Genomic DNA, 57671 nt, shown 5'->3' on the forward strand with positions numbered 1-57671 from the left:
TGAATATATTATCCTAGAGATTTCTGTATCAATCAAAGCCTAACGGCTGTTCAGCTTCGCATTTCGGCCGTTTTGCTCCGCAAAACCGGCCGTTGGGACGCGCCATATGCACTCTATCAACTATGATGAGTTCCTTCAAAAAATGAGACTTGCCGGATATGAGATTCGCCAGGGAAAGAACCTGGCTTTCCGGGCACCGGAGCAAAAAAACTTTACAAATATGAAATCTCTGGGTAGCTATTATACGGAAGAAAATGTATTACTCCGCCTGGAGAAGAACCGGCATAAAACAAAAACTCCACATAACGTTTCCAGAGAAGTACGGCTTTTTATCAATATCTCAGCTTACGTGAGTACCGGCAATCGTGCCGGAATTGAACGGTGGGCACAACTCAATAATCTGAAAGAAGCAGCCCGAACCTTCAACTATTTATCCGAAAACAATTTGCTGAATTACGAAGACTTTAGGCAGCACATTGCTGATGTTGATAATTCTATTATTGCTACGGAACAACGAATTTCTGAATTAAGCTCTGAAATATCCCACCAGGAACTTATTCAGAAGCATTGTTCGTCCTACCATACCTGCAGAAAAATAGTAGAAGATGCAAAAACAGCACCGGATCCTCAGAAATATAAAGCTGCTCACCAGTCAGAATACAAACTGCATGATTCCTTAAAACAGCAATTACAGGAGCTGGGCATTACAAAATTACCTTCCCCGGAGAGGCTTCAGAAAAAAATTGACAATCTAAGAAATGAACGTTCCTCTGCTGCCAAGGAAAAGCAAGATTTAGAAAAAAAGCGCTCAACATTAAATACCATAACTGCCAATTTCAACACCTTGCTATCCAATGACGCACACTTCAAAGATATTACTGAACGCCGACAAAAGGAACATGATTTATAATAATCTCAATATGTAATGAGCTAAGGTCAAATACACTGTACATCACTGACCCTAGCTCATTTTTTATTCTTCATCAATTTCAAAGACTTTCCGGTATTTCTTTCTTTGGCTTTCTAATGGCATTTGATCACAAAACTCCTGCAGCCATTCTTCGCATATAGATACCATTTCTTCCACAAGAAAATCATACTCCCCATCCCCTATATCCCAATCGCAACCCTTACTTCGTTCGCCATACTCTACCAGTAACTCCGGAAACATTTCCATGGAGAAATAAATCGAATATTCACTCAATCCCAGAGCATCCAACAAGTACATAAATTTTTTAAAATCCTCTACTGTCATTGGAATTTTTTTCTTGATTTTATCTCTGTAGTTATCTCCACATAATCGTAAAAATTTGTTTTCCTGAGAAATTATATCTTTCATTTTTTTCATCGACTCTCTTCACTCCCGCTATCCATTTTACCTTCCGGTGCATATATAGCCATTATACTGCTACTGCCATCATCGTGATCAATATGTATCCAATAATCTCGTATCCAATACCCCATGTGACTTTTTCCCAATGTATAAAGGTCATTTGTTTGAAAGTCCACAATACATACTTCCGGAAATCTACCCTTGGAATCGCTCCACTCCATTTCATCCTGATACATGGAAAGGACTTTATCCAGACAATTCTGACACAAGTATTTTTTTATCACTTCAAAATTCGGTGTACTCTTTTTTCCATAATTCACTTTACCCTCAAAAATCCCATGGTTTGGCATCCCGTTGATCCGGAAACTGCACTCTTCCTCACCATGTGACGATGACGTAATGCTTAATCCACTATCACCGATGATTTTCGTTCCATCATCCGAATATATACGTGTATCGAGTGATGATATTTCCATAGTATTCAAACACACCAAACCCAGCATTCCAGACTTTCTGTAGTATGGCATCAAGCTTCTTTCATTATTTCCGCAAATACAGCACTTTTCCTGGCTGATTTCAGATTTCACATCTGAAAGTTGAAAATTATTCCCTGTTTTTGTTGTTACCGCATTCAATTTATGTACGCATCCCATACAAAGCAGTGCAATCACAATTGCACCAAGTATTCCTTTTTTCTTCATTCCTACATTCTCCAACGCCCAAAAAAAGAACAGTCCAATTTTTTCTTGAACTGCTCTTATTTCTTTAAACTTCTCATAAGAGATAAAACAATCTCTCTTTCTTTAACTTCCAATCCATCCCATATATCCAATAACTCTGTTTGATCAGATGTCAAATCTAATTTGCCACTGTCTCCTGCAAAAAACTGAGCTAACGATATTCCAAATGCATCACATATTTTCTCAAGCGTTGGAATCGTCGGAATGCTGTCTCTGGACATTATATTTCCTAATGCTGTCTGCGACATTCCCGTAAGCTGTGAGAGTCGATATTTAGAATACCCACGTTTTCTGCATAATTCAGAAATTCTTTTTGGAATATACTCTTCTATACGCAAGTATTTTACACCTCTTCTCTGACCTATTTTTACATACATTGTAACCATAAATCAGTGAAAAGATTAGAACTATACCACTTACTTAAATACTCTAGTATACTTGAGTAATGGGGTAAAAAAAAGAAAAGCAGCTCTTAATAACTATTCAATTGTATTTTTTATCAAATCCATCTTCTTTAAGAGGGTAATGGCATCTTCAATACCAGCCATATAAGAAATATCCGCATACCGACAATCTACTGTTTGTAAGCAGGCGATATAATCATTAATTATCATTCTGTCATGCTCCGGCAAATCTAATTCCATAAATCTCTTCGTCAGTTCGTCCAAATCTTTCTCATCTTGTTGATACACCTCATCTTCCGCACAGATCTTATTTCTCGTTGCATCAATAGCTTCCGCTATAGACTGATTCAATATTTCTCTTGCCAGCATATCCATTCTCATTTCATCCTCCTGTACTATGACAATCATCAATTTGGTGATTAAATTGTACAAATATATGAACCCAATGTCAAATAGCAATGAATGACATGATTCGCCGGATTTCGACAATTATACATAAAATTCTGATTCGATTTTATAGGTTGACCTAATCACTGCCACCCCATCTTTTTTCCAATCTCATCAGCCATCAAAAAACCCACTACTGCACCCAGATAATTAATATTTTTTGAAACAATTCCCATGACACAAATTACTATTGCGGCACTTCTTCCAACCCAAATTGCTCCATATCCCCGGTTTCCATTTTTTCTGAATCTATGCAATAAATACTGAAACAATAAAGTAATCATGAAAAAGCCTATGGCATATAATATTAATTCAAACATAAAAGTCCCTCAATAAATCTTTATCCAGCAGGTACCTATCTTGTCATTTGCTATACGTTTTACCCTTTTGTCTGTAATCCCCTTTTCAGAGAAAAAAACGCATATCTGATCATAAATCTTTTCTGCCACATCAGACGCAACATTTCTTCCTTCCACCCGGAAATAAAACTCTATATCTCCATCCTGAAGAGCTTTCTCTACATATGCAATCGCCTGGCTTTTCATCCAAAATGTTCTTTTGTTTACTTTAAAGTAATTATGCTGCATAGACGAACACGTCGGCAATTGTGTATCAGCTTTATGTTCTTTGATTATCAGCTGATCAGACAAATTAAAGTAATCATACGGAATCCTTTTGAAAGATGACCCAATGGCACCAATGTCCCATGTCACATCCAGATGATACGGTTGTCCGTCTATATTAACCATATTCCAGGCATGAGGAACTCTTTTTCCGTTTTTGACTGATTCGCCTGTTACTACAATACACTTTATATCGACTGCATTTAGTAAAACCTTCACTGCCTTTGCAATTCCTTCGCATTGTGCCCGGTGGTGTGCAAATACTCCAAAAATATTATGGGAAGCAATCAGTCTCATCGGTTTACTTCTATCAGCACCTTCATCATCATACGAAATATTCTGGCAGATCCAATCATGAATTTTTATTTCTTTTTCATAGTCTGTTCCTGCGGTCAGATTTAACTTGGACGCCAGAGAGTTCACTTCTTTTTCTATTTTCCGATTATACTCTTTTACCTTTTCTTTTGGAAAGAAATATTGCGGACAAATAGCGATGTGTCCGAACGTATCACTGGCACAGCTGCAGGTAGACTGATTCAGATAATAAATCAGTGGATTATCCCTTGTCATTGCATCAAAGATCCGTCCAAATGTCTCCTCGGAGAAATCACCCCTGACAGGAATAGGGATAATATCCCGGTGAGCCATTACTCCATCATAAAACGCACGATATACCGCCTGATCCTGCTTATTCAGTTGATGGTAATAATAGCGGTCTACAATCACCAGAACACCCTCTCTCTTTTCCTCTGCATTAGCTTTTATTCCCAAAATACTTCACAGATTTCTCATGAAGGCAGTGAATATATTAAATATCTATCTTTGAAACAGCATATTTTATCCGCTCTAGAGTATATCCGTTGTATTCAATTGCCCCATTAGTTTACTTCTTGTAAATGACCCATTTTTCAGACAGAACTGTGCTTTTTCGTAGCTTGCTCATTTCAATTTGCACCACAATTATCTGCGGTACATCGAATTGTTCTCTCTTTAACTATTAGATCCTCAGCTGTCAGCTTACTTTCCTCAACCTTTTTATCACTTAGATCCTCTTCATCTTCTTTCTATTATACATCAAAATACACTTCTTTCCATTCATCTAATGCTTTTGCGAAATCCTCTGTTTTTAAGTCAATTGAAATATTCAAATCTACATGAAGATTCTCTCCGGTAATCCGACCAGCTAATAAATCTTCAAATTGTTTCTTAGCTATATGAAGTTTTTCATACATATCGTCAATATTCTCCAATACACCATCGATGATTGGCAAGAATTGTTCAATCACTTTCCTATACTTATAATCAGCATCAATATTCCCAAAGGACAATTTCCATGCAATCATATCTTTATAAATCTGCATTAATTTTTCGGTAGCTACAATTATCTTCTGAACGTCGCCAGCTTCTCCCGGTGCACCATAAGACTCTTTTAAATCTACATTCACACATCTGGCAATGTTCTGTACGAAATCCAGTAATTTATCCAGCTGCAACTTTATGAAGCACGTAAACTCACTTGTAGATTCAATACGATTTAAATAGTCTTCATGATCCCAGAAAACGACTCTTTGCTTACGATAAGAATTGAGACTATCATATTTGTAAATCGCTGCTTCAATAAATAAACGATACTCCCAAGCTTCTTCTTTTTTTCTTGCAATATTCTTTACAGTATCCGGATAAGACGTCATAAAATAAAATGGATCATCTTGGTCTCTCAACGACAATCCCCGTTCTTTCTGTTTAGCAAGTACTTCTTCCTGCTCATCCTTTGAAGCAAAATATACATCAATAGCCTCACGAATTTCTGCAACTCCCTTCCTATTCAAATTTCTAATATTCAGGAGTTCTTCATCTGTTATACTCTCTAATTCCTCTATATCTTCATATCCTGCAGCAAGCAAACATGTCTTTGCTCTGGCGGATATGGTAAGTTTTCTAATCTTCATGGGCTAAGTATCTCCCTAATCGTCAATTTCCTCATAATTCTGTTCTTCATCAACTGCAAATTTGTAAGCAGCAAGAATATCCCTGATTCCTTTATCCGGATTCTGACGTTTAACATCCAAAATCTGAATAAAATCACGGATCATTGTTCGTGGCGTAATAAAAGTAGTCTCCCTTTTTAAATATGCAAGCTTTACGAAATCGATCATCTCGTCCTCCGTAATGACTTTTTCATACTCATTCAACTGAGCATGTATTTCAGCAAGTTTCTCCAAGAGTACATACATTTCTTCTCTCGTCAGCGGAAGTACCTTTATAATCGGGGTCATCATATTCACGATGCTTGGATCCTGGTATGAACCAGTAGATAAACGCGAACGCATTGCTTCATAACTGAAAATACCTTTTTTCTTATCATAGATGCTCTTTGGTATACCACTCATGATAATTCCCAGGTTTTCTACCTTGCCCTGAAGCGCCGCATTATACATCATCAAGATTTTTTCATAGTTATTCTGGCGAGTGATACCATTTGCTGTATTACAAATATAAGCAAGCTCATCGATCAGAACAATAAATCCCTTATATCCCGCAAGGACAAAAAACTGTGCCCACAGAACGATATAATCAAACCAGTTTTCATCCTGCACTGTTGCATTGATGCCCAGTTCCTTTTTTGCTTCCTGATTGGTTTTGAATTCGCCACGGAACCACCGGAGAACATTTTCCTGTCCGGTCATTTTTTCACTCATATCAGAAGTTCTACTGGCCTTCCAGAACAAGCGCAATCCCATAGTAAATTCATAGCCATATGCAAGAGACTGCAGTTTTGCACAATCTTCTAGCATGAGCGTTTCTGCAATTCGTTCAATATTTGTCTCTCCAAACGGATTCTGAGACATCTGAATGGCAGCACGGGCAAACATATTATTAACCCAGGATTCCAGTACTTTGGCTAACGCTCTTCCGGACTGATTTGTCTTATTGGATACGTTCGCCATCAGTTCACGGTATGTTGCCAATCCTTTTTTCTTTGTAGAATTTCCAATCAAGGCCCTATCTGGTGACAAATCCGCCTCTGCCACAATAAAATTATTCTTTACACAGTACTCTTTGATTGTCTGAAGCAGAAATGTTTTTCCACTACCATAATCACCTACCACAAAACGGAATGTAGCTCCACCATCCTGGATAATCTCTGTATCACGAAGAAGAGAGTCTATTTCTTTCTCTCTTCCAACTGCAATATACCCCAAACCTTCTCGGGGAACAGTACCGCCCCCGAGAGAGTTCATAATGTTTCTATATGTTTTTTTAGGTATACGTTTTTCCATATCCAAACACCCCTACCGGTTTACGCATAGTCTTTTGGCTTACCGCAAACCTTACATTTCTTATTAAATAATCCGGTAAATGCGCCACCACAATACTGGCAGACATTCATCTGTTTGTATCGTATTTTCTGTTGCTCAGCCTCCTGCAAAACCTTCTCTTCCTCTGCTCTTCTTTGCTCTTCAAGCTGACGAGCTTCTTCTGCCTTACGCAGTTCTTCTTGCCTGCGGGCATCATCTGCTTTACGCTGCTCTTCCTGCTGACGAGATTTTTCTTCTGCCTTGCGCAGTTCTTCTTCCAACTGAGTCCTGCGTTCTGCTTCAGCTCTTCTAAGTTCTGCCTCTTTTTCCCTTTCTGCTTCGAGTTTGCGACGCTCTTCTTCAGATTTCTTTAACTCATCCTCTAATCGAATGCGCTCTTCCTCCTCAGCCTTTCTCCTAGATTCTGCATCTGCACGAAGTCTTTCCAAACGTTCTTCTTCGACTCGCTTTTGCTCCTCTGCTGCTTTTGCTCGCTCTGCTTCTTCAGCTACACGCCGTTCCTCTGCAGCACGTTGCTCTGCCTCCAGACGTTGACGTTCTGACTCAGACTTCTTCAACTCGTCCTCCAGCTTCTGTCTTTGCACTTCGGCAAGTTCCGCTCTCTTAGAATCTGCTTCGGATCTACTTTCTTCAACAAGGCGACGTTCTTCTTCAAGTCTCTGGCGCTCTGCTTCGGATTTCTTCAACTCATCGGCCAGCCGAGCACTTCTTTCCTCAGCAAGACGACGCTGTTCTTCAATCATCAGATCAGCTTTGTTCTTGTCATAGTAAGCATCATGCTGTTCTTTCAGTTCATCGAGATAATCTTCCTCAACATAAGGTAGCATCTCATCCGTATTGATAATGGTTTCTTCATAAAAATCAAGCGCTTTTTCATTAATACGCTCCAGAATCGTTTTGTAATTCGGGAACGGTGAAACAAGCTTCACAAACTCAGTAACACTTTCCGGCTGATCTGCTACTAAAACGTCCAGAACTCTTCTTTCGTCACTATCTAATGTCATATAGAAGTTTTCCGGTGCTGTCTGAATTATCGGCTGCTGTACCTGTACACCTGCACCAGCCGCCGTTTCAACTTCTTCCGGCAGTTCTTCCCATTCCTCTCGGGCAACCAGCTTCTCTTGATTCTTACGAAGAATATTACGAATCTGCGCAAACTGATGAAAATCAAGGGTAAGATCATCCAGTGTAAGTTCCTCAATTGATTTCGTATCGTTGATACTGCTCTCTTTGATTTCTGAAGGACGGTTTACTCTCTTTACAAACTGGTATTCTTTATAGTCGAACGTTGTATTTTTGAAGCATTCTTTGAAGAGATTAATCATGATACCGTTTGCAGTAGTAAAGAATATCTGAGTATTCTGCTCTGCCATAGATTTCAGAATATCCAGCACGTTCAATACCTGTGTATCATCCATAGTGGCAAGCGGCTCATCCAAAAGCAAGAACTGTGGTGCATCCGGCGCTGCCATATGTAATGCAAACATTACTGCCATAGCGATGGTGGATCTCTGACCAGTACTCATCTCATAAGTTCTTACTTCCTGATTATTCAGGCCTCGAACCGCATAGATACCCTTATCGTCGATATCCAGCTTTTCAAATTCTCCTGAATGATGCATCCACTTGAAGAATTTGCTGATCTGCTGAATATTACTGCGAATTCCCTTTTCTACGAAAGAACTGAGGGAAGGCATCTTTTCAAAAGCCTGTACTGCTCTCGCACAGCGCTCAACCATAGGCTCAACTCTCTTGATTGTTGCCTTGTATTCAGCTAACATCTGGCGTTCCAAAGCAATTGAGTTCTGAGCTTCCAGACGTTCTACTTCTAATTCACACTTGTCATATACCGCATGGTACTTTAATACCCATTCGCCGAGTACACCTGTAGCCGGCAATTCAAATTTTGTCCTCAAGGTTTCAAGTGCCTGCTCGATGGCACGGTTAATATCCATATCAAGAGCTTCCAGCTGTGATTCCAGACTATGGATCTCACTTCTTAGAAGTTCTTCCCTCTGCTCATTCTGCTGAATCTTTTTCTGGTGATCTACGATAGCACTTTCAGATAATGCCAGTTCCTGCTGAATTTTCTGCAATCTGCTCTGCAGGAATTCTGCGTAGGTACCCTTTCCATTTTTCTTATACTCTAAATATGTAGAATCCGTGCTGGTATATTCCTTACATGCATTGATATTGCGGATAGAGAATCCTTGGTTATCAAGAGCTGTTTGCTGCTCAACAATCTCTTCTTTTCTTTTCTCCTTTTCAGCCTTTGAAGTAACATATTCATACAGCTTTTTATAATCTGAGCCACATTTTCCTACTATTGGAACAACGTCTGCCAGTTTCAACAGTTCCTTCTTTGCTCTATCGATCAGCTTTTGACGATCCAAAATCTTCTCCAGCTCCATAATGCGTCTGCGGAGTTCCTGAATCTCAGTAATCAAAGCATCCATTTTGTCATCAACTACTACCGCATTGTCGATGATATCAATCAACTGCTGAGTAGTATCATACTCATGACCGCAAAGAGGACACTTTGCATCGGTCATGAGAGTTTTGCCGATTTTTCTAAGTTCAATCGCTTGTTGTTCTTTTTCCCCGAAAGCCTTTTTCTCTTCGTTATATTTGTTTTCAACCTGACGTCTTCTTGCCTTGGCCGCTTCTAGCTCCGCCTCATAGCGCTGCTTTTCAGCCTCGGATAATCCCTGGTGATCATCCAATTTCAGGAAATTAATAATGGCAGGTCTCTGTTCAATTTTTGAAATATGATACAGTTCACGCTCAATCTGGGTCAGTTCATCCAGAAGATCATTTACGAGTTTAATGGTCTCTTCATGACTAAGTACATTCTGAACAATTGTCCAATTGCGAATGTCTGTGTTAACACGATCCAGTCTCTGCTGAATACCGGTCTGTTTTTCTCTTTCATCAAATATTTTCTTCTTGATGGTTCCATTTTCTTCAGCAAGTCTGGTAATTTCCTCTGATTTATCTTTTCGCTGTCTGGTATAAAGGAGATTATTCTTCTTTGCCTCAGCCACCTGTGCTGCAATCGCCTTAAATGTCATTCTTTCCATATTGTGCGCAGAAAGAACATCCACATACTTGCGAATTGCCTTCATTTCTTCCAAAATCTTCGGATATCTGTCGCTAGATCCCTTCGGAAGACGAGCACGCCCTACGAGTTTCAGTGCAATAATACCAGCCTCAATCTCCTCAGATTTAGAACTATCTGTTTTTTGAGCCAAGCTTCTTTCATAAATATCCGCCATATTTCTGGCTTCACTCAGTTCGCTCCGCAGTTCTGTGTAGCGATCATTAAAGGCTTTCTTAAATCTTTGCCACTTCTTCTCATGATCAACGACTGTTTCGCCGAACATGAGATTTCCGAACATAGATGCAAAACTATCTTCACTATTATCAGACTCATGAATAAACTTATAAGCTGCTTCTGAGTCAAATGCATTGAAACGGTTAAAGTTTTCATTCAGATTGGATTTAGTTCTCCCAACCGGAACACCATACCATACACGCTCAATTTCTTTATTATTTTTTTTAGAGAAGCCAGGTGTAAATGTATGCACTCCCGCTTCTGTATCGTATACATGTAATTTAGGAAAACTATCAGTAGGAAGCTTTACCTTGAAGTCCTTTACTCGACGGACTTCCGCTGTAAGTGCATACTCAATTGCTTCAAGAACGGATGTTTTTCCAGATCCATTAGCTCCATAAAAAAGGTTAATCTGACCAAAGGTCATCGTTTTCTTGTCAAAACAGAAATCTCTGAACCCAGTAGTCTCTAATGATTTCACCCACTTAATCTGTGGTACTTTGGAATGCTTCATCGTAGAATAATCATCGTCATGAACATAATCCGCATCAAAGCGCTGTCCACCCAGATAATTCTCTACCTTCTTTGCGGAATATGGTTCAGTCAGACATGCAGTCAGATGTTCTTCTCTCAAAATACGATCCCACTCCTGAACAGGAGAAGCTGCACTAATCTCATCACTGGAAGTTTTTACAATACCATTGATAAAGGTGATCGTCTCATCCTCAGAAAATACATATTTTCTGCCGTAAGTCTTATTACTCTCAATAACCTGAATCGGAATATTGTCAGAATTATCATCCAGAATGTATACGATATATACCATAGCCTTGCTGTTATCCTGGCGGATATCTTCACGGTACAATTCTCTCTGGAAATTGCTCCATTCCTCTTCATTATCAATAATGTCACGAATATGAGTATCCTTCTGGTAAACGATGATGTACTTCTCATCACTGTATTTAGCTTCACAGAAATGGCATTCGAAACCATGAATATCTACGCTCTGGAGCTCACGAATACCAGTTTTCTCTACAATACGAGCAAATCCCTCTGTTTCGTCTTCTTCACGCACAGTATTTACATGTTCTCTGCGGATATTACCCATAGCTTCCACTGCGCCCATGTACTCTTCCTGTGTTCCTTCATCAAAAAATGTATTGGTTTTGCTAACATCAATCAGCTCATCCAAAACATCTAATTCAACATCAGCGTCCCAGCCCATATCATCCAAATGCTTTTCATACAGAGATTCAACGAATTCATCGTATCCATCTTGGTCATACAGAGCCTTCATGGAGTTGACATAGCTGTCCTTGATATGCAATTTATAAGAAAGTGCATGAAAAAAGGCTGCATTAAGGAGAACCAAGTAATTAGAATACGAATTGCTCTGATTCCAATGGTTCTTGGTCATACTTGCACAGCACATAAAAATGGTTTCATACACGATTATTGTGACACGGCTATCTCCGAGTCTATCCATCAACTTACAGGAAAGAGGAACGTATACTTCATCATCTGCAAACATAGCAAGCTTTTCTAAAGTATCATCCATGTAAGAAAGTTCAAACTGCTCCTGCAGCGCATTTACAATCACAGCCTTCTGCTGTGCATTCATCTTAGAATAATAATATGCCATGATGTTTATCACATCATATTCCACGATACTATCAAACTCCGCACGGGTGAAACCAAACAATTGACGTGAATACTCCTGCAACATTTTGGTTACGACCTGATCAGCCATTTTACTAGCGTCTTTTCCTTTTCCAGAAACGCAGTATTCCATATATCAAATCTCCCTTCATCGTAACGTTATCCGGCAGGTATTCATGTTATCATTTACATTTTTGAAACATAAATTTTTTCTTCTGATTCAAGTAGTATCTGATCTGCAAAATCAGTCATTTCATTGGCAATCTTTGCAGCATTTTGCCCTCCTCCCAACCGGAAATATGCATCCGATTACCCTATTTTCTGCTTGCTGATATAGCTTTTCAGCATGATCTTTGTTATCTGATTCAGATAATAAATCAGCGGATTATCTTTCGTCATTGCATCAAAGATCCGTTCAAATGCCTCTTGGGGAAAATCACCCCTGACAGGAATAGGAATAATGTTCTGGTGTGCCATTACCCCATCATAAAATGCTCGATAAACTGACTGATCCTGCTTATTCAGTTGATGGTAATAATAGCGGTCCACGATCACCAGAACACCTTCTCTCTTTTCCTCTGCATCAGCGGACATTAGGAATCCGCTTCGCTACTTTCTCATGAAGGCAAACAGCTTTACTGTTCGCCTTCAAAATATGCCATCACCACTGTAATATCATCGCCACAGCCCAATTCACTGGTCTCTGTCAGCCATTTCTTTAAATTAGCCTGGACCGTCTCAGCTCCATGCTCACGTATCATTCCAAAATAGTCGCTGCATGTTTTCTGAAATTCCACATCTGATGTGTAGCTATTTGCAAAACCATCTGTAGATAACATATACATACACAATTCTTCATCCTCACCATCTCTTCGCCGGATGGAAGCCACAGCTTTTCGCCAGGCATCCGGTTTGGACAGAGAATGTGTCTCAGTGCCTAAAAACTTCTCCGGCTCTACTAAAGCAAACACACCATCTTTCGTAACCAGATTGATGTCACCGTCTCCAATCTGGAAAGAAAAAACAAAGGTATTCGTAATCAGCATTCCCAGCAAAGTGGTACCATAAAGAGAAAACACTGATGGCCATTTAATATTCCCATCATCATCCAGCATCCCCTCTTCTTTATTTTTATAATAGGACTGCTTTACTCTTGCCTGCCATTCTTCGCAGATATCCTGCGCAAAACGCATATCCCCTTCCCGATTCAAGAAAGTAATCAGGTTCGACAGACCATTCTCATCCGAACCGTAACTTTGCAGGTAATTTTTCATCACTTCACAGAATGTGTTTACGGCAATAGTAGATCCTCTGTCACTTCGGGGACATTTCTCACTTCCGTGTCCGTCTGCTACAGCAATGATTACAATATCATCGGATATCTCTACAATCTTTTTGCTGTCCTGGCATGGCAATCCGTTTCTCTGGTGGGTAGCACCTTTGACAATACCGTCACATAAATAGCGCTTCATCCAATTTCCTCCTTACCCTTACCAAACAGCTCCCTCATCAAAATCATCCGGATTCGGGATATTACTCATATCAAGTACTAACGGTGCCCCATTATTTGCTGGTGCAAATGGATCATCGGCAGGTACAGAAGCAGCCGCAGACGGTGTGGATGCTGCAGGCGCAGAGACCGGAGTAGAATTCATCGGTTTACTGGAAGGAGCAGACACCATAGATGCTGTGGTTGATGCCCATTTGATCATCTTTGCAAGTGCAGTCGCATTATTTGCCTGCAGAACCAGTTCTTTATTTCCGGTAAACTCTATCAGGACATCATCGTCCGCATCCTGTCCGATGGAAATAGCAATCTTCACTGCTTTCCGGAACCATGGCATACCTTTTAATTTATCCAGGCTTTTCTTATAATCATCCGTTGGCTGACCATCCGAAAGAAGCACAATTACCGGCGGCAATGCTCTTGCCGGCATTGGCGGAATAGACAGCTGTGCAGCAAGCAGATCAAATGCCTTGCCAAGCTCTGTCAGCCCATTTGCCTCCATGTCCTCCCAACTATAAGTCTCTACCGGCACTGGACTGGTGGTAATCCAGCTTGCACCGGATGAAAACTGAAGTGCCCGGATCAACAGCTGTGCATTCGGGTTATTATCTGCTGAATTTCTCATTTCCGGAATGCATTCCTGGATTGTATTATTCACAATTCCTATTTTTTCTCCATACATGGATCCTGAACAATCCACTACCCAAAAGAAATGAATCGGTCTTGTTGCCAGTTCTCCACCTGGTCTCTGTAATTCCTGCATATTTTTTCCTCCTTCGTCGATCCTTATCGAAACTCACCCGTTGTCTGCGGGAAAATAATTTTTACACCTTTTGCAATGCCTGCCGTCCGTCCGGGTTCCACCGGAATCTGTGTCCCATCCGCCTTCTGATACGTCCAGTTCACTTTATCCTCGTTCCGGATACCCCAAAGGGCTGGATTCTTCGGATTCTGTACCACACTGCCCACTACTGTATCCATATCAAAATCCTCGTACACATGATGATGCAATAATTTTGTATCCTGATGCAGCAATATACGATTCTTTCCAATCATCAATTTCTTCGGTACCGGAACTGCATTCTGACAATTCCAGCAGATATGGGCTGCACCTTTGGCTTCCAGATCCTCATCATAAAAGAGCTGTGCTCCACAGGAGCAACGAAGCATTCCGCTCATCATATTCGCAAACAGTGTCATCCACTCCGGTTCCGTGATACGCTTGCTTGGCTCATTTAAGCCTACGGTAAAGGCTTTTGTGAACATCTGACGGAACTTTTCCGGATATAACGGCCAATAAATATTGGCATTATCATGAATCCCTTTCACAGGTCTGTTGGACTTATTATCCGGATCGAAAATAAACACCGGATCTGTTCCGTACAGCTTCACTCTGGCAGCCATATCCATACATTTGATACTTGCTTCCAGCTTTCCTTCCAGTGGATGATTAACCATAAAAAGGTAAAACAGCAATACTGACAAAGAGTACCGATCCGTATCCTTCGATGGTCTTTTCTCTCCCCGAACAATTTCCGGAGCCATAAAACCAGGTGTGCCAAGTACTCCGCCCGGCTTGCTGTTATCGAAAGAAACATTGTCATTATCACAAATCAGCACATCACCATTATCCGGATTGAAAAACAGATTACCAAAGGAAATATCCTGATATTTTGCTCCCATAGCATGTAATTTCTGGTATCCTCTGGTCAGATTAAATGCCGTCCTGCAAAGTGTATAGAAAGATGGATTAACTCTCTTTTTCATCAGATCCACAATACTCTTATAATTCTTTGGTCTGAGAGGCATGATATATCCAAACAGTTCTCCCTGTGCCGGTATAATCATTTCCATTGGCCACAAAAAACATGGATCCGGAGAACCTTTTGCAACGATGGTTTCCAGGATTTTCTTCTGTCTGGCTGTGGCACTCCCTTTGAAATACCATTTCAGTGCATAATGACTGCCACCGCATGTCACATCATACACTTCCCCCTGACCGCCAGCTCCCAGAAGGCTTACAATTTCATATTTATTCCCACATTCTGATGTGAGGATTGTTCCATTTTTTAACTGTCCTTCCATAATATCCCCCTATATAAATGTAATTTCTAAATTCATTGCATCTGTATAATGTCTATCGCATTCATCATCAAGAGTATAATATAATTTAAAAACAAGACTTCTGAAATCATTATTAGAATTAATTCCACAATATTTATAATCATCTTTTGAAGCATAAAATCCGATTACTTTTTTCAAACCTGGTGGGCTCTCCGCAAATGTATTTATACTAATACCGATTTCATTAATTACAATAACTTCATCATATAAAGTGATATTATTATTTGTATTGTTTTGTATTAGAAACTTAAACGACATTCCATAAATATCGTTTTCTCCTAAGAGTTCTATCCCTAAATATGTCAATTCAATTTGTTTATTTCTATACGCAACAGAGCCAGCAACATGTATCTCACTATCACGAATGTTTCTACTTACAACAGGCAGTTTCTCGTTATTTATTTCAAACATCTCATATTTTATATCAAAAGCATCCGCCCATGAATACAATGCCTCAATTCCATATTGGGGTGCTATTCCATATAGCTTTTCGAGTATTATAAGATGCCTTCGTATATCCTGCTCTCGCATAATATCTGTAGAACTTATTTGCGAAGCTATCCCTGCATCTAATGCATTAATTATAATATTTACCTCACGCATTGTTTCTGGATATAAATCCTTGAGAATATTTCTAAATTGATTTTTATTTTCCAAAATACCCGGATATCTTTCTATAATCTTTCGTAATTCTATTTTCATCAGTAATTACACCTCTGTTTAATCAACTGTAACGCCTGATACATTACATTTCCATCTGCAACAACTAAGCAATAACTTTTATTACCAAACTGAATCTCACAAGCGTTACTGTATGGTGTAATTGCTGTAAGATACTTATACGTCTTATCAAATCCCCATTCCTTAGCCTGAAATACGATCCTCTGATTGGTTATATACAAGATTCCCCGGTGCTGCACCAGTTCTGTATGTTCAATGGTTTTTCCCTGACCAGAACTCCACCTTGTCCCTTTAAACAATCCAGGACTGCTGTGCCCATAATGGCGATACTGCTTCACCGTCTTTTCTTCCAGATTGACCGCTTTGTCAATAAAGTGAATCTTTTCACCACGTTTCAGGAACAACTGATCTGTATTCAGGATTGGAAGTCTTCCGGACATAATCTCGTTCTTTGCCGCTGCCGGAAGAATAGATGTAACTGTCGGAATCTGATTTTTATTTCCAAACAGAGCATCGAAAAATCCCATACACTTCACCTCTTTCCTCTTATCCTACCGCCTGTTTTATCTTGCATGGTCGCATCATAGGCGACATCTTATACAAGCTGATACTTGATCTTATTTTTTCTTGCATATTCCTCTGCATAGGAACCAAAGGAACATTGAATAATAAACTGCTTATCCGTATTAGAAAAAGCGTCTTGTCCAATACTTTTCACACTATCCGGAATGATAATAAAATCCAAAGAACCACACCCAAAGAACGCTCTCTCACCTATAGAATGTAAATTCTCATGTAATACTACTTTTTTTAATGCGGTACACTCTTCAAACATTCTCTTAGGAACCGTATCCATATTTTCAGGTATTGCAATCTGTTCCAGTTCACTGCAGCCAGATAATACACCATCGCCTATCCAATATACACTTTTGGGAATCTTAAGTGTTTTTAACCCAGTTCGTTTGAATGCATTCTCCCCTATTCTTTCCACCATCATTGGTAGGGACACTGATTTTAAACTGCTACAATTCTCAAAGGCAGAATCGCCAATTTCCTTCATACTCATAGGCAATACCACCTGATGCAAACAGTCGCAGTCCGCAAATGCACCTTTCCCAATGTAGCCGATACCTTCTGTCAGAATTGCTTCCTCTGTCTTATTATTCTTAAAACTGCCCTCTGCGATTTCTATCACCGGTGTATTTCCCGATTTGTTCTGAAAAATAATAGTCGTGTTTTTACTTCCGGAAAACCTTGCCACAGCCAACCCGCTTCCCTGCAGGCTTTTCTTATATGTAAACAAATCGCCATATGATTTCCCCGATGAAGATTTCTCATCTTGAATAGCAGGCCCGCCTCCTTGTTTCTGCAATGTGATCTCACAAGTTCTGCCTAATACTTTATTTCCATAACAAACGCACCATACAGATACAATCCAGTCTGCATTTACACGGCTCATTCCAAAATCATCCATTAACTGCTTCACATAACGAAAGGCGAATGTATTATTGATTCTTGATGTGTTCTGTATATCCTGAGCAATCCCCATATTATATGCCATCAACAATAGATTGACATTCTTTGCCTGGTCAGGAAATAAATCTTTTACCAAAGCCGTAAATCTCTTCTTATCATTCAGAGACTCTTCGTGCTTCCGAAGCATCTCCTCAAAATCCTGTTCAAAAATAACTACTCACCTTCTTTTCGATCTTTTATTCTTACTCCACGCCTAATGCTTTATATACCGCTTCCTCTGGAGAAGAATAGAAGATTAAACTGAACGCACCAACAAGATCCGAAGGTACAGTTCCCAGATCTGCAGCTGATGTAATCGGCAGTAACACCTTCTTTGCGCCACTATCCAGGCATACTTGCAGAGTACTTGCCAATTCATCTACCTTAATCAAAGTACCTCCGATACTGATTTCTCCCAGTACAGCAAGGCTGTTTAATGGCGTCTTACCAAGTGCCGCTGAACATATCGCAATTAAAGTAGGCATTGCCAGATTACTTGTCATTCCAATCCCCTGCATATCCTGATAATTGATAATATAGTCTTTTGTCGTTGTACTGATCTGACCAGAAATACGTCCTCCATTGGCTTTCAGATAATTAAACGCTGTATTCGTTGCTTCCTTCTGCTCTTTTCCCGAGCCGATACCCGTGCAAGTCAGTTTTCCGTTGCCAGGCATCATTTGTGTTTCCAACCTATAACACCCGATCATACCTGTCTTTGATTTTGACACCGTATATAAGCATCCAGGTTTACCCATACCTTCTGGGATCAGTTTTCCGCCACCCTGCTCTGGAACTGATACATAATGCTCTTCAAAGCTATCGTTATCAGTATAAGAGAAGTTTACATCATAGAATTCCATACCACCGATTTTCTTTAACTGTTCTTTTACTCTGCGACGAAGCTCCAGAGAAATCTCAACAATCTCACGAACTTCTTCTTTACTTACTTCTCCATCCGGAAATAACAGCTTAGTGAAACCTGAAACCATTTTACGGACAGCAATCGTATCACGCTGATTTAAGTTATTTCCAAGTCGAAAATACTTGTCCATGATATCACTATAGTTGTCTTTCCGAAGTTCCCGCATAAATTCTGACAAATAATCCGTAATAAAACCATAATCATTGGTAAAAGAATCCGGTCTGTATTTCGGAATCTCCCATCCGGGAATGTAACAGTGCATACGATCTAAAAATGCAGTGTCTGTGCCCATTTCCGGTGGAAACGGATCAAACAAACTAGATGTCTTTAAAAGTGTCTCTACACTCTGGTTAATATTTCCGACAAAAACCATAGAAGCTTTTGCCTGAATCTCTGCTTTACCACGAGAGAATGCTCCAGATGCCATATATCCCTTCATAATCTGGATACCATCTTTATCTTTAAACTTGATTCCTGCAACCTCATCAAAAGCGACACAGTCCCACATACCTACAAGACCTACTGTGTGGTTGGACATATTGTAGAAAAGATTTGCCACAGTCGTCTGTCCGCCTGCAACCAGAATACTGTTCGGAGAAATCTGCTCATATATGTATGATTTACCGGTAGAACGAGGTCCCAATTCGCAGAGGTTGAAGTTATTCTCTACCAATGGAATCATACGGGCAATCAGCAGCCATTTAGCTCTTTCACTAAATTTATCCGGCTCCAGTCCTGTGGAACGAAGAAGTACATCCATCCACTCTTCTTTGGTGAATGCTTTCCTTCCATTCTTGACTTCATCCATATCCACATGGGGCATCTGAATCGGAGTCAACTTCCGGATACGGATTGGCTGCGTATTTTTCTTATCCTCTTCAATGAACTCATATTCCAGCTGTAGAATGCACCAGATACCACCACAGAGTAATCTGTCATAATCTTTCACATAATCCGGATGAATCGGAATTCCTTTCGCCCCCAGATTAGAAAATGTAGCTTCATAGCGATCTTCTTTCGTATTCAGCACCACTGTAATACGATCGATAACTGTATAACTTCCTCTTTCACGCAAAAGAGAGAGAATCTTCTGTGCCTCATCTGGACGCACATAATTATCTCTCAGAATGCGTTTTACGTTTTCTACTCCTTCTTCAATGATCTCTTCATCATCAGAATTGCAGTACTGTCCAAGCAAGTATTCCAGTACATAGACCGGAACGTTCGCTCCCTCACGGATAGATTTAGTTAAATCTTTCCGTACAATGCGACCATCATAGTACTGGCGGAGTTTTTGTTTAATCTCTTCTCTTTTGTCCTCGGTTGCATTTCCCTTTGTATTACTAAATTCGTCCATAATCTACCTCTTATCATATTAGGATATCACCAGATTTCCCAATAATACTCCAGTTTTTTCATCCTTATTCATCTTAATTCTTTTATGTACAATTTTAAATTCTTCACCAAGTTCTAAAAACAGTTGATCTTTTTCCCACTCATCTTTAACAGGATCTCGTGCCTTTTTTCCCAAGGGTGGAACAAAAGCTCTGGGATTAGTTTTGTTACTGTTGGCTGAAAATTTTTCTTCATCATATGTTGTGTACGCTACGATATCTGTTATCTTAATACCAAGAAAATCAGCAATTGCTAATGAAGTTAAATAACTTGTTCGAACCTTAGGTTTTATCGACTCAAGCCATGTATTATACCCAACGCTACTTTTCATTTCTATCAAATGAAGTCGCCACCCATCATCCACTTGTTCAAACAAAATATGATCTACGCTCTTTTGCATGCCTCTTTTCTTATCTGGTCTAAGAAAGTTGCATTTCTTTTTATCATCAAAATTGTAAATGCATAAATTATCACTTTTAATAGTCACATCTAAATCACTCTTCCCGGAATCTTTCTCTTCTTTTAAGTGATAATTATGCTGCATATCCAAAAAATAGTGTTCCATTATAAAATTATCGATAGCATATTGTACTCTTTCCGTATACATATTAATCCTCCTGGAAGGCATAAACTTCTCGAACTATTTTATCTAACGCATTGTTAAATGTTGGAACAACAAATCCATATTTAGTACATTCCAATTTTTCAAGTTTTGACTTGTCTATTTTCATATGAACGAACTGATACATTGAAACATCTTGGCTATCCAATAAATCTTTCTTATTATAATTATATTCACTCATTAATTCAGTGCATTGCGGATGTTTTTTTAGCTTTAACATATTATTAACATGTTGCAAGATCGTATCGCTATGAGTTGTCAACCATACTGGTATACCTGAATTAACAATGTTAATTATCAATCTCGCCATTGCCTGTTGTAATTCTGGATGCAAATGTGCTTCTGGTTCTTCGATTATAAGCGTCTTAAAGTTAATATCTGATTTAAATAATAATAATAATGGTGAAATCTCCGTTACTATTGAAGATGCTAAATATAATGGTATTTCTTTCGTCATTCCATTTGGACGATATTTGATAACAGGCATTATGTCTTTTTTAGTAGTAACATTACCTTTTGTCATATTTTCTTCGATAAACTGAACAACTGCTTCATTTTTCTTGGTATGTTTATTTTTTGTTTCAAATTTAGTAATCAATTGAAGAAAATCAATATATGGAAGCGTTAAAGTACTAGTGTTTTCCTCCATTGTTGGCGCATAGCTTACCTGTAATGAATTTTCTATCAATTGAGAATATGTCAACATAAAACCTGTACGTGAGGCAGGAAGATATACTGGTTCACCCATACGTCTTCCTTTAACAACTGGTGTATATAGAGGCTCTGCTATTCCATACATCAAAATGTTCCAACAGATATAAGCATTCATTCTAAGGAGTTGTTCTCTACTATATGTTTCCTGTTTTGGGAATTTTAAATATGTCTGTGCAACTGAGTACCTTTCTGCATGATCTTCCCATTTAATTTCAATTTTGTTATTTCGCTTATAATTTTTAATTTCAATTTTTTCTGCTTCCACATTATAACTAAAAATTCTTTTTAATAGATTCTTTTTATTATTAGAAAGCAATTCATTAAACCAAGATACATACATATCTAAGTCTTCTTCTACAAGTTCTCTATTCTGATTCAGACTTTCTCGCAACCAATTTTCGCATCTTTTATACGATTTTGCCTCTGATGGCATTTTAGGAAAAATATCTTTGCCTAATGTTAATACTCCCCATAGCAGGCTCATAAGATAACTTTTTCCACTATTATTATCGCCAACAAAACACATTAATGGTGAAATACTAACATCTGCCTCAGCTATTTTACCAAAATTTTCAACATGCAACGTCCACTGCTTATCCATATACTTCTACCGTCCTTCCTATATCATTTTAAAACCCAAAATCATCCACAAACGCAATATCAATCATAAATTCATATTTCTGCAGAATATTCTTCTCATCATTCGCATCTGCCAGTACCAGATAATACTTGTCACCATACTTATACTCTCTGGACTTTAATGTAAACTTCTCGTGGAATGTTCGCTTTTCTGGTGCATCTTCACGGCTGTTGGCAACTATTGGAACGTCAAAAGATATCTTTTCTCCACCTTCACTTGTAAAATATGCCACCAGACTCCTTGCCTTCATTGTATCTGTCACTTTCTCTGTCTGTATAAAATCAAAGTAAGTGATCAGATTTGTTACCTTCCGATTCACTGTTGTCAAGATAACATCCACATAGTCATAAGACACTGCTCTGGTATTCGTTGTAAGCTCAATTACTGGTATCAGCATCTCCTGTAGAGAAGATCCTCCATGAACATAGTTCTGTCCGCCACCAGCCACTTTAAAGATATCTGCGCCAATCGGGGTCGTCACATATAACTGATTCATATACGCCATCATCCTTGACTTCATTCCCGGTTCGTTTACTTTCTGCGTAGTAAGCAGGAATCGTTTATTGGAATATGTGCAAATCTCCCGGTCATAGGATACTTTATCAAACTCCTGCAGTTTGTCTCTTTTATAAAGGAATCCATGATCTGCTGTGATAAAGAACTTCGGCGCTGATATATAGCTGGTCAGTTTCTTGATCAGCTTATGAATTTCTTCGATTGCCTCAGAACAGGCAGTAAATACTTCATTCTCACTGGCAGGCTTATCCCCACGTGCATCCACCTGATTATGATAAATATATACAATATTCTTTTTCTGCAATAACTCACGGATCTTCTCTTTATTAGCACTTGCTACTTCGTCAAAAGATAATGCCACATTGTTTTCATTCTGTGCCTTTAAAATTTTATCTCTAGAAGCCAGATCATCACAAGTCTGTCCATCTACCGTTACATTCAACTTTTCGTCTACCTGCAGATCTTTATGGGGTAAAAGACTTGCCATTCCTACTGATGTCACTGACGGAAGTCCACTGATCATACACTCCAACTTCGGTGTACACTTCTCGTCCAATTCTAGTCGTTCCATCAACTCTTTTGCACATTCATACCGGAACGCATCGGAGATAATGACAATCACACGGTTCTTTCCTTCGTATGCTTTCAGGTAATTCCGGTAAAAGTCTTCCTGACGCTTCAATCCAGTATCTGTCATCATATCATCCGTCAGTTCCTGATTCCATTTCGGTGTTACTTTTTGCAGATAAGTGAAAGAATACATATTCTCAATACGCTCTCTCACCTGTGCAAAACGCTCCGTGTCTTCTATACAGTCATAAGCACTGTAAAACCATCTATAATATGAATCAATCAAATATGTTTGTTTCTGGTAATTTGCGACCATTGCCTTGATATCGCCGGTCACTTCCAGCACAGATACTGCCTTCATCATCTGATAAGCATATTTGATTGCCTGATATTCGTTTTTATATACCTCTCCAAAATGACATGACTTTGCGGTTCGCTGTTCTGCGATCTGTGCAAGGTTCATGCCTTCAATCTGAACATCCAAAATCTCATCATTCAGCTGATCTAGCGCCCAGTCAATTAAAATAACATCCAGTTCCCGGAATGCATCACAATTAACAATATCCAGAAGCTGTGCAGACTGATCTTTAGACTTATCAGCGTCCTTTTTCAGGTCTTCTCTAATTCTGGTCACTACTCGTAAAGTCTTGTCTACTTTTTCAGATAAAGCATCATACGCATCCTGATATAACACATTGTCCATCAGATTCCGGACAAATACTACTACATCGTTTTTCTTTTTCAAAACATAAGATTTCAATACTGCCGGAAGGGTATCTTTCAATGTCATAGATGCATAAGTTAACAACATACACGCTGCCAAATCATCTATGTTCGGATTTTCTGACTGATATCCAAAATACTTCTCGCACAATTTCCAGAACTTCTCCAAAAGTCCATTGTCCTCTAATGCTTTCATGTATGCTTCGTTATCATTTAATAGCAGCTGTCTGGTAATCTCTTCAAAATTCGGTGTCTTCACATCTGCAAGTACGGCAATAAGACCAATATCAATGGTTTCAACATTGAAATGGTCTATACCAAGCTCTTTGAATTTTTCAATACGAATTTTATTTTTCCAAAAATTGCTGTACTGGGCCAGATGCTCTTTAAATCGGTTATCAATGCCAATCTCCTGCGACATCTGGGATACTCGGTCCGTATAATACGGAACCGAGTAATAATACATATCTGCCAGTGGGTTTTCTGCATCATTTGATTTGGAAAATGGTGCATATACAAGATACTTACCATCTGTATCTGATTCGTTCAATAACCATTTTGAATAAAGCCAGTTGGTACCATTCAGAATATGTAATTTTGCATTATCCAACTGCAGCTCTGATACTTCGTCCTCATATTCTCCTTTATCGTCAAACCAGAATATAATACGTGTATCGGGTTTGGAAAATTCTATATTCAACTGTTCTTGTATATTCTGTAAATCCATAGGTACTCCTCTCAAAAATTATTCTGTATTAGGGAACAAATAAGCATGCGTAATTCCTTTTTTCTCTAATTGTTTCAAAATCTCTGGTTTCAATCTTTTATTTATAATTAGTTTTACTAAACAATGGCCATCTTTTAATGAATCTGGGATACTCACTGAATGACAAATAAATTCATTGTTTCCTGCCTGCGATTCAAATCTCATCCGATTGGTAATAGGTTTTGTAAACTGTACTCCACATATGAAGAATACACCCTCTTGTCGCTCGACCCTCAAATTAGTTTTTTCACTGCCACTACTTGGATAAACCATATATCCATGATCTAAGTATGACATTAAAAACAAATTTAACTCAGGCACACTATAAAACCTTCTATGAAGTTCTGGATACTTTTGAAATAATTTTTCTGAAAATTCGCTTACTTTCAAAGTACCACAATAATTCATCTGCATAATTTCAGTGAATATAATAGTATCAATCCATTCTGCACGATGAGAATTATAGATATACAAAAAAAGTGCTGCATCTGACATAGATTCTTTTTCACAAGCAAAATATAATGCAACCTCTGGATTAATCGTAAAATCTATAAGTCTTGTACCGGTTACATAATGCTGTAAATATGCAAACTGATCAAACAAGTTTTTACCCAACAGTTTTGATTGATATTTTCTATATTGTGCACCCTCATCCGTATCACACCGTAATATACTTGGTTCTATACTCCACAGTGCATTTGCTTGTCCACGATAAAATGCTCTGGTTTCTGTATTCCCATCAGTTCTTGGTAATTTCCAATATGTATTATACTCCTCAATAATCTCATATATTTCGTCGATAGATTCAACCACGATTTCAGAATAACTTTCAAATCTATATCTATTCATAATAATTCATTAATTACTGCTTTTGTTCCAGAAAACTTTACTACAACTATGCGAGTTTGTTATTAGCATTCTTTCGTACAACTCAACAGATCAGCCCACGTTCTTTTGCAATTTTTTCATTCAGAACTGCCACCTCAACGCCCCATATTTTTCGAACCTGGAGCAATCTGGCTTTTAATTCTGCCAAAGGTCCAGCCAACCATGTGATATCTTCTGCATTTTTTATAACCAGAATAAATTTCAACTGAATTTCTTTCATGCTCTTCACCGACCGAAGGTCAGCTCCCACCTCTGACGTATCCTGATACTTGTCCATAATCGTAGCCAAGTATATTTGTAAAGATGCCATAAATTTCTCTGTTATGAAAGAATAGTACTCTTCAAACTTCCTCTCCTTTTCTTCTGATTCATCCCGATTAGCCGCATTTGGGCAACTTTTCTTTGCTTCTAAAAATACAATACTGTTTTCATTGTATTTTAAAATAAACTCTACCGTTTTTATTCCTGAGCCAAGATCTTTATATATTTTGGAGTTTTCGATATGAAACAAATCTTCTTCATTGAATTTTCCAAAATTCATTTCAGATTCTGTTATGACTTTCACTCTAATACCACCCCAATTTCTTCCCTGTAAAGCTGACGGAAAGTATCCATGATTGCATTATGTTCCAGTAGTTCAAATTCTCTAGCTATTTCACACTGTACCATATCCGCTTCATCTTTATACAATGAAATATATTGAACATCACTTTCTTTGCTTCGCTTTACCTCAATGTATTTTGCAAGAAAGTAATCATGAGTCGAAACAAAAATCTGTACACCTTCGCTTTCCAACATTATTAACAGCTCTGCCAATACTGGAATATACTTCGGATTAATATTTGCTTCTGGTTCATCCCAAAACAATACTGATCCCTTTTCCAGGGTTCCATTCTTAATCAACTGCCATAAAAGAGCAATCTTACGCAATCCTTCTGCTACCAGATTAAATTCCAGCTTTGCCTGTGTGCCTGGTTTCAGATAAAAACGGTCATCATGCAGAGTTACTTTTCCATTACTGATTTTCTGCAAAACATCCAGATATTTCTTTCTTGCCGCAGAATCTACGCCTCTGGAAATATCAATTTTTGCAGCTGCAATAATATCTAGATAGGTATCATCAAATTCCACATTTCCCATCTTTACAGCAGCATCCAGATTCCAAGCATTGGACAAAATTTCTTTTGCTGGAATAAATACACTGGTAAGATCCGACATTTGCTTTTCCCATTTTTCTTCTGTCTTAATCTCTGCATCCCATTTTTTTGTCTTAGTAGAAAACAACATTCCTATTTTTGCTGTATCAGATTCTACTGAAACTTTAGCCGAGTTTTTTCCATTCTTGTTTCTGTTTACAAGTCGACCTATACTAGACTGATCAGGGCGGAAAAGCATGGTTGTTTTCTGTGAAAAGGATACGTCATGCTTTGACGCTTGACACGCTGCATAAGCCAACTTCATAATATGCGTTTTTCCCATACCATTTTCTCCGACCAGCACATTCAATCCCCTACTAAAAGGAATTGTGATATCTTCAAATACCGTAAAATTTTCTGCCTCAATTTTTGTCAATGGCATTTCAATCACCTCGCTCTTTCTCTCATGACCTGCAATATCTTAATATTTCAATTTTATCATTTTTAATACTTAATTCTTCTCTTTTCAACCACTCAACATTTTGTGGTAAAACATCTACTACAAATGCAATACTGTATTTTGCTCTTGTTGCTGCAACGTAATATTTTTGTGGTGTTTTTATTTTTTTCCCTTTTAATAAAAAATCCTTAAATGGACCATTGGGAAAAATCAATACCCGTTCAAATGTCATGCCCTTACACTCACCGAAATTAAATGATTGATATCCATCCGTCAAAGTTCTTCTATCATATTTCAACACTATAGGCTTATAATAATCATAATATTGGTGAATATCCTTTTTCTTTATTAATATTACTCCATCATGCTCTGTTGTTTGTTTCATTGATGTGCTAATATTATTCTCGTTTGAGTACACTTCATTTGCGAACGAGCATATTTCCTGATTAAATCTTCGACTAACTAGATTTTTCCTTACCTCTACAATTTCTTCCAGAATCAGTTTTTGGAAAAAATCCCATACATTAGTTCCTGATTTACTTTTATTTTTTGTAGAATTATTTGTTCGAAATGTTGCTTGTTTATTATCTCCAACACACGTAACTGCCAAATCCGAGCGCATTAAAACCTCAATAATGTTCAAATCATATCCTGCCATGTCTTGAACTTCGTCAATAAAAATATGTGAATACACCTTATTCAATCGATTTATCACTTTCCCTTGACTCTTTTCATTAATCTGTAACGCTAACTCAGCAACTACGTTAGATTTAATATCACAATTTGTTGTAATATATCGTTCTCTTGTACCAGTCTTTTTATAATTAATTTTACCATAGGCATCTGTAAAATCTATAGACTTAACTTCATTGATTCCGAACATTATACTCTGATAAGGTTTTATCAATTCGTTCAGCACAAAACTATACCATGTCATTACTTCTATTTCAGAATCAATAATTCCCATATTTTGTTTACAGATTTCCGTATTTATTGCTTCAACACCCCTATTAGTATACGATAATATCAATACATGCTTGTCTGCCTTATTCCTCTCTACTAATTCTAACGCATCTTTGCATATATTAAATGTTTTTCCTGCACCAGCAGCCTCAACCCTAATTATATTGTTTGATCGCATCTTTTATGTACTCCGGATAATTTATCTTATTCTCACTATCAAACACGCGAAGTGCCCACTCCGCTTTATTATTTGTCATAAAATCTAAAACTTCTTGTTTACTTTTATTCTTCATTGAATTCTTTTTCGACACAGCTTCTTTAAAGAGTTCTGTAGGCTTTCCATTTTCACAATTCACTTCCAGCACACTTGGTTCTATAGTATTTAAATCTTCGTTCTTTTCATGCACAAAAATCAAGTTTGATTCACCTATATAATCCGAATACTTATCATTGATATTTTTCTGGATATTACCATCATTATCTGTTACTATCACCATTTTTTTCTTTAACAATACAGCAATATCACAATAACGTTTAAATGCTAATGAATCTACTACAATCACATCAATTCCATCATCCATAGGAAGTCTTCCATATTCATCCAAATATGCTCTTTGTATAATTAATTCATCTGTAGGTCCTTCCACTAAAATAATTTTTTCAGCTAAAACTGCTCTCAATGTATCATATCCAGGAAGCTTCTTAAAATATCTTTTTGTATCATCAGGAAGTTTACTCATGGATTCAATTTTCCCATTATGCAACAAGAAAATATTTCCCAAATTAAGCTTATTCGCAATATAACTACTATGCGTAGAGATAAACACTTGCTTTCCTTCACTTTCAATAACATGATCAATAAGTTTTGTCATATTTGTATAGGAAAGGTTGTTCTCTGGCTCTTCCATCATAATAAGATTAACTTGATCTTTAGAATTTTTTATAGCCAACTCAATCTTTATCGAATTTTGTGTTCCAAATCCTATGTTCTCAAATGGAATACTTTCTACAATAACAGACATCTGATGTTTCCATTCATCAACATTGTCTTCTCTTAAATCAATTGCTACACTTTTTTCATTTACCTTCACATTTTTACTTATAGAATGATTCAATTGTTTTACAACTTCATTTTCTTGAAATGCATGTCGACTTTTTCTATATGCAGTGCTTAAATCCGTTTGCTCCCTTGCAGTCAAATATGTTGCAATATTGCTTGTCACAAATTTATCCATAACATAGGAATAATCTTTTCTAGTAGTGTCAATAAAAACACCCTTCACAGGAGCGAATCGATAGACAACTGGCGTTCCCTTAAAATAATGGTAATTAACTGTATAAAACTCTATCGGAATATCGTATATTTCTCCGTCTTTCAACATCTGTTTATATATGCCCGCATATGTCTGGTTAAAGGCTAATTCCATTCTAATACCGGCACAATCTTCTCTTAATTCATTATTTGTACCCGAAAATGATTGATCTTCTATGTCCAAATATGCTTCAATAATGATTGTTGGAGGAGCCATTACCGATTTTATATTTTTTAATGAAGCAATATATTTTTCTCGTACATTCTGATTAAATAAATTAGCTTTGATTTGTTTTTCAAAGGATCTTCCATTTAGATTTCCTGTCGCAACAATAGAAATTGCCTCTAAAATAGTACTTTTTCCAGAATCATTCTCACCAACAAATATATTAACATCTGGTCTCATTTCGATTATTGTATCTTCAATCGATTTATAATTTCTGATTAATAGCTTTTTTATTGCCATATTGTATGCTCCCCTCTAGATCTTAAATCCTTATTCTGCAATGCTTCCTAAATCTTTTGTGGCATGTTCAAAACTATATTTTAATTTTTCAATGCTCCATTCATATGAGAAAAAGGAATCATACTGCTCTTTTAACGAAATCCACCAAGATTCATCTCCTTGCCACTTCGTATTTGATATCACTATCTTAAGCTCTTTCGTCACGTCTTGCAAAAATCGATCAACAAGTTCTCCACCTGCACCGTGATAAAAAGAACCCCAATTTATTAAATGTGACTCATACCAATATTCTGAATTATTCTCCGGAAGTTCGTATTTATTTATGTATTTACGAAGTTTTACTTCCTTTGCACATTTCTTTAATAATACAGGTAACACATAGTGCGCTGATTTATTTCGTATGACTCTAGATACAGCATTCCACCATTCCTTATCGCAACCATCCATTAAAGATGTATTCTCTGCTTCTTTAATTGCTTCGGCTAACGACCCATACTTATTTAACTGTGTCGCAGAATCAGTTCTTTGCATTCCCGAATCTTTGTCATTTAATATAGCTGCTCTTAACACATGCTCCATTAACAGACATAAATCTGTTAATGAACTATCATAGTTTCCTACCATAAATGATAAAACTGCCTCTTTATATAAACAGTTTATTGACGGGTCAATCCATGGCAGCGGTTCCGGTATCTTTTGGGCATTATTGGTTATATTATAAAGTAAATTTCCTCCATAGCCAACATCTTGAGTAATGTGCCATACTTTTATCATATCTCACTCCCACTTACGATATTTTAGATAACTTTGTAATCAAGTAATTCACAAATGCTGAACAAGATAATAACATATATTTTGCGTCTTCTTCAGGAGCGTTTGTAAAATCTATACCTCCATGCCTTATCCCATTTTCATCAGACGTATATCCATACACACTCGAAAAAGCGCTTTCCAATGCCGGATGTATATGTATTCCTTTATCCTTCAGTTTTTTCAATGTTTTTCCTAAAGTCGAATTACCACCATCAGTTCCTGTAATAATGCAGCACAATGCCTCTACTGCACTTATTGATTCCTTTATTGAGTTTTCATAGTCTGGAAAGATTCTATCTGAATAGCACTCGATTGCTTTTTTGAAATGTATATTTACACTTTCAAATTTTGAATGAATCACTTCTTCCAGTAATTCCAGCTCAGAACTGTTTGTAATCGCTACCGCTTTATTTTCCAAAAACCTATATCCTGACTTTTCTTCTTCAAGAACTTTATTAAATGCATTTGTGTAATCTATTGCTTTCTGTGGCATCAAATTAGCATTTTCATATACACTTGTCAAAAACATCTCAATTACATCAAAACTTTTATACCACTTTTTGAAGAAATGATCCTGTATAGTAAAAATAGTATTTTTTATATAGGCTGGAGCTGAAATTTTTATTTCTCCTAAATGATCAAGTATGAAATTTACTACTGGAAAATATGTAATACATTCATCATTATTTGAAACAAACCCATATAATACATTCCATAATCTATTTTGACATGTTTCTTCGAGTCCTCTTACTTTAATAGCTTTAGACTTTTGATAACCATTTCTTAAAGAAAACCACTCCATATTTCCTTGTCTCCTCTATATTTTTGCCAACAAATTAACCTGTATTGATTTCTTACCTTCCTGTGCCACTTCCACACCTTGGAATTTTTCATAATTCACTTTCACACCATCATCCAGATCAATCTCAATTCTCTTATTCGCAATATGAGCAATTGCTTCATCATAAATTTTCATCTCAGCAAGCTGTTTCGTATACTTCGTGACAGCCTTTGTTGCTTTTGATTTTTCGGAAGCAGATGTTGCATTATCAATGGTATACTGTGCACTCTGCATCGCTGTTTCTACATATTTCTGTGCCCGATGAAGATAATCCGTTCTTACACGTCCGACAGTATCAACATCGTAACGGTGCATGTAAATCAATGCTTTAAAACCATTTTCCTTACCGCTATCAAAAAGCCAATAAATCGGCCTCTTCTGATATACTTTCAGGTGATCAGCATAGAAATCTTTCAGAAAGTAATTACGAATGACTTCTCTGGACGTATCACCTTTGTTTCCTAATGCTTTAGCAATGAAATCAAGATTTTCTTCTAAGGTATCTGGGCCATAGACTGTTTTTACAAATTCCACAAAACGTCCAACAATATCATCTAAGAAATATTCTTCATCGGTAATGGGTAAGATATTGTCTTTATCAGGGATAAAAGAAGAATACTTACTATCATCCCATTTTCCACCCGCATAGATAAGACCTTCTGTGTTCAGAGAATAGCGACCAAACATACAGCCAACGGCATAGGAAATCAAGCTACGGATTTCTCTTCCAAGGTCGGCCTTACGTACCGTAACATCTTTATCTTCAACTTCTGGAGTAAGTTCATCCTGTAATCCATAAATATGAATAAAGATATTGTTCAGTTCCTCTTCGTTGGCTTTCAAGTGGCTGAAACGTTCGTTACATTCATTCTCCCAACAAATATAAACTTCCGCAAGGTCTATGTTACTAATGTCATCGAAAAACTTTGGATTCTTATGTATAACCGAAATAAATGGATGACAAGTAAATTCCCATGAAGTTTCAAAAGAATCCCAATCAGTTTTGCAAAATCCAATATTCTCACTAACCTTTTTATCAACAAATGAAATCCTTTCTTCTTCTATTGAAATAGGCATATTCAACAGATTTCCCGGTTTAAAATGCATCGTTTGATTTAATACGGAAGTATTCTTATTGAATAAATCTGTATTACAATATGCCAATATCCAAAATAAATATTTCCTATTATAGACAAAAAATGAATTCCCTACATCTGAGAAGAAATATCCTTCTGGAGAATATCTCATTGAAAATTTTCTACTTGCAACATCCCCCCAAGTCAAAGATTCCTTCAGCTGGAACTCGAGGTTTCTGGGATAAGACAATTTTTTCCCATATTTATCAGTGTAATTTTTCAGTTCATAGCCATCGTTCTCCCAATTAATAACATATTCATTATTACCATACCATTTACGATAGTTTCCTCCTTTATTTATAGGCACATACTTTAGTTGATCAATAATAGATTGTGTTGCTTTAAAGCTAATATCTTCAAATCTCACTTCATACCAAAGTTTCAAAAAGTAATCCGTGTTTCCACTTCCAATTCCAACTTTAGCTGTCCCATAGTTATTTATTTTCTTATTTTTAAAAGATTCTAAAATATTCTTATTCAACCAATATACTATTGGATATCCTGGAATTTTTTTGAAATCATCCTGACATGCAATATAAGCAAGCTTTTCACCAGTATAACTCTTATGGACATCTATTCCTAATTCAGTGTTGTACTCATCAAAGCAAAAAGTCTTGATAATTCCATGGGAAGATAGCAAAAATAGTTTTTCTATATCTAAAGGCTCAATATATTGAAACGTTCTATTATATAGTTTAAAAAACCTAGCTTTATAATCCTCTACTTTATTTGAAGAAATAACAAAAGTTAATGATCCAAAGTCTATTCCAAATATTCCTCTTCCCATGTGAATTAAAGAACTAATTCTACTGTTGTTCAAAACTTTAATGCGTATTTTTTCAAATGAAGAAAGAGAAACAAATGACGGTTGTGTAATCATCCCATAATACCCTGTTTTATTAACCATTTCTCCACATTTTTCAATAAATACAGCAAACAAATCACTCTTACTATCCGGATAATTATCTTTCACATATTTAGATAGTTTATCCCCCATTCCAGTAGCACCCATGTACGGTGGATTCGTTACCACTGCATCATACTTTTGTTCCAAATTCTTAGCCACTTTTATCAGATTTCTTAACTGTTCCTGTGTCTCTTCACTTCCAACACTTTCAAAAGATATCTGTCCATCCGAGTCCAAATCATCTACATATTTTTCTATCACTTCCCAATCGCATGCATCCACATTTAAAATAGAACCATACTCTCTAGCATCCACGAAAATATCCAATAATCTTTCAATCTGCATCACAGCCAGATCCCGTTCCATGTCACTTAAATGTGCGCCAAAGAATTTCAGATGATTTCGATTAATTCCATTACTCTCTGCAATCGCATATACTTTTGGCTCTGGTTTGCCATCTCTTCCTCGCAGGAATCTCCTATTATATCCACGACCTTTCATCATAACTGAAAAATATGCCAACTGGTATGCTCTTTGATCAATATCCAGTCCATGAATATTATGCTCCACAATCTCAAATGCTGCCTCTCTCTTGTCATATCCAGCACTTTCATAAATATCCATCAGCACATCAAACATGGCAATCAAGATATGTCCACTTCCCATACACGGGTCAATGCAGGTGATATCCGTTGGTTTCAGATTTTTGTAGTTGCTACGAATTTCTGCCAATTTCACATTCACAGACTCTTCCTGTTCTGCTTCCGGAAGATAATATTTCCATCCAAATCTCTCTGCAGTTTTCTTTTCATTTACAGTCGGATCCACAGCCCGTAAATGTTCAATCCAGATTCTTCCCACAGAATTTTCTACCATATAGCGTACAATCCAGTCTGGAGTAAAAAGCTGGGTGGCTGCCGGAATTCTCTCTTTTGTAATCTTGATATTCTTTTTCAATTTTGCAAAGGTGTCATCTTTTAATTCTGTATTGTAATACTGATACAGCCACCCAATGATCTCCACCTGACCAGTTGGATTGCCTTCTTCATCTACTGATGAAACATTGAAATCATTCTCCGGAATGCCAGTATCCGGATTCACCAGCATATAGATCACATCATCTTTGTTTGTATAAGAAATACCAAACAGCAGCTCTATATAATCAGAATCTGCCTCAAATAATCCCGGAAGAATGTCATGCAGCTGATGACACTGTTTCAGAAATAACTTACAATACAGTTTATCTGTATCTTCCGATGTTCCACTTAATTTCCAGTTAATAATTTCTTCTTTTTCCTGTGTAGTCAGATCTAAATCTACATCTGGAGCCTGTGTCACAAGATCCGGTTCCATTTTTCCTTCTTTTTCGGAAGAAAGTACACGAACTCTGTTTGGAAGATAATCGTTCACTTCCATAAATCGAATGGCACAGATTCTGTTGAACCAGGTATATGCCACTTCTTCAACCACTGCTTCAAATCCACGAGAATGAATCTGTGATACCAGTCGTCTTCTCTGCTCACACTGCCTTTTATTCAACGTTACCTCTGTCCCTGCAACCGTCTGGTATACTTCAAAATCAACACCTTTTGTAATCGGCTCACTGCATGACTTTTCTGTAATGCCAAGCATACCAGCTTTGTCTGTAACAGAATCAATCAGTTTTTTTCTTGCTTCTATGGCAAATTTCTTTATCGCATTCTTGTTCATGTACTATTTCCTCCATTTTATGGATTCCCTGTAATCTTTTTTCTCTGTCTTCTTTTAGTTGACATGGATACATTTTCTTCCCTGTATCCCTGTAAATGTGTATCCCTACTCCATATCATAATACTCCCAATTGCCGGAGTTTTTTCTTTGTATTGTTCGTATGCATATATAATAGACATATCGCCCACTCCGATTTCATATGTGGCATTCTCCTCGATATGGTTAGCCAAGTATAATAATCCTTCTTTATCCAGTTCAACGCCATATAATTGCCACGGAGCTTCTCCTTCCGCCGTTTTACGAAGATACTCTCCAAACTTTCCTGCAATCGTTCTTCTCACATTACCGTCTGAAATATGTGCGATATGATTACCAGTTTCTATAATCGTAGCCACTGGAAGAATTAATACATCTTTGGATTGTAACACTTTATTCCATTGTTCTTTGACGGCTTTAGCATCAGCGCATTTTCCAGGTACTTCCAGAAGATTCGTCATAACTGAGGTGTCTATAAATCTTACATTCATTCGTTACACCCCCAGCCATGAATAATCTTTTGCATGTTTTGACTGTTTTAAGGCTGATAGCAGACTTTCATCAATCATTGCATCTCCTAAACCACCTGCTGCCAACATGGATGGAAAATTTTCAATTTCTATAAAAGATTGAATCTTACTCGTACCTCTTTCTTTGTCTCTATATACCACAGAAACCCCCATTAATTCATCTTTCTTATATGAATTCAACAAAGTTGCATTATGTGTAGTTATAATAACGTCAATATTTCTCTCTGTACCTATGGCAATCAATTGTTCGACCAACTTGTATACTCTTGCTGGATGAATACCATTATCTAATTCTTCAATCATAACCATACTGCCAGGTTCCCCAATTAATGCGGCAGTTAATACTGCAATACACCGTAAAGTACCATCCGATAATTGACGAGCATCAACCAATTCTGTTGAATTAAGATTCCTTTCCCGCAATGCAAATATTACATCACCAATCTTTGTTTCAACGAATTCAATATCTTCAATATCGTTCTCCGGCAATTCCCTTACTACTTTTAACAACTGCTCTTTTTTGGATGAATCCTTGCACATTTCATTCAATACTGCAGAAAGATTGTCACAATTCTGTCGTAACTCTATATCTGATATTCTCGCATATTCACGAATTTCTGATGGTATCGGATCCATCATTCTAATATTTTTTAAATGATTAATTACACGTTCCATCCATACAACTGTCTCTCGTTCCTCTTCTGTATCTCTTCTCATCTTTCCAACCATCTGAGACAGAATTGCAGATGAACGAACACAAATCATATCCGGGTCATTCCCTCTGCTACCATTCTTGTACTGTACTTTAATCTCAGCGCGGCCGGATTCCACCTTCTTGGTTTTGAAAATTTTATTGCTTTTAGGTCCCAATGTATCCTTTTTTACCAGATATAATCCTTCTTCCTCAATTGCAACACGATCTCCTACTCCAATTTTGATTTCATAAAGCAAATCTTTCTTGTCATTCAAATCTATCAGGCATCCCAATTTAAAAGCATTCGTTTTAAACCTTGCACAACCACGGCTTCCACCGCGTACAACAGCTCCTGTACTTTTTGTTCCATCAAGGATCGTACTTAACTCAATACCAGTTGCTGCTTTTGCAAGTATAGCAATCCCTTCTATAGCGTTACTTTTACCGGATGAATTGGTACCAATTAGTGTTGTCAGTGCTTCTATATCCAGTTCAGCTTTTTCAAAACTCTTGAAATTTTCAAAAGTAAAACATTTTATCATTTTAATCTGCCTCCTAACTTAAAACTATTATAGTATCTCCATCTAATTGTGCTTTCAATTTTCTTTTAAGTTCTTCCGCAAATTTGTCAACATCTTCTTCCGTTTCTAAAGTATAAGTTCTTGCACCTGCCACATTACTGATAGACACATTCTTGCGTTTCTTTTGTTTTGGCTGAATCGGCGGTATTACCGGATCTACCGGCTGTACATTGCCTCCATCTGCCTTCGGTGTCAGTGGATCTACTGGTGGCTTCGGATCTGGTTTTGGACGATGCGTTTCTTCGTATTCTGTTATCTCATCCATGCAGCGGAGTTTTAATGTATCACTTTCCAGTCTTATATTCTTAACTGCTGCTATCTCATGGGATGTATCCAGTTTTTGTTTCAGTTCTGCAAAGGCACACAGGAATTTATCACGAAATACCGGTGCAAATTCTTTTTGATCCAGTGTATTTAATACTTTCTGCAGATCATCATCCACGATTGGACTCATCTCTTCTGCTTCTTTTTCCAGTAAAGCTCCGTACTGCTGTATAAATTTCACGGACATATCCGGTAGCTTCTGAATCTGTCCAAATGGGTTCTTGGCTGTAATGATTGCTTCCATCTGAGCTACGTTATCAATGATTTCCTGCTCCCGTACATAAGTCTTACTGTTTTCAAACATCTGGATTTGTTCCAGTGCTTTTTCAAAGATCTTTTTCTGTCCACCCTTGAAGAAATCAAATACAGGTGCAGTATCATCTGCGTCATCCAGCAGATCATCCCGTTTTTTATCGACTGTCCTAAAAAATTCTACCGGTTCTTTAATTGCCAGAAGTTCTTCCAGATTCTTCTTTGCCTGTTCCATCAAAGATTTGCATGGCAATTTTGGATTCACACGGTATTCAATCATAATCTCACCGAATGTTTCCAGCTTATCCTGTGCCTTATTCTTAAAACTTCTCATGATGGTATCGTCATCGTCACTGGCCAGAGAGAATCCAAAATAATCCTTCAATACTTCTTTTACAGAACGAATCTGTCCATCTGTTGCTCTCTCCCGGATATCAATAAGCAGTTTTTCTACAAATTCACGTTTCGTCAAATAACGAACCAGCTCATCCTTTGTGTTGGACAACATAGATAAATTCTGGCTATTGTAAGTCAAAGATACACGTCCCATCTTAAAGAGCATAGCAACCAGCCACTGTACATCTTTGGGATCAAAGCCGTAAGGAGCGGCCCCAAATTTATCCAGCAGAGATTTCAGTGACGTTTTCATACGTCTTGTATTATTCAAACTGATGACCTGGATCACCTCTTCCAGTGCCAGTTTATTTGGAGTCGTATCACTGGTTCCAAGGAAAGAAAGCTGTCCATCATTGCCGTTGAATACTGCCGCAATGTCAGAAAGCTCCGGTGCCGTCTCCATATAGGTCAGCTTGTTATACTGCATTGCCACCAGCTTGCCTAATGCTTCATTGATACGGCTTGCCGGTTCTTTTGCTGCAATATTTGCTTTATCACCATTCACATATATCTCCGCATGTTTTAAAGCATCCTCAATAAAAATACGGATACGGTCCTTCTTCTCAATGCGTTCGTCCTCTTTTGCCCTGCGGATACTGTCAAAGCTGCCTCTTGCCCCTGCAGCATTTTTATTCAAAAACTTATATATCTTAATGGATTCTGTGATCTCATCCAGGAAGGTACTGTCATTTGGCAACTTCACGATTACCGAATGTTCCTGTGCGGAAAGCATACGAAGTGCAGAATCCGGATAGTCACCACCATATGGTGTGATTACTGACACACCTATATCGTTGGACTGATTTCCTTTGAAATACCGGTCATCTACTTTCTGGTTAAATGGGAATAAATAACGGCTGCTGTAACGGTATTTCTTGTCTGTAAAAATTTCCTCAAAAATAACGGTAGATGCTTCCCCGATGATCTCTCCCATTTCTACAGATTCGTTATTAATCGCATTGTTGATTTCCTGTTCTACATTGGTCAGGAAGATATAGATTTCCCCATTTTTCTGCACCAGTGTCTCACGGATCAGTTTCTTTAACGATTCTTCAATCTTTCCACGGATTTCAATACGGTCATCGTCAATATTGGAGATCATCAGTGTAGTCAGGTTATCTACGTTTGCTTTGATCTCTTTGACGTATTTAATCATAAAGAGTACTTTCAGCAATTCCACATCGAATTCGTCCAGTCTGCTGTTATCCTCTGCATCCGTAATGACCTGACTGTGCTGATGATCAATAAACTTGTGCAGCGGATCATAGAAATAACTGAACGGTACAAGTACACCTGTCTCACTATCTTTCAGGCGAATGGCAGACTCCTGGAACAATGCCAGCATAGAACGTGACTGATCGGATAAATGCTTTCCACTGGCTCCATGGGTACGCACTGCTGTCAGCACCTGACCAAGAAGATTAAACTGATACGGAATAAACGGATAGCAATCAGCAAAATCCGTCTTGTCTGTATATAATTTTTTATCTGCGGTATCAGCAGTAAAAGTGATCAAATTCTTGATAATCGACTCCTTCTGTTCATACAACAGTTTTAATGACTCTTTTGCAATCTCATTCTTTTCCAGAATACGCTTCCGGATAACCTCGTCTACGTTGGATGCCGACAACGATAATCTGGTATCGAAACGCCCCTGAATCTTAGAGAAGTCATTCCCTTTGGTCTTAGTTATAGAGTCAATATCTTCCTGACTGGTAACGATCACCCATGCTTTTCCCCTGCAGGCAGTTCCCAGATCTTCCACGATGGTCTGCAGATTCAACATCAATTGGGTATCATCTGCGATGTACTGTCCAATCTCATCTACCAGGAAAATCACATGATGATTCGGTCCTTTTTTCTCACAGTATTCTTTTACCAGCGAAACAAATTTCTCTATACTGAGGTCGTAGCTTCCCTTGGCGTTTTTGCACCAGTTACGGGCTGCTTCTTCACTCATGAAGTCCATAGCTACGATGGTTTTTACAATTTTATCCTGAATAACAGCAAATGCCTGTCTCTTTCTCTCCCACGGTGCACCGGCAATCTCTTCAAATTTCTCTTTGAACTCTTCAAATCTGCCCTCGTTATCTAATTGACGTTCAAATTCTGCAAGATACGGAATAGAACCGCAGTATCCCTGCATCTCATTGAACACCTTCATAAATACTTCCACAATTGCCTCTTTGCCGGATCCAACTTTTGCAGAACCTTTGGAATCAATATTAAAGAGCATGACATCAGAAGAAATAGTACCGGAATTAGTCATCTTGGCAATGAGCATAGGATCTTCAATTTTTTTTCCATCTGTAAAGTACTCAATGGCTCTCTTTCCCTCTACGACACTGTTTTTCAACAGGTAAGAAAGGATCTTTAAGAAGTGCGATTTACCACTGCCAAAGAAACCAGAAATCCAGACACCCATTTTATCGGTATAGCCGTTGATTCCTTTTTCATAGTTATCAAAGAAATCCCGGAAATGTTTCAACAACTCTTTGGTCACAACATATTCATCCAGTTCCTGATATACATTTTCTTCATCAGACTGGCCGACTTTGATAACACCTTTAATGTCTCGGTCAATCTTTTTCTCAAACATGTCTTTAATCTGCATTCTTTTTCTTCCTCCGTATCTACACTAGCCGGAACGCCCGGTAATAGTTTCTGGAATCCATCGTTCCAAATAATTTTAAATCCTGTCCACTGTATTCACCTGGATAAAACATCACCACCGGCACACTATCCAGTACCTGGTGTAAGTTGTTCAAAATATTATGGCTGGCAATGATCGGATGGCATTTGCCAACACCTGTAAGGAATACCACGCTGTCAGTCAGGTCTTCCTGCAAAATCTTTGTGATAATCAAATTCAGTTCATTGGTCTCATCCAAGCCCAGTGTTTCTACCAAGCTATCCGCCATATCAAAAAATCCATTTTCTTTTTCCAAATCAAAAAAGGCTTCCAGGTATCCTTCCTCTTCCAACACCTGGATCATGGTATGGAACAAGTCAAATTCAATAATCTTAAAGTCTTTATTTCCATTGTTGATCCGGTCTTTTAAGTATGTGATATGATTCCGCACTTCCAGCTCTGCTCTTGGATCATAGTCAAACACATAATACCCGACCTCATTCCCAAGACCTTTATTCTCCCGAAAAGATTTTTCTGAAATTTTATCCTCAATCCGGTTCAATCTTTCCTCTAAACTTAACCTCGCCATTCCTAGACTCCCTTCACTGCCTTTAAGTATTCTCCAAGTCCATTTTCAGTCAGTAACTCTTCTGTCCGATAGTCAATATGAATCGGCTTGATGGTTCTTGGTTTCGCACTGCTTTCCAACAATCCAGCCTCAAACATCATTCTGGTGAAACACTGTTTCAACTTCCGTACTGCTGTATCCGTCCATCCTGCCACCACATCGCTCTGCATGGCTTTATCAGCAAAGAATACATTCAGATCACGATCTGTAATTTCTTTTTCTCCCAATCGAATCTTTTCAGCATAAACCTCATGAAGGAATTCAAAGAATAGTCTGCTGTCCATTAGGATTGCTATCAAATTCAGAATCTTAGCAGTTTCCACATCACAAGTAATGAATGCCTGCAGCACTGCTTCCGGTAAGGCGGATACTCTCCGGTATGTTCCATTCAGAACTTCATATGCACGATATTCTGCTTTCACCTGATAGATGTTCTCCTCCCAGGCAATCTTCCGAATATCTGATTTACTGAATCCTTTCAGAATATATCCTGAAGTCTTTCTGGATTCCTGAAGCCAGAACAATTTTGATGTAAGCCCTGCACTGTATTCCACTACTGCCCACCATCCTTTTCTTCTTTTTCATAATGGACAATGTCTCCAAAATCACAGTTCAGCTCCGCACAGATCTTTTCCAGAACCTTTAACGAAACAAATTCCCCATTTGTCATCTTTGCAACTGTACTGCTGCTGATCTCTACACGGTTCATCAAATCAATTTTTTTCATATTTTTGTCAATCAACAGCTTCCAAAGTCCGTTGTATGATACTGCCATATGTTTTCCCTCTTTGATATAATAGTCCTATGTTTCTCAATCTTTTGGAAGTCATATCCAATTTTCCGTTCTAACTCTTCCAATCTTAATTATCATACCATACAAGGTCATTTTCTTCAACATAATCACAAATGGAAACTTCGATTTCTCAAACATGGAATTTGATAAGTCGGATTCTTAAATGATCCTTATTTATCCTCGTTTGCCTAATCCTCCAGATACATTTTTACTGCATTAAAACACTTCAGTGCCTCTGAATCTGCATCATTGAAATTAGAGGAAAATGTCTGCAGACTGCCGGAAGGATCTGTTGCCAGATTTGTCAACGTGAGATACGCATCGTACAACTCCGTAACCGCTTCATACGCATCCTCATATTCATCCGGTGGATTTTTCAACTTCTTCATCAGTGAATTTACTGTATCCTGATTATCCTCAATGCCACTTATCTGGAGACTAAAAGAAGAATCGGAATATAAATTCTGTAATGCATCATTAAAATCCGATACAAAATAACCTTTTGGTCTGGTATATTTATCAGTCGAATCATCTCGTTCTTCATAAATTGCGTTATACCAGACTTTTTTTATCAGATTTCCACAAGTTTCCGCATCACCAGCTCCGGATAGCATGGAATACGTTACAAGTTCCAGATTTGCCGAATATTCTTCCATTCTTTTTGCTGCTTCCGCTGCCTCTTTTTTCTTTTGTCCCTGTACAACAGCCACTGCAATCAAAGCAACAATTAATACTACTACAGCCGCAATCGCTATTGTTTTCTTTGATTTTTTCGCTATCTTTACGCCTGTTACTTCCACCTGTTGGGGTACTGTTTCACTTTCTTTCGCATCGTCTACAGGGCATCCACATTTCGGACATACATCTGCCTCAGCATCCAATTCAGCTCCACATTCCTGACAGTATCTTTTTTCTTCCGATATCAGAACTGCTCCACAATGCACACATTTTTTCGCCTTATCTGATACCTGTTCGCCACAATTCGGGCACGCCATCATTGCCATAATCTTTTTCCTCCGTGTAATTTATTCTTATGATTATGCCTGTGCAACATTTTGATGTAACACTGGTTTTATCCGTCTGTATATCTCAAGCCCCTGTTTTTTTCCAAACCGGTGCAGAGAATTCAGGTAAATGATTTTCGGGGTCTTAGCCGTTTCCATCATATTCTGGATTTCCGGCATTTTACTGGCATAATCTGTTCCACAAAAGATTTGTCTCAAAATCTCCTGTAATCTCATCCGCTCCTCATATCTTGCCTGAAACACATCAATATCTACTCCTGCCAGTTTTTCCTTTAATCGTTTTACCCTGTTGCTATTGTCATTGCTGGCTATCAAACTTCTTTCAACAGATGGTGAAATTATAATCTTATTATTGGATGGCAACCTCGCATCCCAATAATCACGCACTGCCTTGTACCCCTGATCTTTACTGATGATTGCGACTCGTTCTGTATGACCGGTACCATAAAACTCCCCCACCCTCGATGCAATATAAAAGTCTAAGCCATTCTTTCCCGTATTTTTCAGTTTACATGTATCGAAATGGCAGCCCGATCTTTCAATATCTTCCAGGTATCTGCTCTCACAGCTGTGGGCAGCATTACTGAAGAATATTGTAAGATAATCAGTTTCTTCCAGATAGTCCACACCCCGTAGTCCGCCACTTCTTACATTTTCAAAATCCACCAGAAAATACATATTCTACCCTCTCTTTCTGCCACGGCTGTTTTTCTTATACTCTACAATTTCCTCTGACCAGTTACCATCAAATACTTCTTCCATGCTTTCAGCCTGTACTGCTTTTGACACTGCTCTGCCCACGGCCTTAAAATTGATAGCAACACCTTCCGGGTCATTTTCATATGTCACAGAACGGTTACGGGCAATACCAATCTTTTCTGCCTCTTTCCCTGCATCAATATTGGCACCAAGGAATAAGAATTCCCATCCACACTCTTTTTTTGCACTGATTATTCTCCTGATCTGTTCATATGTAAAATTCTCACTGGAATTTTCCAATCCATCGGTAGTAATAACAAAAATGACTTTTCCGGCTTTGTGTGTTTCCGGAAGATGTTTCTGAACATTATCAATCTTTTCAATCGCTGCCCCCACTGCATCCAGAAGTGCCGTACAACCCCGGACATAGTATTCTTTTTCTGTCAAAGGCTCGATAATCTCAATCGGAAACCGATCATGAATGATCTCCACCTGATCATCAAACAGCACGGTTGTCACATTCACTTGCTTACCTTCAGACTTCTGTCTCTCAATCATTCCATTAAATCCACCGATTGTATCGCTCTCCAGTCCTCCCATAGAACCACTTCTGTCCAAAATAAAAACCAACTCAGTTAATCCTGTATTCATGTGATTACTCCTTTCTTGTCCTGTTATTCAGGTCATTGTGGCATCCCCTTGCGGGATTACCTCTCTAAATCGTTATAATCACATTTTATATACAGAACCAACTGAGTTGGTCGCATACCAGGCGACATTGGAATTTCGCCTTTCCTTTTCACTTAACCAAATACCGGCTGCCCATAAGCGTACAGTACATCATTGATCTCAAACATATCATAGATTTTATTCTGCAAAAAATATGCCACTATAATATCTGTTTTGGAACTTCTGGATAATGCAAATCCGGCACTGCGAAGCAAATCCTTTGCTTCATCCAGGGATAACTCCAATGCTATTGTAAAAGCCAGCACTGTTTTCTTATTTGGTGCGTAGTTGATATCTTTCCGGATCTTTGAAAAATGTCTCCGGTCAACATAGGCTTTTGTATAAACTTCAGAATCTGTCAATCCCCTCTCATCAATCATACGAAGAAGACGCTGAGAAAATGTCTCTTCCATCTGATTCATCAGATCATCTATGTTCCGGTTCGTCGCCATTGTCTGCGACATTTCTTTGGTAATCTTTGTTTTTTTCATGCTGCCCACATCAAATTCTGCTGGAGCAGACATATCTGTCTCATAGTCAGCAGGTGCTTCCTGCTTCTTCTGTTCCTTTCTTTTTTTCCGGAAGCTTGTTATTTTATCAAAAATGGATTTCATTTCTTCATCCATCCTAATATCATCTGTCCCTGGCTCGTAGTATTTGTCTATGTACTTTCCAACTTCTTCAATCAATTCTTTGTTTGCCATATACTTTATACCTGCCTTACTATTTCATGTTCTCATTATAAACCAAATTTGGCTTTAATTCTATACTCACAAATCTATCAGGTATCTGCTCTCTCCCGGTCGCATATCAGGCGACATTTTAAAAATTAAAAGATTATATTCGTAATGGATGTTTTTTCGTATAAAAAATAAATTCCGTATAACTTATTACGGAATTCATTTTTTTCAAATTTTAAAAATCCAGTTTGGCATTAAAATAAATCAATATATTATCAATTACATGATACTGTTATAATGATGCCGGAAAGCACAGAACACACACAACCCTATGGTAAAAAAACACAGAGCTGATTTCCATATGCCTGAGAGGGAAATTAGTCCAGTAAATCAACGTCCTTAATCAATAGTTTGAATTGCACTTTCCCCCTCAAGTGCCAATTTTTCACAATAATCAATTAGAATTCTGATACTATCAAATTGCATTTTAATTAATTCATTAGTGGGCAATTTCCCTTTCACCACAAAATCCAGATTCTGATTAATTGCTTTTACATTCTTTCTGCTATTTTTATTTAATAGTCCTGGTTTCAATAAAGTACATGTCTCCAACAGCATCACATACAATATTTCTTATATGCCTCCATAATCTCCGTCTGGATTTCATCCCGAATTCGTTTCGGTCCTATTACTTCACACTGGTTAACATGAGCCATGATCCATCTTCGCATAACAGATGGAATAGCTCGAATCCTTACGGTCATACTTTCGCAATTCTTTCTCGAAACCGTCGCATCGTTTCCGAATTCTTCTGCAATTTCCTGCCATAGATTTAATCCACAATCAATCTCATACTTTTCCTTCGTCTCTCCACGCTGAAAAATATATTGTTCTGCGTACTGTCCTAGATTTAGTCCTCCAAAAATCATGTCAACGCCTCGTTCCAAGATAACGATATCTTTCATATGGTCAATTCTAAAATGTTCCAAATGATTAAAATGTTCACGTTTTGCCAAAATGTAATAGTTTCCTTCCGCCCAAATCGTCACGTATGGACTAAAAACAATATTACCGTCTTGAACCTCTACAAGTTTCCGATCTTCACCATACTCCAATAGTCGTACACTCACTTTACATCCTTGATTAATCGCCACATTCAAAGCATCTATATTATAAATTTAATGCTTACTGATTATCTTCTTCTCAGATTTTACAAACACCGTCTTTTGAAGCATTCTTTCCTGAAAAATGCTCTGCGAATCTATCAGCTTTTTAATGATTACTTTTCCGGCCTCCTCTTTAATCATATCAGAAGCTGCAACCGCATCACACAGCAATCTTACTTCAGATAATTCAAACTCCCGGTCAATCAGGTAATATCCCTCTCTGTTGTCTTGATAGCCTTCAATTTCAATTCCCAAGCTTCGAAGCGCCTCAATATTTCTGTAAGTTGCTCTTCTTTCCATATCGACATCGTAGATTATTTTTAACTTCTCTCTTATCTTCTCTGCTGATAAAATATGATTCTCATCTGAATATTTCTTTAATATTTCACACAAACACAATATCGTCGCTTTTTGGGCAATCATCTCTCGTACACTCCACTCGTTTTTTACATTATACTTGCTCTTTTCACATTAATTAACTCTTCGCTGTACCATTTTTGGTACAGTGTCTGGAACACGAATGGTTTTTCCTATGTGCTATATTATCAGCATCACGTAAACGGAGAAGAAAACTATGAATTTACCTGCAATTAACAATGCCTTTCAAAACATCAAAAACACATGCCAGGACAAACTCAAAAAACTTTACCCAAAAGGAATACCGGAAGATATTCAATCCCGATATGTCAGAGAGCTTTCATTCTTAGAGCATTCCAATCTTATCGATGATTTTGAAATATTTCGCCGGCTTTCTGATGAAACCAAAAAAAATTCAACAATCATGAATGCACGCGGAACTCTGGCCGGATCCATCCTGTATTTTCTTTTGGGAAACAATAGTTTTATAATCCGCTACATCCACATTACTACTGTACAGAATGTGAATATTACGAAGCAGTGGATACGAATTTATTTGGTATTGATCTTCCTCGAAAAAAATGTCCGCATTGCAATGCTGATATTCTGGCAGATGGTTATAATTTGCCGATAGAAAGCGTTTGGGGAAATAACGGAAAAAAATATATTTCTTTTGAATATAATGTAAATTCCGAATTTCTTCCATTCGCACGACGAGTTTTACAGTCTGTATATCCGGATAACGAAATTGTTCCCTAGAGAGTATTTCAACTTGATCCCGGTTCCAGTGTACCGCATCCGGATGATTGAATTATCCGGATACGCCATTTTACCTTCCGGCAATACAATTCAGGATTATTCTGATTTGATTTCCTATTTGGAAAACGGAGAAGCATGTATCACCGGCGGAAGTTGGGAATTAGAAGAACACATGCTAAAATCAATCAAATTATTTCCATTGGAATACTTGGATGATCTGATTCAGTTGCAACGGGCAACAGGCATCTATGCCAATGATCTTCGCACCAAAGAACTTCGAGAAATTACGTGGAGTAATATTTATAACACTGCCATTCCAAACAGTAATTCCAGAATGTTGTTCCACGAATTCAAACCGAAAACCTATAATATAAAGATATGGTTGCTTTCGACTCCAGCTCACACAATTCTTTCTCATGGCAAGAGGGAAATTATAACTACATTGACTTGGGTAAATTTTATAAAATGATTTCTACAGATTCCTTTAAAAAATACCCATGTTTTACAAGAGAGGACTTTTTCGATCACATGATTAAATTGGGAACAGAACGTACTTTGGCATTTGACGCATCAGAAAAACTCCGAAAAGGACACGCAAACTCATGCGGAAAATATCAATAGCAGTTCTTTGATTTACCAACACCTGATGAAATCAAGGAAATTGCTAAAAACTACGTATACGTTTTCCCTCGTGCGCATTGCATTGAATACATTTTAATCTACGCCAGACTCGCATACTATGCCAAATCCGACAGCCGCGCTTTTAGCTAAATTGTATTCAAGAAGAAATTATAAAAGAAACTGTACTGAAAACTATATGTTATTTTGAATTCATCTGCTTGTAGAATTCATGTTTAGATTATATTCATATTGTATCTTTCGTTCACATCAAAACCAAATTGCGTATAACTTATTACGCAATTTGGTTTTTGAAAATTGTTTAAATTAATTATCAGATTAAAATAAATCAAGAATCGAAAAACCGCTATATGATACGCTATATTGTATTAAGATATACTGACAAACCAGATTCATTAAGAGATTTAACAGCTAAATCTAATCATAAATACTAGAAAACTAAATCTGAAAACACAGATTATTTCCTCAGCTTTACGTGGGAATATTTATTTTCAAAACACAATTTTACCATCTATACTTTGGGCATTTTCCCATCTATACATGGGATTTCTTTTGGGGATCATATATCCCTTCTTTATATGGGAACTTTTAATAATATCTGTCATACATATGCCTCATCTAAAATTTTATCTCGTATTGAGATATTTTTTCAATATACAAGCCTTACATACTTTATTTTTGTATTGTGAGGTGATTAACAATGAAATACCATGAACGAATGCGGTGACCTACGGCAGGATAATGACTACACACAAGAATATGTTGCCAAATATTTAGGTGTCGCACAGAATACATACTCTCAATATGAATCTGACAAGCGACCTATTCCATTGGAATATATTGTGGCACTTTGTGATTTATACGAAGTCTCTGCAGATTATTTACTTGGAAGAGTAGACAAAAAATAAGGCATTCCTTTTATGAAATGTTTTTATTTTTAAATAGAAATAATAAGCATTTTCTAGACCTCTTTTTTCTCAATACTCGACCTTTTTATTTCTTTCGTTTTTTGATGAGTATCATAATAATCATTCTTAGCCGATTATAAGCTTCCCAACTACATATGGGTACCTTTATCTTTATTCACAAAATAAAATTCCCATCTATATTTGAGTATCTTTTTTTCTTTATTTTCATAAACAAGTTCCCAGCTATATGTGAGTATTTTTTTCTTTATTTTCACAATCAAGTTCCCAGCTATATGTGAGTATCTTTTTTCTTTATTTCCGTAATCAAGTTCCCAGCTATATCTGGGGTATCCTTTTTCTCTATTCACAAGATAGAATTCCCATCTCTATTTGAGTATCTTTTTTTCTTTATTTCCACAACCAAGTTCCCAGCTATATCTGGGTATCTTTTTTCTTTATTTTCATAAACAAGTTCCCAACTATATGTGAGTATTTTTTTCTTTATTTTCACAATCAAGTTCCCAGCTATATGTGAGTATTTTTTCTTTATTTTCACAATCAAGTTCCCAGCTATATGTGAGTATCTTTTTCTTTATTCCTGCTTTATGCTTTCAATTTGTATTGTAGAAGCGATATGCTATAATGTGCAATAGCTTTTTCTATTATGGTTGTATATTCATTGCAAATTTCGCCCAAACAGTGTAAACCTTTTGATGACTCGGTCCGCTACTTTTACTCAGGCGGTGTATGTACTACTACAAATGTCTTCAGGCTTCAATGGCAAGGACTAAAGTCGGCGCTAATATGCCCCATTGACCCCAGAATCTATTTGCAGTTTATGGTAATCAAGCAAGCAATGGCATAGGCTGCTTCCGCTCACAATAAAGCACACGGGTGATGCATTCCGAATACACCGCTTATGCGAAAATGACATTCCGTTTATTCGGAATGTGCAATTCATTGATTCTGATTAAATCAAGTGGATTTTTTAGACAAAATCAAACATTTTTCACACGTGAATTTCATTTGATAGTTTAAATTTATAATGTGTTTATTTTCTCGTTAAAAACAAATTCCGTATAACTTATTACGGAATTTGTTTTTTTAATAACGTTTAAATTCAGTTTTAGATTAAAATAAATCAAAAATCATTTCAAAACTTAGAACATAAAAAGTATGTGTGTAATTCTTGAAAAATCTATACGACAAATGACCATTTTCTACATAGATTACCTTACAACTCAATTTTGCTTCAGAATATACTTTTTCTATAAACCTCTTTTTCTATCATATATGTGCAAAATGGGAATTCCCGGAACAAATGTTTTTCCACACAACCGAGAAATAATACCCGCCACATTTTCACGCCAATAATCGAAAAAGAGAAAGATGCTGCCTAAAAAGCAAACATCTTCCTCTTTTTCGACTACAGTCCCTATCTTATGTTTTGCAAACAGATAATCTAAATGTACATATCAATCAAATAATCTGCTTCATATGCATTTCTTTCATCGTAAATAAGCCCAATGGTACAAACGTCGTATTCCTGACCGCCTCGCATATAGTAAACCTTAAAACCAAATGCTTCTCCACCATTGCGTTCACAATCTAATTTTTCGCACCTCTCGCATTCGACTAAAAGTCCGTCAAATTCGCGCCATGGAATATACGCGTGTGTATAGGACTTATCACATGAAGAATTCATTTTTATAATCTCTTCATGCAATCTTTCTTTCATTTCGTTCTTAAGTAAATCGTTTGTAAAACTACTACTTATACTTCTCTCAGACAGATAATCGTTTCTAAAATTCTTTTTCATAAGCATTACTCCTTTCGTTCTTTCCGGTTTTCTAGTTGTTACTTTATTAAATAGTTTTTTACTGCTTTTCATGCATTTCACCTCCTTTCTTTCATATACAATAACATTTTTAGAATCTCCTATTTTTTCTCCAAAGGAAAAATAGCAGTGACGTCAATTTATATATAAGTTACATCTCATGAAACCAAAACTCTTCGTTATTCGTGTATACTTATAATACAAATTCAAAAACAAGAAGAATTCCCTTCTCTTCTTCACCAAATCAAAAATTCCATATTCATTAATGGAACCACTAAGACATGCACACATAGTGCTATCGTTTCATACATTTAGAAAAAATAGGGGAAAACAGATTATGAATAAACCAACCTATTACCTCTGGCGGAATGATTTTTCGTCACAGCAAGAATTTGAAGAAGCAAAGGTACTGTTTTTGAATTTGGGATTTCGAGTGGTTGTATTTCTTGATGGAAGCAGCGAGAAAAATATCCATGACGGATTAAAATCTCTAATCAAAAACCATATCTAATCATCAGAAAGGAAGTGTATCAATGAACGCAGGTTACGTTCGACTCTCCAGAGACGATGACAAAAAAAACTACGTCTCGATAGAAAACCAGAAACTAATCATCAATCAATATGCTGCCGATCATGATACTGTCATTGATCGGTGGTATGAAGACGACGGGGTTTCTGGCTACATCTTTGACAGACCGGGCTTTCAGCAAATGATGGCGGATCTGGATAAAGAAATTGATACTGTATACGTCAAAGATTTTTCACGTTTAGGCCGCCATAATGCAAAGGTTCTTTTGCTTCTGGACGAATTTCAGGAACGTGGAAAGCATCTGATCGTTATCGATGATAATTACGATTCCATGGACTCTAATGACGATACCATCGGTATAAAGACATGGTTCAATGAACGTTATGTAAAGGATACCAGTAAAAAGATTAAACGTGCCATCGGTGCCAGACAGAAAGAAGGTACTTTGATTACTCGACCACCCTTCGGATACAGACGTAATCCAAAGGACAAAACAATACTGGAAATTGTTCCAAAAGAAGCAGAAGAAATCAAACGGATTTACGATCTTTATATTTCCGGATCTGGATACCGCAAAATTGCGAACTATTTGACCGATCAGGGAATACCCACGCCATCCATGGTACAGCGGGAACGGGAGCTTGAAGAAGGGCGGTTATCGAAACGTAAAGTTGTTTCAACTTGGACAGATGGAATGGTAAAAGAAATTCTGGATAATGATTTTTACATGGGCACATTTCGTCTAAGGAAGCGTGCAAGAAATACCGTGCACGGGAAAGATAAACGAGTTCCCAAAGAGGAGCAATGCATCTTTAAAAATCATCATCCGGCAATCATTGATCGGGCAACATTTTCACTCGTACAGGAATTAAAAGAAAAACGTAACAGAACAAATTACCGCGGCAGCCGTGGTGAGTGGATTGGATCTGAGATTCCAAATCCATTTGGAAGTTGTCTTTTTTGCAAAGACTGCGGGTGCCGCCTGACTCCGATCAAACGCCAGACTTCTGCCAGAGAGCGAAAATATTATATCTGCACTACCTACAACACAAAGGGAAGACGCTATTGTTCGAAAGCTCATTTGATTGAAGAAGCGGATCTGATGGAGGATGTTTTAGCCTATATCAAGCTGTGTCGGAATGCCTTATGTGAAGTAATCGCCAGCTATGACTTGAAGGATTTTGAATCAGAGAAGAAAACAATAGAAGAAAAGAAACTGGATCTTCAAGCAGACATCAACGAACGAAAAAATCAGCTCAAAGTGCTTCTTACTCAAAAAGTAAAAGATATGGCAATCTCTGCCGGAAATGAAGATCTGATTAAAGAAACTTACGATTCCTTGCAGAATGATTTATTATCACAAATCCGTGGATTGGAAAAAAAGTTAAGCGATCTGAATGCAACAGTTTTAGAAACTCCGGATGTGAAGGATAAACTTAGAAATGCTCTGGATGTTGTAGATAAGATCATCGCAGGAGGAAATCTTGACCGAAGAGATATTGAACTGCTCATTGAGCGTATTGAGGTAGATGAAAATGGCCTTCCGGAGATTACATTAAAATACGGCTTATCCAATCTGATTGATTACAGTCCTGCTATCGAGCTGAACCGCCGTGAGAATACGATCATTGCTGTTGTCATGAAACTGATTGCTGAGGAAGAACGGCATTTTACATCTGCGAAATATCTTGCGGAACACATAACAGCGCTTGGAATCAAGAAGACAAAGAAAAATATCATGCCCTATATCGAGCTAATGAAAGAACAAGGAATCCTGGAAGCTACGGATAATTCATTGAAGCCATACAACATCGTAAAGACAAAGGAAGAAATCACAGCACTTGCCTGCAATTTTGTGTCTGATTTGCCTGCTGAAATGACCGCAAAGCAGTTATCAGACGATTATTTACATTGCTATGGAGGCAGCAGGTGGCATGCCGGAAATGGTATTCGAGTATATCCTCAAACAAAATGGAATTGATCCTTCCAAAGACCTGACCATCAATCAAAGCATCGATTTCGGTTCCACCGCCGCCGCATTTTCCGGCGGTCAGGGAGACTTCACAATCGAGTTCGAACCTGCAGCAACCACACTGGAACAGCAGAATGCCGGTTATGTCGTAGCATCACTCGGTGTAGATTCCGGTTACGTTCCCTACACAGCCTACAGTGCAAAAAGCAGCTATATGAAAGGAAACCCGGATGTGATCCAAAGTTTCACCAATGCGCTTCAAAAAGGTATGGATTACGTCCAGACACATACCCCGGAAGAAATCGCCGAAGTCATTGCTCCACAATTCAAGGAGAACGATCTTGAAACCATCACCGCCATCGTCAGACGTTATTATGAACAGGATACCTGGAAAGAGAATCTGATTTTTGAAAAAGAAAGCTTCGAACTTCTGCAGGATATCCTGCAAAGTGCCGGAGAGCTGGAAGAAAGAACACCATATGAAAAACTTGTTACAACAAAATATGCCAAGAATGCTGCAAAATAAAAAGTAAAAGGTGGCTGATGGGGACGTATCCCCCACCAGCCACCCTACCAGTCACTTATCGGATAAATCCCTGCTGATATGCTCTCATTTTATTAAATGAATACATCTCAGCAATCGTTGCCTGATAATACGGTTCTACATAAAGCACGGACAGAATTCCGCATGTAAATACAGATAAAATATTCCATCCGATGAAGGAAAGATCAAGCACAAATGCCTCCCATTTCTGGCCTTCCATCATCTGTTTGCTGATCAGGAATGCTTCTTTTCTGTCCATTCCCGGATTCTCGGCAAGGATGTACGGGACCATTTTATATTCGTAAGATTTCACGATTCCCGGTACCACGAGAAGAAGTGACCACAGGAACACATACAAGTCTCTAAGAAACATAGTCAGTACAACGTTGCCGTAATGTCCTGACCTGAACGGATCGAGCATCGTCCCTACTCCCGGTCTTTCGGTCTGGTTCAATACGAAGAAACGTGATCCACCGACGATCAGTACGTTTTCCACCAGATACTGAAGCACCATTCCGACCAGTGCCATCACAAGCACGATCGATGTAGCAATTCCTGCAAACAACATTCCTTTCGGTGAACTCAGGAAGTCCTCAATCACATTTTGAGATGCTGAACCGGAATACTCGACTGTATCCGAATACTGAAGTCTTTCTGTGACATTTCCGCCTCCGAAGATCAGGGAAATAATTCCCATCAGAAGTGCAACCGCAACTGCTGCACCATAGTTGCGTTTAAACGCCATTTTCCCTCTCATTTTTAGTTCCTGTCTGTTCCACATAGCTGTTACCTCCTAAACTAAATCATTCTTTCGCTTCCTGTATGCGCTCATTCAGATCATTTAAATAGACCCAGCGCTCCATCTTCTCTTCTAATTCTGCTTCCACCCCTTCTTTCTCAGCTACAAGTTCACCAAGGCGAAGAGAGTTTGTTGCATTTTTCAGAATCTCTTCGTCCAGATTTTCAATTTTTGCTTCCAATCTGGCAATATCGTCATCAATCGTTTCGAATTCTTTCTGTTCTTTATAGGTAAATCTAAGTTTTTTCTCACGCTGTTTCCATGTGTCTTTGGCGGGTTGTTTCTGATTTTCCGTCGTTCCGGTGCCGTCTCTATTATTCTTGTTCGGAATGGCACCACGCCTGCCGTCTTCATCTTCCGAAATGGTCTCCAGCTCTTTCCGGATCAGATAATCCGAATATCCGCCTTCGGACTGCCGGATCACTCCGTCTCCTTCAAACGCAAAAATACGGTTCACCGTCCGATCCAGAAAATACCGGTCATGTGAGACGATAATGATAATTCCCGCAAAATGATCCAGATAATCCTCCAGAATCGTGAGCGTCTGAATATCCAGATCGTTAGTCGGCTCATCCAGAATCAGCACATTCGGTGCTCCCATCAGAATACGCAGCAAATACAACCTCCGCCTTTCTCCTCCTGAAAGCTTCTCGATCGGAGACCACTGCATCGCTCCGTCAAATAAAAAACGTTCCAGCATCTGTGAAGCTGTGATCTTACCGTCCGATGTGGTGATGTATTCTCCCACTTCTTTGATATAATCGATCACTTTAAGTGATGTATCCATATATTCATTTTCCTGGGAAAAATAACCCATGCGGATGGTCTGTCCCACTTCCACTGTTCCTCTGTCCGGCTTCGCGATCCCGTTAATGATCTTAAGCAATGTGGATTTACCACATCCGTTCGGTCCGATGATCCCAATCCGGTCATTGCGCAGAAAAATATAGGAATAATCCCGAATCAGGCATCTTTCCCCATATGACTTTGAAATTCCGGACAATTCAATTGTCTTATTTCCCATGCGGGATGCCGCCGAGTCAAACTGAACCCGGCGTTCTGCCTGAATGTCCTTCATCTCCTGCATCGCTTTGATCCGGTCAATATGTGCTTTCTGCTTTGTACTGCGCGCTCTCGCGCCTCTATGCAGCCATTCCAGCTCCGTCCTGAGCAGACTTTTCCGCTTTCTCTCTGTCGCTAGTTCCATGCTTTCTCGTTCTTCTTTCAGGCGCACAAATTCCGAATAATTTCCCGGATAACTGTACAATTTCCCTTTATCCACCTCTACGATCCGGTTCACCACCCGGTCCAGAAAATAGCGGTCATGTGTCACCATCAAAATGGCGCCCCGAAAGCGTATCAGATACTCTTCCAACCATTCTGACATTGCATGATCCAGGTGGTTGGTCGGCTCATCCAGAATCAGGATGTCTGCCGGCGTCAGCAGTGCCTGAACCAGCGCAACCCGCTTCTTCTGTCCCCCCGACATATGCTCGATCTTTTCATTATAATCCGTGAATCCAAGCTGATTCAGCATCGATTTTGCTTCGGCCTCAATCGTCCATCGATTCATCTCATCAGTATTTCCCTCGACCGCTGCCCGAAGAATCGTCGTTCCTTCCGCAAAAACCGGTGTCTGGGGAAGGTAACAAATCTTCACATGATTCCCCATGCTGATTTTTCCCGAATCATATGGTTCTATCTGTGCCGCCACCTTCAAAAGTGTCGATTTCCCCATCCCGTTGATTCCAATCACACCGATTTTCTCATTTTCATTGATTCCAAATCCGACATCATTCAGCAGGATTCGATCTGTGTAGGATTTGGTTACATGTTCCATAGTCAGCAAATTCATAATCTATATTCCTTATGGCAATACCGGAAAAGGCACCGCCATTCTTCTCTTTGTCTCTTTCTCATTGCTAACTTATTATACTCACATTTCCCTGTTCGCGTCAACACCGGATTCCGTTTTCAATTTTTTCTCAGATTCACTTGCTTTATCCGCAATTTCGGCAAGTGTCATATCCTGAAGCAAGGCAATCACATCCTCATCAATCTGATCCCAAACCAGTTTTCTGATCGCTCTCTGGAGCGCGTCCAGTTCTTTCTCCTCTTTTTTTTCGACAATGCAGAATTTTCCCTCTACTGCAGCCAATATTTCTTCTACCGTGATTTCTTTCGGTTCTTTATCTAACGAATAACCTCCTTTTGGCCCTTTCATACTCTTCACGATCCCGGCTTTTCTCAATGCACCCAATACCTGTTCCAGATAATTCAGAGACATCTCCTGCCGCTTGGCAATCTCCACCAGAGGCACCGGGCATTCCTGAATGTGAACCGCCAGATCCACTAACGCTCTTAACCCATATCTTGCTTTTTTAGAGACTTTCATAACATACCTCTCTACGTTTCATTGTTCATTTTTTCCACTTCGTCAACAATATCCTGAAGTGTGACCTTCTCTGTAGTCTTCTGTATTCTCTCCCAGAGCTGCTGCCACACTTCCTGCACAGCACATGTGCCATTATTCCTGTCGCATTCCCCTTTCTCTCCGAGACAGGATACGGGAATCATTTCATCTTCCACTGCTGCCAACACATCATATGCTGTAATTTCTTCCGCATTTTTTGCAAGACAGTATCCGCCATACGCCCCGCGTACGCTGACAACGACCCCATTGTCTTTCAGTCCTTTCATAATACGTTCCAAATATTTTTCTGAAAGGTTTCGACGATTCGCAATATTTTTAAGGCTTTCCCAGGAATCCTCTGTCGAATGCATGGCAAGGTCTGCTACTATTTCTAATGCATATATTCCTTTCGTAGATATTCTCATACAAGATTCCCTCCAAATTTTCTTTCTTTTCTATCATTGTAAAGGATAATGCATTTTCACACAATGAAAAATCGCTAATTTTTTTTGCTTTTTGTTATAATCACATAGTTTTTTGCGCATTTATCATGCAACTA

At 38.1% G+C, this 57671-nt stretch carries 54 protein-coding genes and 1 pseudogene; 7 read left to right on the plus strand and 48 right to left on the minus strand.

Translation table 11 applies throughout. The features are described 5' to 3' along the window. Nucleotides 1–142: 142 nt before the first annotated feature. On the plus strand, nt 143–910 hold the full coding sequence (locus ACTNA4_RS04855) for a hypothetical protein (RefSeq protein WP_441028790.1): 768 nt from the start codon (nt 143–145) through the stop codon (nt 908–910). A gap of 63 nt (nt 911–973) precedes the next feature. Here the strand turns inward: ACTNA4_RS04855 and ACTNA4_RS04860 are convergent, their stop codons facing one another. From ACTNA4_RS04860 to ACTNA4_RS05060, 41 genes are all read right to left on the minus strand, one after another. Next, entirely contained in the window at nt 974–1348 is a 375-nt protein-coding gene (locus ACTNA4_RS04860) for a hypothetical protein (protein ID WP_441028792.1), read from the minus strand. Next, on the minus strand, nt 1345–2034 hold the full coding sequence (locus ACTNA4_RS04865; RefSeq protein WP_441028794.1) for a hypothetical protein: 690 nt from the start codon (nt 2032–2034) through the stop codon (nt 1345–1347). Before ACTNA4_RS04865 ends, ACTNA4_RS04860 begins: the two co-directional genes overlap by 4 nt. A 56-nt stretch (nt 2035–2090) precedes the next feature. Next, entirely contained in the window at nt 2091–2411 is a 321-nt protein-coding gene (locus tag ACTNA4_RS04870) for a helix-turn-helix domain-containing protein (RefSeq protein ID WP_087316733.1), read from the minus strand. Between the two features lie 141 nt (nt 2412–2552). Continuing rightward, entirely contained in the window at nt 2553–2858 is a 306-nt protein-coding gene (locus tag ACTNA4_RS04875; protein ID WP_441026471.1) for a hypothetical protein, read from the minus strand. Between the two features lie 149 nt (nt 2859–3007). Further along, entirely contained in the window at nt 3008–3244 is a 237-nt protein-coding gene (locus ACTNA4_RS04880) for a hypothetical protein (protein ID WP_441026473.1), read from the minus strand. Between the two features lie 9 nt (nt 3245–3253). Next, complete coding sequence (locus tag ACTNA4_RS04885; RefSeq protein ID WP_441028796.1) at nt 3254–4318, minus strand: transglutaminase domain-containing protein; 1065 nt, start codon at nt 4316–4318, stop codon at nt 3254–3256. Nucleotides 4319–4614: 296 nt separating this feature from the next. Continuing rightward, nucleotides 4615–5496: a DNA-directed RNA polymerase subunit alpha C-terminal domain-containing protein gene (locus ACTNA4_RS04890; RefSeq protein WP_441028798.1), complete on the minus strand. Its 882-nt coding sequence runs from the start codon at nt 5494–5496 to the stop codon at nt 4615–4617. A 15-nt stretch (nt 5497–5511) separates the two neighbouring features. Continuing rightward, complete coding sequence (locus ACTNA4_RS04895; protein ID WP_441028800.1) at nt 5512–6828, minus strand: ATP-binding protein; 1317 nt, start codon at nt 6826–6828, stop codon at nt 5512–5514. A 20-nt stretch (nt 6829–6848) separates the two neighbouring features. Next, a complete protein-coding gene (locus tag ACTNA4_RS04900; protein ID WP_441028802.1) occupies nt 6849–11993 on the minus strand; it encodes an AAA family ATPase in 5145 nt (1714 codons plus the stop codon). Between the two features lie 176 nt (nt 11994–12169). Then, nucleotides 12170–12454 carry a hypothetical protein gene (locus tag ACTNA4_RS04905; RefSeq protein WP_441028804.1) on the minus strand — a complete coding sequence of 95 codons (285 nt, stop codon included), beginning with the start codon at nt 12452–12454 and terminating at the stop codon, nt 12170–12172. A gap of 41 nt (nt 12455–12495) precedes the next feature. After that, nucleotides 12496–13332: a PP2C family serine/threonine-protein phosphatase gene (locus ACTNA4_RS04910; protein ID WP_441026477.1), complete on the minus strand. Its 837-nt coding sequence runs from the start codon at nt 13330–13332 to the stop codon at nt 12496–12498. 18 nt (nt 13333–13350) lie between these two features. Then, nucleotides 13351–14130, minus strand: coding sequence for a vWA domain-containing protein (locus tag ACTNA4_RS04915; protein ID WP_441028806.1), 780 nt, complete (start codon nt 14128–14130; stop codon nt 13351–13353). 23 nt (nt 14131–14153) lie between these two features. Further along, entirely contained in the window at nt 14154–15452 is a 1299-nt protein-coding gene (locus tag ACTNA4_RS04920; protein WP_441028808.1) for a protein kinase domain-containing protein, read from the minus strand. Between the two features lie 9 nt (nt 15453–15461). Beyond that, a complete protein-coding gene (locus ACTNA4_RS04925) occupies nt 15462–16193 on the minus strand; it encodes a hypothetical protein (protein ID WP_441028810.1) in 732 nt (243 codons plus the stop codon). After that, a complete protein-coding gene (locus ACTNA4_RS04930; protein WP_441028812.1) occupies nt 16193–16699 on the minus strand; it encodes a hypothetical protein in 507 nt (168 codons plus the stop codon). The genes ACTNA4_RS04925 and ACTNA4_RS04930 overlap by 1 nt, the downstream gene beginning before the upstream one ends. A gap of 68 nt (nt 16700–16767) precedes the next feature. Next, nucleotides 16768–17835, minus strand: coding sequence for a leucine-rich repeat domain-containing protein (locus ACTNA4_RS04935; RefSeq protein WP_441028814.1), 1068 nt, complete (start codon nt 17833–17835; stop codon nt 16768–16770). Nucleotides 17836–17890: 55 nt separating this feature from the next. Continuing rightward, entirely contained in the window at nt 17891–19969 is a 2079-nt protein-coding gene (gene brxL / locus ACTNA4_RS04940) for a protease Lon-related BREX system protein BrxL (protein WP_441028816.1), read from the minus strand. Between the two features lie 18 nt (nt 19970–19987). Beyond that, on the minus strand, nt 19988–20614 hold the full coding sequence (locus tag ACTNA4_RS04945) for a hypothetical protein (RefSeq protein ID WP_441028818.1): 627 nt from the start codon (nt 20612–20614) through the stop codon (nt 19988–19990). 1 nt (nt 20615) lies between these two features. Beyond that, nucleotides 20616–21944, minus strand: coding sequence for an AAA family ATPase (locus ACTNA4_RS04950; RefSeq protein ID WP_441028820.1), 1329 nt, complete (start codon nt 21942–21944; stop codon nt 20616–20618). Between the two features lie 28 nt (nt 21945–21972). Continuing rightward, nucleotides 21973–24519, minus strand: coding sequence for a BREX-1 system phosphatase PglZ type A (gene pglZ / locus ACTNA4_RS04955; protein WP_441028822.1), 2547 nt, complete (start codon nt 24517–24519; stop codon nt 21973–21975). A gap of 18 nt (nt 24520–24537) precedes the next feature. Next, nucleotides 24538–25407, minus strand: coding sequence for an FRG domain-containing protein (locus ACTNA4_RS04960; RefSeq protein WP_441028824.1), 870 nt, complete (start codon nt 25405–25407; stop codon nt 24538–24540). Between the two features lie 82 nt (nt 25408–25489). After that, the gene (locus tag ACTNA4_RS04965; protein WP_441028826.1) at nt 25490–26011 is read right to left on the minus strand and encodes a hypothetical protein; all 522 of its coding nucleotides are present in this window, start codon (nt 26009–26011) and stop codon (nt 25490–25492) included. Then, nucleotides 26008–27024: an AAA family ATPase gene (locus tag ACTNA4_RS04970; protein WP_441028828.1), complete on the minus strand. Its 1017-nt coding sequence runs from the start codon at nt 27022–27024 to the stop codon at nt 26008–26010. The genes ACTNA4_RS04965 and ACTNA4_RS04970 overlap by 4 nt, the downstream gene beginning before the upstream one ends. 22 nt (nt 27025–27046) lie before the next feature. Continuing rightward, on the minus strand, nt 27047–28183 hold the full coding sequence (locus tag ACTNA4_RS04975; protein ID WP_441028830.1) for a UvrD-helicase domain-containing protein: 1137 nt from the start codon (nt 28181–28183) through the stop codon (nt 27047–27049). Next, on the minus strand, nt 28161–29783 hold the full coding sequence (locus tag ACTNA4_RS04980) for an ATP-dependent nuclease (protein WP_441028832.1): 1623 nt from the start codon (nt 29781–29783) through the stop codon (nt 28161–28163). Before ACTNA4_RS04980 ends, ACTNA4_RS04975 begins: the two co-directional genes overlap by 23 nt. Nucleotides 29784–29813: 30 nt before the next feature. Beyond that, complete coding sequence (locus ACTNA4_RS04985; protein ID WP_441028834.1) at nt 29814–30557, minus strand: hypothetical protein; 744 nt, start codon at nt 30555–30557, stop codon at nt 29814–29816. 13 nt (nt 30558–30570) lie between these two features. Then, nucleotides 30571–31398 carry an AbiJ-NTD4 domain-containing protein gene (locus tag ACTNA4_RS04990; RefSeq protein ID WP_441028836.1) on the minus strand — a complete coding sequence of 276 codons (828 nt, stop codon included), beginning with the start codon at nt 31396–31398 and terminating at the stop codon, nt 30571–30573. A 15-nt stretch (nt 31399–31413) separates the two neighbouring features. Continuing rightward, complete coding sequence (gene pglX / locus ACTNA4_RS04995) at nt 31414–35190, minus strand: BREX-1 system adenine-specific DNA-methyltransferase PglX (protein ID WP_441028838.1); 3777 nt, start codon at nt 35188–35190, stop codon at nt 31414–31416. A gap of 17 nt (nt 35191–35207) precedes the next feature. Beyond that, nucleotides 35208–35717, minus strand: a complete 510-nt coding sequence (locus ACTNA4_RS05000) for a hypothetical protein (RefSeq protein WP_441028840.1) — start codon at nt 35715–35717, stop codon at nt 35208–35210. A gap of 3 nt (nt 35718–35720) precedes the next feature. Beyond that, nucleotides 35721–36992 (minus strand): AAA family ATPase, encoded by a 1272-nt coding sequence (locus tag ACTNA4_RS05005; protein WP_441028842.1) that lies wholly within the window; start codon nt 36990–36992, stop codon nt 35721–35723. 13 nt (nt 36993–37005) lie between these two features. After that, entirely contained in the window at nt 37006–40617 is a 3612-nt protein-coding gene (brxC, locus tag ACTNA4_RS05010) for a BREX system P-loop protein BrxC (protein ID WP_441028844.1), read from the minus strand. Nucleotides 40618–40636: 19 nt separating this feature from the next. Further along, nucleotides 40637–41224, minus strand: a complete 588-nt coding sequence (locus tag ACTNA4_RS05015; RefSeq protein ID WP_441028846.1) for a DUF1788 domain-containing protein — start codon at nt 41222–41224, stop codon at nt 40637–40639. Between the two features lie 2 nt (nt 41225–41226). After that, a complete protein-coding gene (locus ACTNA4_RS05020) occupies nt 41227–41817 on the minus strand; it encodes a DUF1819 family protein (RefSeq protein WP_441028848.1) in 591 nt (196 codons plus the stop codon). Beyond that, nucleotides 41817–42038 carry a helix-turn-helix domain-containing protein gene (locus ACTNA4_RS05025; RefSeq protein ID WP_441028850.1) on the minus strand — a complete coding sequence of 74 codons (222 nt, stop codon included), beginning with the start codon at nt 42036–42038 and terminating at the stop codon, nt 41817–41819. Before ACTNA4_RS05025 ends, ACTNA4_RS05020 begins: the two co-directional genes overlap by 1 nt. Before the next feature lie 206 nt (nt 42039–42244). Continuing rightward, nucleotides 42245–43060, minus strand: a complete 816-nt coding sequence (locus tag ACTNA4_RS05030; RefSeq protein ID WP_441028852.1) for a zinc-ribbon domain-containing protein — start codon at nt 43058–43060, stop codon at nt 42245–42247. 33 nt (nt 43061–43093) lie between these two features. Next, complete coding sequence (locus tag ACTNA4_RS05035) at nt 43094–43759, minus strand: PIN domain-containing protein (RefSeq protein ID WP_441028854.1); 666 nt, start codon at nt 43757–43759, stop codon at nt 43094–43096. Nucleotides 43760–43762: 3 nt separating this feature from the next. After that, nucleotides 43763–44431, minus strand: a complete 669-nt coding sequence (locus ACTNA4_RS05040; protein ID WP_441028856.1) for a vWA domain-containing protein — start codon at nt 44429–44431, stop codon at nt 43763–43765. A gap of 152 nt (nt 44432–44583) precedes the next feature. Continuing rightward, a complete protein-coding gene (locus ACTNA4_RS05045) occupies nt 44584–45213 on the minus strand; it encodes a helix-turn-helix domain-containing protein (protein ID WP_441028858.1) in 630 nt (209 codons plus the stop codon). Nucleotides 45214–45588: 375 nt separating this feature from the next. After that, nucleotides 45589–45810 carry a hypothetical protein gene (locus tag ACTNA4_RS05050; RefSeq protein WP_441028860.1) on the minus strand — a complete coding sequence of 74 codons (222 nt, stop codon included), beginning with the start codon at nt 45808–45810 and terminating at the stop codon, nt 45589–45591. Beyond that, entirely contained in the window at nt 45807–46349 is a 543-nt protein-coding gene (locus tag ACTNA4_RS05055; RefSeq protein ID WP_441028862.1) for a WYL domain-containing protein, read from the minus strand. Before ACTNA4_RS05055 ends, ACTNA4_RS05050 begins: the two co-directional genes overlap by 4 nt. Nucleotides 46350–46367: 18 nt before the next feature. Next, nucleotides 46368–46778: a hypothetical protein gene (locus ACTNA4_RS05060; RefSeq protein ID WP_441028864.1), complete on the minus strand. Its 411-nt coding sequence runs from the start codon at nt 46776–46778 to the stop codon at nt 46368–46370. Between the two features lie 151 nt (nt 46779–46929). Here ACTNA4_RS05060 and ACTNA4_RS05065 point away from each other — a divergent pair, with 151 nt between their 5' ends. From ACTNA4_RS05065 to ACTNA4_RS05075, 3 genes are all read left to right on the plus strand, one after another. Beyond that, complete coding sequence (locus ACTNA4_RS05065) at nt 46930–47346, plus strand: hypothetical protein (protein WP_441028866.1); 417 nt, start codon at nt 46930–46932, stop codon at nt 47344–47346. 168 nt (nt 47347–47514) lie between these two features. After that, nucleotides 47515–47940: a hypothetical protein gene (locus ACTNA4_RS05070; protein WP_441028868.1), complete on the plus strand. Its 426-nt coding sequence runs from the start codon at nt 47515–47517 to the stop codon at nt 47938–47940. A gap of 880 nt (nt 47941–48820) precedes the next feature. Beyond that, nucleotides 48821–49018: a helix-turn-helix domain-containing protein gene (locus ACTNA4_RS05075; protein WP_441028870.1), complete on the plus strand. Its 198-nt coding sequence runs from the start codon at nt 48821–48823 to the stop codon at nt 49016–49018. Nucleotides 49019–49167: 149 nt separating this feature from the next. Here ACTNA4_RS05075 and ACTNA4_RS05080 read toward each other — a convergent pair whose 3' ends face one another. The 3 genes from ACTNA4_RS05080 to ACTNA4_RS05090 all read right to left on the minus strand — a co-directional run bounded on the left by ACTNA4_RS05080 (nt 49168) and on the right by ACTNA4_RS05090 (nt 50909). After that, a complete protein-coding gene (locus tag ACTNA4_RS05080) occupies nt 49168–49386 on the minus strand; it encodes a hypothetical protein (protein WP_441026512.1) in 219 nt (72 codons plus the stop codon). After that, nucleotides 49383–49574: a hypothetical protein gene (locus ACTNA4_RS05085; RefSeq protein ID WP_441028872.1), complete on the minus strand. Its 192-nt coding sequence runs from the start codon at nt 49572–49574 to the stop codon at nt 49383–49385. The genes ACTNA4_RS05080 and ACTNA4_RS05085 overlap by 4 nt, the downstream gene beginning before the upstream one ends. Before the next feature lie 906 nt (nt 49575–50480). Further along, nucleotides 50481–50909, minus strand: a complete 429-nt coding sequence (locus ACTNA4_RS05090) for a hypothetical protein (protein WP_441026516.1) — start codon at nt 50907–50909, stop codon at nt 50481–50483. 283 nt (nt 50910–51192) lie between these two features. Here ACTNA4_RS05090 and ACTNA4_RS05095 point away from each other — a divergent pair, with 283 nt between their 5' ends. The 3 genes and pseudogenes from ACTNA4_RS05095 to ACTNA4_RS05105 form a co-directional block, all read left to right on the plus strand. Next, on the plus strand, nt 51193–51366 hold the full coding sequence (locus tag ACTNA4_RS05095; protein WP_441028874.1) for a hypothetical protein: 174 nt from the start codon (nt 51193–51195) through the stop codon (nt 51364–51366). A gap of 22 nt (nt 51367–51388) precedes the next feature. Further along, entirely contained in the window at nt 51389–53365 is a 1977-nt protein-coding gene (locus ACTNA4_RS05100; RefSeq protein WP_441028876.1) for a recombinase family protein, read from the plus strand. Further along, nucleotides 53313–53882 (plus strand): annotated as a pseudogene (locus tag ACTNA4_RS05105) (ABC transporter substrate-binding protein); the annotation flags it as partial. The gene ACTNA4_RS05100 and the pseudogene ACTNA4_RS05105, both read left to right, overlap by 53 nt. Nucleotides 53883–53937: 55 nt before the next feature. Here ACTNA4_RS05105 and ACTNA4_RS05110 read toward each other — a convergent pair. The 4 genes from ACTNA4_RS05110 to ACTNA4_RS05125 form a co-directional block, all read right to left on the minus strand. Beyond that, on the minus strand, nt 53938–54681 hold the full coding sequence (locus tag ACTNA4_RS05110) for a DUF975 family protein (protein ID WP_427805653.1): 744 nt from the start codon (nt 54679–54681) through the stop codon (nt 53938–53940). 22 nt (nt 54682–54703) lie between these two features. Beyond that, entirely contained in the window at nt 54704–56554 is a 1851-nt protein-coding gene (locus tag ACTNA4_RS05115; protein ID WP_441028878.1) for an ABC-F family ATP-binding cassette domain-containing protein, read from the minus strand. Nucleotides 56555–56635: 81 nt separating this feature from the next. Next, complete coding sequence (locus tag ACTNA4_RS05120) at nt 56636–57094, minus strand: RrF2 family transcriptional regulator (RefSeq protein ID WP_427805651.1); 459 nt, start codon at nt 57092–57094, stop codon at nt 56636–56638. An 11-nt stretch (nt 57095–57105) separates the two neighbouring features. Beyond that, complete coding sequence (locus ACTNA4_RS05125) at nt 57106–57537, minus strand: RrF2 family transcriptional regulator (protein WP_427805650.1); 432 nt, start codon at nt 57535–57537, stop codon at nt 57106–57108. Nucleotides 57538–57671: the final 134 nt, after the last annotated feature.

Source organism: Bariatricus sp. HCP28S3_A7, assembly GCF_052066375.1.
Lineage (GTDB): Bacteria > Bacillota > Clostridia > Lachnospirales > Lachnospiraceae > Allocoprococcus.

Excerpts from the sequence above, each read along its gene's own strand:
- ACTNA4_RS04950 (WP_441028820.1), bottom strand. The coding sequence starts at position 21,944 with ATGGATAAGCAGTGGACGTTGCATGTTGAAAATTTTGGTAAAATAGCT.
- ACTNA4_RS05125 (WP_427805650.1), bottom strand. The coding sequence starts at position 57,537 with ATGAGAATATCTACGAAAGGAATATATGCATTAGAAATAGTAGCAGAC.
- ACTNA4_RS05115 (WP_441028878.1), bottom strand. The coding sequence starts at position 56,554 with ATGAATTTGCTGACTATGGAACATGTAACCAAATCCTACACAGATCGA.
- brxC (WP_441028844.1), bottom strand. The coding sequence starts at position 40,617 with ATGCAGATTAAAGACATGTTTGAGAAAAAGATTGACCGAGACATTAAA.
- ACTNA4_RS05035 (WP_441028854.1), bottom strand. The coding sequence starts at position 43,759 with ATGTATTTTCTGGTGGATTTTGAAAATGTAAGAAGTGGCGGACTACGG.
- ACTNA4_RS04920 (WP_441028808.1), bottom strand. The coding sequence starts at position 15,452 with ATGGAAGGACAGTTAAAAAATGGAACAATCCTCACATCAGAATGTGGG.
- ACTNA4_RS04925 (WP_441028810.1), bottom strand. The coding sequence starts at position 16,193 with ATGAAAATAGAATTACGAAAGATTATAGAAAGATATCCGGGTATTTTG.
- ACTNA4_RS05025 (WP_441028850.1), bottom strand. The coding sequence starts at position 42,038 with ATGGCAGTATCATACAACGGACTTTGGAAGCTGTTGATTGACAAAAAT.
- ACTNA4_RS05075 (WP_441028870.1), top strand. The coding sequence starts at position 48,821 with ATGAACGAATGCGGTGACCTACGGCAGGATAATGACTACACACAAGAA.
- ACTNA4_RS05110 (WP_427805653.1), bottom strand. The coding sequence starts at position 54,681 with ATGTGGAACAGACAGGAACTAAAAATGAGAGGGAAAATGGCGTTTAAA.
- ACTNA4_RS04855 (WP_441028790.1), top strand. The coding sequence starts at position 143 with ATGAGACTTGCCGGATATGAGATTCGCCAGGGAAAGAACCTGGCTTTC.
- ACTNA4_RS05070 (WP_441028868.1), top strand. The coding sequence starts at position 47,515 with ATGATTGAATTATCCGGATACGCCATTTTACCTTCCGGCAATACAATT.
- ACTNA4_RS04935 (WP_441028814.1), bottom strand. The coding sequence starts at position 17,835 with ATGCTTCGGAAGCACGAAGAGTCTCTGAATGATAAGAAGAGATTTACG.
- ACTNA4_RS05100 (WP_441028876.1), top strand. The coding sequence starts at position 51,389 with ATGAACGCAGGTTACGTTCGACTCTCCAGAGACGATGACAAAAAAAAC.
- ACTNA4_RS04865 (WP_441028794.1), bottom strand. The coding sequence starts at position 2,034 with ATGAAGAAAAAAGGAATACTTGGTGCAATTGTGATTGCACTGCTTTGT.
- ACTNA4_RS04860 (WP_441028792.1), bottom strand. The coding sequence starts at position 1,348 with ATGAAAAAAATGAAAGATATAATTTCTCAGGAAAACAAATTTTTACGA.
- ACTNA4_RS05045 (WP_441028858.1), bottom strand. The coding sequence starts at position 45,213 with ATGGCAAACAAAGAATTGATTGAAGAAGTTGGAAAGTACATAGACAAA.
- ACTNA4_RS04910 (WP_441026477.1), bottom strand. The coding sequence starts at position 13,332 with ATGAAGCGCTATTTATGTGACGGTATTGTCAAAGGTGCTACCCACCAG.
- ACTNA4_RS04900 (WP_441028802.1), bottom strand. The coding sequence starts at position 11,993 with ATGGAATACTGCGTTTCTGGAAAAGGAAAAGACGCTAGTAAAATGGCT.
- ACTNA4_RS04990 (WP_441028836.1), bottom strand. The coding sequence starts at position 31,398 with ATGGAGTGGTTTTCTTTAAGAAATGGTTATCAAAAGTCTAAAGCTATT.
- ACTNA4_RS05030 (WP_441028852.1), bottom strand. The coding sequence starts at position 43,060 with ATGGCAATGATGGCGTGCCCGAATTGTGGCGAACAGGTATCAGATAAG.
- ACTNA4_RS04960 (WP_441028824.1), bottom strand. The coding sequence starts at position 25,407 with ATGAATAGATATAGATTTGAAAGTTATTCTGAAATCGTGGTTGAATCT.
- ACTNA4_RS04875 (WP_441026471.1), bottom strand. The coding sequence starts at position 2,858 with ATGAGAATGGATATGCTGGCAAGAGAAATATTGAATCAGTCTATAGCG.
- ACTNA4_RS05040 (WP_441028856.1), bottom strand. The coding sequence starts at position 44,431 with ATGAATACAGGATTAACTGAGTTGGTTTTTATTTTGGACAGAAGTGGT.
- ACTNA4_RS04890 (WP_441028798.1), bottom strand. The coding sequence starts at position 5,496 with ATGAAGATTAGAAAACTTACCATATCCGCCAGAGCAAAGACATGTTTG.
- ACTNA4_RS05090 (WP_441026516.1), bottom strand. The coding sequence starts at position 50,909 with ATGAAAAGCAGTAAAAAACTATTTAATAAAGTAACAACTAGAAAACCG.
- ACTNA4_RS05015 (WP_441028846.1), bottom strand. The coding sequence starts at position 41,224 with ATGGCGAGGTTAAGTTTAGAGGAAAGATTGAACCGGATTGAGGATAAA.
- ACTNA4_RS04970 (WP_441028828.1), bottom strand. The coding sequence starts at position 27,024 with ATGCCATTGACAAAAATTGAGGCAGAAAATTTTACGGTATTTGAAGAT.
- ACTNA4_RS05065 (WP_441028866.1), top strand. The coding sequence starts at position 46,930 with ATGAATTTACCTGCAATTAACAATGCCTTTCAAAACATCAAAAACACA.
- ACTNA4_RS04905 (WP_441028804.1), bottom strand. The coding sequence starts at position 12,454 with ATGTCCGCTGATGCAGAGGAAAAGAGAGAAGGTGTTCTGGTGATCGTG.
- ACTNA4_RS05120 (WP_427805651.1), bottom strand. The coding sequence starts at position 57,094 with ATGAAAGTCTCTAAAAAAGCAAGATATGGGTTAAGAGCGTTAGTGGAT.
- pglX (WP_441028838.1), bottom strand. The coding sequence starts at position 35,190 with ATGAACAAGAATGCGATAAAGAAATTTGCCATAGAAGCAAGAAAAAAA.
- ACTNA4_RS04945 (WP_441028818.1), bottom strand. The coding sequence starts at position 20,614 with ATGTATACGGAAAGAGTACAATATGCTATCGATAATTTTATAATGGAA.
- ACTNA4_RS05060 (WP_441028864.1), bottom strand. The coding sequence starts at position 46,778 with ATGATTGCCCAAAAAGCGACGATATTGTGTTTGTGTGAAATATTAAAG.
- ACTNA4_RS05005 (WP_441028842.1), bottom strand. The coding sequence starts at position 36,992 with ATGATAAAATGTTTTACTTTTGAAAATTTCAAGAGTTTTGAAAAAGCT.
- pglZ (WP_441028822.1), bottom strand. The coding sequence starts at position 24,519 with ATGGATTTACAGAATATACAAGAACAGTTGAATATAGAATTTTCCAAA.
- ACTNA4_RS04930 (WP_441028812.1), bottom strand. The coding sequence starts at position 16,699 with ATGGGATTTTTCGATGCTCTGTTTGGAAATAAAAATCAGATTCCGACA.
- ACTNA4_RS04980 (WP_441028832.1), bottom strand. The coding sequence starts at position 29,783 with ATGGCAATAAAAAAGCTATTAATCAGAAATTATAAATCGATTGAAGAT.
- ACTNA4_RS05095 (WP_441028874.1), top strand. The coding sequence starts at position 51,193 with ATGAATAAACCAACCTATTACCTCTGGCGGAATGATTTTTCGTCACAG.
- ACTNA4_RS05000 (WP_441028840.1), bottom strand. The coding sequence starts at position 35,717 with ATGAATGTAAGATTTATAGACACCTCAGTTATGACGAATCTTCTGGAA.
- ACTNA4_RS04880 (WP_441026473.1), bottom strand. The coding sequence starts at position 3,244 with ATGTTTGAATTAATATTATATGCCATAGGCTTTTTCATGATTACTTTA.
- ACTNA4_RS04985 (WP_441028834.1), bottom strand. The coding sequence starts at position 30,557 with ATGATAAAAGTATGGCACATTACTCAAGATGTTGGCTATGGAGGAAAT.
- ACTNA4_RS04915 (WP_441028806.1), bottom strand. The coding sequence starts at position 14,130 with ATGCAGGAATTACAGAGACCAGGTGGAGAACTGGCAACAAGACCGATT.
- brxL (WP_441028816.1), bottom strand. The coding sequence starts at position 19,969 with ATGGACGAATTTAGTAATACAAAGGGAAATGCAACCGAGGACAAAAGA.
- ACTNA4_RS04975 (WP_441028830.1), bottom strand. The coding sequence starts at position 28,183 with ATGCGATCAAACAATATAATTAGGGTTGAGGCTGCTGGTGCAGGAAAA.
- ACTNA4_RS04895 (WP_441028800.1), bottom strand. The coding sequence starts at position 6,828 with ATGGAAAAACGTATACCTAAAAAAACATATAGAAACATTATGAACTCT.